Origin of the sequence: Corynebacterium sp. Marseille-Q2823 (genome assembly GCF_903645345.1) — a bacterium.
GTDB classification, from domain to species: Bacteria; Actinomycetota; Actinomycetes; order Mycobacteriales; family Mycobacteriaceae; genus Corynebacterium; species Corynebacterium hiratae.
The window spans coordinates 342680-393681 of record NZ_CAHJXS010000003.1 but is presented as its reverse complement, the minus strand read 5'-3'; the positions used below and the strand labels follow the sequence as shown (position 1 = coordinate 393681).

At 53.5% G+C, this 51002-nt stretch carries 35 protein-coding genes, 1 tRNA gene and 2 pseudogenes (1 of these 38 cut by a window edge); 18 read left to right on the top strand and 20 right to left on the bottom strand.

The window, feature by feature from the left end:
- Positions 1-379, top strand: a 379-nt coding sequence (locus tag HWX44_RS05675; protein WP_217703011.1) for a Wadjet anti-phage system protein JetD domain-containing protein, incomplete at its 5' end; no start/stop codon positions are given.
- 97 nt (positions 380-476) lie between these two features.
- On the opposite strand, the gene HWX44_RS05670 is transcribed toward HWX44_RS05675, so the two are convergent.
- Positions 477-1091: a hypothetical protein gene (locus HWX44_RS05670; RefSeq protein WP_175973576.1), complete on the bottom strand. Its 615-nt coding sequence runs from the start codon at positions 1089-1091 to the stop codon at positions 477-479.
- A 207-nt stretch (positions 1092-1298) separates the two neighbouring features.
- Between HWX44_RS05670 and HWX44_RS05665 the strand changes: the two genes are divergently transcribed.
- A complete protein-coding gene (locus tag HWX44_RS05665; RefSeq protein WP_175973574.1) occupies positions 1299-1751 on the top strand; it encodes a hypothetical protein in 453 nt (150 codons plus the stop codon).
- Between the two features lie 139 nt (positions 1752-1890).
- Positions 1891-3205, top strand: a pseudogene (locus tag HWX44_RS05660) (ISL3 family transposase).
- A 593-nt stretch (positions 3206-3798) separates the two neighbouring features.
- Here the strand turns inward: HWX44_RS05660 and HWX44_RS05650 are convergent.
- Positions 3799-4653 (bottom strand): DNA adenine methylase, encoded by an 855-nt coding sequence (locus HWX44_RS05650; RefSeq protein ID WP_303049248.1) that lies wholly within the window; start codon positions 4651-4653, stop codon positions 3799-3801.
- Positions 4654-4686: 33 nt separating this feature from the next.
- A complete protein-coding gene (locus HWX44_RS05645) occupies positions 4687-6372 on the bottom strand; it encodes an AAA family ATPase (RefSeq protein WP_175973570.1) in 1686 nt (561 codons plus the stop codon).
- Between the two features lie 519 nt (positions 6373-6891).
- Between HWX44_RS05645 and HWX44_RS05640 the strand changes: the two genes are divergently transcribed.
- Positions 6892-8084 (top strand): IS3 family transposase gene (locus tag HWX44_RS05640; protein WP_444843284.1). Its coding sequence is split into 2 segments (ribosomal slippage): positions 6892-7174 and positions 7174-8084, totalling 1194 coding nucleotides; the frame shifts between segments, so codons are not numbered across the junction.
- Positions 8085-8388: 304 nt separating this feature from the next.
- Here HWX44_RS05640 and HWX44_RS05635 read toward each other — a convergent pair.
- Positions 8389-9786: an APC family permease gene (locus HWX44_RS05635; RefSeq protein ID WP_254868117.1), complete on the bottom strand. Its 1398-nt coding sequence runs from the start codon at positions 9784-9786 to the stop codon at positions 8389-8391.
- A gap of 379 nt (positions 9787-10165) precedes the next feature.
- Between HWX44_RS05635 and HWX44_RS05630 the strand changes: the two genes are divergently transcribed.
- Positions 10166-11539 carry a hypothetical protein gene (locus HWX44_RS05630; protein ID WP_175973564.1) on the top strand — a complete coding sequence of 458 codons (1374 nt, stop codon included), beginning with the start codon at positions 10166-10168 and terminating at the stop codon, positions 11537-11539.
- On the opposite strand, the gene HWX44_RS05625 is transcribed toward HWX44_RS05630, so the two are convergent.
- The gene (locus HWX44_RS05625) at positions 11526-13322 is read right to left on the bottom strand and encodes a heparinase II/III domain-containing protein (protein ID WP_175973562.1); all 1797 of its coding nucleotides are present in this window, start codon (positions 13320-13322) and stop codon (positions 11526-11528) included. The genes HWX44_RS05630 and HWX44_RS05625 overlap by 14 nt on opposite strands.
- 449 nt (positions 13323-13771) lie before the next feature.
- On the opposite strand from HWX44_RS05625, the gene HWX44_RS05620 reads away from it, so the two are divergent.
- Both HWX44_RS05620 and HWX44_RS05615 read left to right on the top strand, forming a co-directional pair.
- Entirely contained in the window at positions 13772-15907 is a 2136-nt protein-coding gene (locus HWX44_RS05620) for a hypothetical protein (protein ID WP_046647064.1), read from the top strand.
- A gap of 11 nt (positions 15908-15918) precedes the next feature.
- Entirely contained in the window at positions 15919-16356 is a 438-nt protein-coding gene (locus HWX44_RS05615) for a hypothetical protein (RefSeq protein ID WP_128081822.1), read from the top strand.
- Here the strand turns inward: HWX44_RS05615 and HWX44_RS05610 are convergent.
- Positions 16330-17644, bottom strand: a pseudogene (locus HWX44_RS05610) (ISL3 family transposase). The gene HWX44_RS05615 and the pseudogene HWX44_RS05610 overlap by 27 nt on opposite strands.
- A gap of 219 nt (positions 17645-17863) precedes the next feature.
- Between HWX44_RS05610 and HWX44_RS05605 the strand changes: the two are divergent.
- The 3 genes from HWX44_RS05605 (at position 17864) to HWX44_RS05595 (ending at position 23283) form a co-directional block, all read left to right on the top strand.
- Entirely contained in the window at positions 17864-18445 is a 582-nt protein-coding gene (locus HWX44_RS05605; protein WP_175973560.1) for a hypothetical protein, read from the top strand.
- A 912-nt stretch (positions 18446-19357) separates the two neighbouring features.
- Complete coding sequence (locus HWX44_RS05600) at positions 19358-20887, top strand: IS1634 family transposase (protein WP_444843283.1); 1530 nt, start codon at positions 19358-19360, stop codon at positions 20885-20887.
- An 866-nt stretch (positions 20888-21753) separates the two neighbouring features.
- Complete coding sequence (locus HWX44_RS05595; RefSeq protein WP_444843282.1) at positions 21754-23283, top strand: IS1634 family transposase; 1530 nt, start codon at positions 21754-21756, stop codon at positions 23281-23283.
- Between the two features lie 473 nt (positions 23284-23756).
- Here the strand turns inward: HWX44_RS05595 and HWX44_RS05590 are convergent, their stop codons facing one another.
- From HWX44_RS05590 to wecC, 8 genes are all read right to left on the bottom strand, one after another.
- On the bottom strand, positions 23757-25973 hold the full coding sequence (locus HWX44_RS05590; protein WP_175973558.1) for a glycosyltransferase: 2217 nt from the start codon (positions 25971-25973) through the stop codon (positions 23757-23759).
- Positions 25970-26875 (bottom strand): hypothetical protein, encoded by a 906-nt coding sequence (locus tag HWX44_RS05585; protein WP_046647529.1) that lies wholly within the window; start codon positions 26873-26875, stop codon positions 25970-25972. The genes HWX44_RS05590 and HWX44_RS05585 overlap by 4 nt, the downstream gene beginning before the upstream one ends.
- 105 nt (positions 26876-26980) lie before the next feature.
- Positions 26981-27928, bottom strand: a complete 948-nt coding sequence (locus HWX44_RS05580) for an ABC transporter ATP-binding protein (protein ID WP_128081838.1) — start codon at positions 27926-27928, stop codon at positions 26981-26983.
- Positions 27912-28844: an ABC transporter permease gene (locus tag HWX44_RS05575; RefSeq protein ID WP_046647527.1), complete on the bottom strand. Its 933-nt coding sequence runs from the start codon at positions 28842-28844 to the stop codon at positions 27912-27914. The genes HWX44_RS05580 and HWX44_RS05575 overlap by 17 nt, the downstream gene beginning before the upstream one ends.
- Positions 28845-28922: 78 nt before the next feature.
- Positions 28923-31013, bottom strand: a complete 2091-nt coding sequence (locus HWX44_RS05570) for a glycosyltransferase (RefSeq protein ID WP_175973556.1) — start codon at positions 31011-31013, stop codon at positions 28923-28925.
- Positions 31010-31594: a hypothetical protein gene (locus tag HWX44_RS05565; RefSeq protein WP_046647526.1), complete on the bottom strand. Its 585-nt coding sequence runs from the start codon at positions 31592-31594 to the stop codon at positions 31010-31012. Before HWX44_RS05565 ends, HWX44_RS05570 begins: the two co-directional genes overlap by 4 nt.
- 21 nt (positions 31595-31615) lie before the next feature.
- On the bottom strand, positions 31616-32923 hold the full coding sequence (locus HWX44_RS05560) for a glycosyltransferase family 4 protein (RefSeq protein WP_046647525.1): 1308 nt from the start codon (positions 32921-32923) through the stop codon (positions 31616-31618).
- Positions 32924-32991: 68 nt separating this feature from the next.
- Entirely contained in the window at positions 32992-34257 is a 1266-nt protein-coding gene (gene wecC, locus HWX44_RS05555) for a UDP-N-acetyl-D-mannosamine dehydrogenase (protein WP_046647524.1), read from the bottom strand.
- 189 nt (positions 34258-34446) lie between these two features.
- On the opposite strand from wecC, the gene HWX44_RS05550 reads away from it, so the two are divergent.
- Positions 34447-35346: a hypothetical protein gene (locus HWX44_RS05550; protein ID WP_046647523.1), complete on the top strand. Its 900-nt coding sequence runs from the start codon at positions 34447-34449 to the stop codon at positions 35344-35346.
- Here HWX44_RS05550 and HWX44_RS05545 read toward each other — a convergent pair.
- Entirely contained in the window at positions 35343-36743 is a 1401-nt protein-coding gene (locus HWX44_RS05545; RefSeq protein WP_046647521.1) for a glycosyltransferase, read from the bottom strand. The genes HWX44_RS05550 and HWX44_RS05545 overlap by 4 nt on opposite strands.
- 197 nt (positions 36744-36940) lie before the next feature.
- Here HWX44_RS05545 and HWX44_RS05540 point away from each other — a divergent pair.
- The 4 genes from HWX44_RS05540 (at position 36941) to HWX44_RS05525 (ending at position 44430) form a co-directional block, all read left to right on the top strand.
- Positions 36941-37013 (top strand) — tRNA-Asn (locus HWX44_RS05540).
- 852 nt (positions 37014-37865) lie between these two features.
- Positions 37866-38303 (top strand): hypothetical protein, encoded by a 438-nt coding sequence (locus HWX44_RS05535; RefSeq protein ID WP_046647520.1) that lies wholly within the window; start codon positions 37866-37868, stop codon positions 38301-38303.
- A gap of 10 nt (positions 38304-38313) precedes the next feature.
- The gene (locus tag HWX44_RS05530; protein WP_175973554.1) at positions 38314-39927 is read left to right on the top strand and encodes a hypothetical protein; all 1614 of its coding nucleotides are present in this window, start codon (positions 38314-38316) and stop codon (positions 39925-39927) included.
- A gap of 501 nt (positions 39928-40428) precedes the next feature.
- Complete coding sequence (locus HWX44_RS05525; protein ID WP_175973552.1) at positions 40429-44430, top strand: glycosyltransferase family 4 protein; 4002 nt, start codon at positions 40429-40431, stop codon at positions 44428-44430.
- Positions 44431-44583: 153 nt separating this feature from the next.
- Here HWX44_RS05525 and HWX44_RS05520 read toward each other — a convergent pair whose 3' ends face one another.
- From HWX44_RS05520 to HWX44_RS05510, 3 genes are all read right to left on the bottom strand, one after another.
- Positions 44584-45252: a DUF1707 SHOCT-like domain-containing protein gene (locus tag HWX44_RS05520; protein WP_175973551.1), complete on the bottom strand. Its 669-nt coding sequence runs from the start codon at positions 45250-45252 to the stop codon at positions 44584-44586.
- Between the two features lie 89 nt (positions 45253-45341).
- Positions 45342-46499 carry a non-hydrolyzing UDP-N-acetylglucosamine 2-epimerase gene (wecB, locus tag HWX44_RS05515; protein WP_175973549.1) on the bottom strand — a complete coding sequence of 386 codons (1158 nt, stop codon included), beginning with the start codon at positions 46497-46499 and terminating at the stop codon, positions 45342-45344.
- Positions 46500-46611: 112 nt separating this feature from the next.
- A complete protein-coding gene (locus HWX44_RS05510; protein WP_168162656.1) occupies positions 46612-46749 on the bottom strand; it encodes a hypothetical protein in 138 nt (45 codons plus the stop codon).
- 194 nt (positions 46750-46943) lie between these two features.
- Between HWX44_RS05510 and HWX44_RS05505 the strand changes: the two genes are divergently transcribed.
- A complete protein-coding gene (locus tag HWX44_RS05505; RefSeq protein ID WP_070446667.1) occupies positions 46944-47219 on the top strand; it encodes a hypothetical protein in 276 nt (91 codons plus the stop codon).
- Positions 47220-47255: 36 nt separating this feature from the next.
- Here the strand turns inward: HWX44_RS05505 and dnaG are convergent, their stop codons facing one another.
- Positions 47256-49184 (bottom strand): DNA primase, encoded by a 1929-nt coding sequence (dnaG, locus tag HWX44_RS05500; RefSeq protein WP_175973547.1) that lies wholly within the window; start codon positions 49182-49184, stop codon positions 47256-47258.
- A gap of 157 nt (positions 49185-49341) precedes the next feature.
- On the opposite strand from dnaG, the gene HWX44_RS05495 reads away from it, so the two are divergent.
- Together HWX44_RS05495 and HWX44_RS05490 are read left to right on the top strand one after the other, a co-directional pair.
- Entirely contained in the window at positions 49342-49878 is a 537-nt protein-coding gene (locus HWX44_RS05495) for a ribonuclease domain-containing protein (protein WP_175973545.1), read from the top strand.
- 3 nt (positions 49879-49881) lie between these two features.
- A complete protein-coding gene (locus tag HWX44_RS05490) occupies positions 49882-50115 on the top strand; it encodes a barstar family protein (RefSeq protein ID WP_046649054.1) in 234 nt (77 codons plus the stop codon).
- Here the strand turns inward: HWX44_RS05490 and HWX44_RS05485 are convergent.
- Positions 50112-51002 carry the 3' portion of a deoxyguanosinetriphosphate triphosphohydrolase gene (locus HWX44_RS05485; RefSeq protein WP_175973543.1) on the bottom strand. It continues 384 nt past the right edge of the window, so only the last 891 of its 1275 coding nucleotides appear in the window; the start codon falls outside the window, past its right edge; the stop codon is at positions 50112-50114. The genes HWX44_RS05490 and HWX44_RS05485 overlap by 4 nt on opposite strands.

Below are 51002 nucleotides of genomic sequence, written 5' to 3'. Positions count from 1 at the left end.
GCCCACGCTTTCCGGCGCCTCCCCTCCCACCATCGCCCTCCTCGGTGCCGGCGCCGCCGCCCACCAATTCCAGGCACTGGACTGGCTCAACCACGCCGACATCACCTACTGGGGCGACCTCGATGCCGCCGGCTTTGCCATCCTCAACGCCGTCCGCGCCCACTTCCCCCACACGACGTCACTGCTCATGGACACCGCCAGCGTCACCGAATTCCAGCACCTCGCTGTCCCCGACCCCGGCGACGGCTCCGCCACGCTTACCCACCTCACCACCGAGGAGCAGCGCGCCTACCGCCTGCTGTTCACCGAGGGCCGGCTGCGCATTGAGCAGGAGCGGATTCCGTATGCGCACATAAGAGAGCTATTAACAAAACTCTAGAGCACGATCTAAAAGGAGATAAGAAACAACAGATGAATCCTCGTCCTAATCAATTACGTAGCACCAGCCCGACACCCGATTTACAGATTTACAAATCCTATCCACTGGTTTTCCAATCAATCGTCTTGGCCGCACGCCCATCAGGCCACCCTGGCAAACTTTTTGTAGACGTAGAGGGGTTCTTCACCGTCTTCCATTTTCCAAGCGGACGATGGAGCTTTCGACGCAAACTCTCAAACCGATACCACTTCCATTCTTGCAGCTCCTGGTTTGGGCTTAGCCGCAACGCTTGATAGCGAAGGCCTTTTCGATGCATTGAAGGATGCGGAGTGAGCCAGGAGATATGCAAACGCAGGCCAGGCAAGGTACTACGAAGAACGTCGAGATATACAGGGCCTAGACTTTCGCCAGGCTCTAGCGAAAGGTCATTAGATAAAAGCCAGAAATATCCTTCTTCAAAAACTAAACAGACTCTAATTCCCCGTTGTGGCTCAAATCCCCGATAGTGCAAATTAACGCCAATTTTTTCGAAACTACCAGGGTGCTGTGAAACCTGACTTGAACTACCTAGCGTCTGGAACGTCAGAACGTTCTGGTACGCATTGTCGTATTGACGCACGCGTCTATCCTCCCGCAAGCCAATTACAAATCCGGCCAAACCGAATAGCGGTGATAGTAATGTAGCGATTGCGAAGAAGATTCCATCATCCATGCCATCAACTCCAAATTGAAAGTAAGTTCAATCGGCCCCAGCACTATGTTCCTCGCACAAACATACCAAACGGCGCGCTATTGAGGGGGCCGTTTGTGGGCATACCACTCTGCAGTCATACCATGTCCAAAACTAATTAATCTTTCCTGGCTAGCTCCGGGCGAGTTCAGGTGGTGAATACATCTATACAGCTAGGAGGTTGTGTCGATGTCAAGTGATAAGAGGCTGCGTGAGCGGTATGTGGAGGCGTATCTGCATGATGCGCGTCCGATGTCGGTGATCCTGAAGGAGTTGGGGGTCTCGAAGGCTACGGCGAAGGTGTGGCGTCAGGCTGAGGGCCTGAGCCGTGGTCAGCGTCAGCGGGGTCTAACTGAGGATAAATTCACAGATCAGTACCAAAAGGTCGTTGCTCTTGTAGAAAGCGGCCAGTCTGCGTATAGCGCACTGAAAGAGACTGGTTTCCCACAGACTGCTTACCGATACCTTGCCCAAGACGGTATCGAACTCGCTAATATCAGTCGCGGTGGCGCCATGCAACGCGAGCGGGATCGCATCGCTAAAGATTTGAAACTTGTTGAAGCTGGAAAAAGCTATAAGCAGGCTGGCCAGGTGGTTAATCGCTGCGCTGAAAACGGTAAAAATGAAGCGCCCTGGGTTTAGTGGCTCTTCCGGTTTTGGAGTGCGTAGCGGGGTGAAGTAGAACACGATGGGTTCAGCGGGTCACCACAACATATAGGGGTCCCTGGTGTGAAGATGAAAGTTCCTACACAACCATCTAAACCCACCAGGGACCCGTACTGTGAAGCCTACTGGAAACCTCGTTGCCGACACCATTTGCCGTACCGCGGAAATCGGACTTGCCATCACCGGTGCCGCTGATGCCGGAGCGCTGACCATCATTGAGGCTAGGCCAGTAGCCGTTATCGGCGTGTGCCCGGACTGCGGACAGCCAGGCAAGCTGCGCGACCACACCACCCGTCGACTCGTTGATCTTCCTGTCGTCGGATTCCCCACCAGGCTGCACATAAAAGTCCCTAGATTCCAGTGCACAGCCACCTCATGTAAAAGGAAGATCTTCCAAGAATCTCTGGCTTGCGCGGATGACGGCGCCAAGCTCACCCACCGGGTCACCCGCTGGATCTTGCAGCGCCTTGCTATTGACCGGATGAGTGTGTCAGCTACCGCCAAAGCACTCGGCGTGGGCTGGGACCTGGTCAACCAGGTCGCACTGGATGCCTGCCGCCAGCTTGTCTACGGCGACCCTCACCACCTAGACGGAGTTCGCGTCCTTGGAGTCGATGAACATGTATGGAAACACACCAGAAAACCAGGCCAGGCATCAAACCTGATGACCATACTTGTTGACCTTACCCCGCTGGTGGACGAGCGTGGGCCTGCACGTTTGTTAGACATGCGACCGGGCAGATCCGCCGACGTGCTGAAGCGGGTGGCTTAAAGAGCGCGACCCCAGCTTCCGGGAGCAGATACAGGTGGTGACCATGGATGGGTTTGCCGGTTATGCCACCGCAGTCGAAGAGCAACTACCACAAGCAGACAAAGTCATGGCCCCTTTCCATGTGGTGCATCTAGCAGCCGACAAACTCACCAGTTGCCGACAGCGACTTCAACGTGAGACCACTGGGCGCCGCGGACGCAAAGATGACCCGCTGTACAAGCACCGGCGCACCCTGTTGACCAAGACGAACTATCTCACCGAGCGGCAAAAGCAACGCTTAGAAATGCTGTGGGCCACCGATGACGACTACGTGGCCCTAGAAGTAACGTGGCTGCTCTACCAAGACATGATCGCAGCGTATGCGCATCCGAAGAAATCGGAAGGCAAAAAGCTCATGGAACGCATCATCCACACCCTGCGTAAAGGGCTACCAAAAGGCTTAGAAGAGCTCGCCCAACTGGGACGCACCCTATAGCGTCGACGCAAAGACGTGCTCGCCTACTTTGATATCGGCACATCCAACGGCCCCGTTGAGGCAATCAACGGCAGACTCGAACACCTACGCGGAATCGCCCTAGGATTTAAAAACCTCAACCACTACATCTTGCGGTGCCTAATCCACTCCGGACAACTACAAGACAAAATCAACGCACTCTAAAACCGGAAGGGCCGGTTTAGTGCCTTATCGATAATGACTTTCTTTGCCCGGGATACTTCTCGTCGTGAACATCCCAATGCGTGTGAGATCTGCGCGTAGCTAGCACCATCAAGGCACATCGCGATGATCTGTTTGAAGTTAGCTACAAGGACCGGCTCCTTCCAAGTAGAAGTTGACGCAACACCAGCGGATTGTGGTGTCTCCAACATCACTTATGAAAGAAAACCCCTTACGGTACCGGGTACGCGGAACACCGGTACCAACTACGCAGACTCGCGAAACCAACTATCCCAAATCGACAACCCAGACCGTGCCCGGGCTTTTGCAATTCCCCTCCATCCACGATCATTACCCTGTGCGCCTGCACCACATCCCAACGCTCCGAGTCCCAGCGACGGCTCCGCAGTTTGCAATTATTCCAGGCCCCAGGACGACCGCGCCCACTGTCTCCTGCTCACCACGATGGGTTGGGCAATGAATAGGGGCAGATTCCGCCAAAACATGCGAGGACGGTTTTGGAGAAAGAGTCGAACTAGCTGTAGGGAATTCTTAAAAATAGCCCCCAACCAAACCAGCCCTAGCAACCTATTTGATCAAATTTCTAGAGAACTGTAAAAGGGAGAGAAAACCGCGATCTCTCCAGCGAGCTTCTTTCTATTGGCCGAGTACCTAATGTCAATTTCACGCAAATCGCAAGTTGCATACAACTCGCGGACTAGCCCGACATCGTCATAAGTAAGAAGCCATTTATCAAACACGCCACCTAACAAGATGTCTGCTAAATGGGCATGCGACTCCTCATTCATAGAATTTAAATATAAGTTTTCTCCTTGCACTACATAAGGAGGATCTAAATAAACGAGCGCCTGGGTCGGCTGCCACCCCATTCCGTCAAGCTTTTCAGGCAAGTAGCTATCAAGAAACAACGCCCCGTCTAGGTTCGAGACTGTCACCCTCGACCCCAAGGATCCAATCTTCTGAATCTTCTTTGTCAAAGTCCGCTTATTGAATCGACAGTCTATTTTATACTTTGAGGATTGACTTTTACCACCAATACACCCTCCGTCGACAATTCCCGATCTGTTGGTTCTGTTCAGAAAGAAAGTCGCAAATCCCAACTCAAAGGAGTAATCGCCGCCTCTGTTTGCCTCATAAAGCTCCGAACGCATAGCCCTAAAGGAAAGCCACGTGTCGTAATTAACATTAACTGCTTGTAGCTCATCTATAAAACGATCGGTCTCCTCGACCACAGCACGCCAAAAAGAAAAAATACCAACGTCCGCGTCGTTCAAGAAAACATGAGAAACGTCCTCTTTGATTAAGAGATCAATCGCAATCCCTGCCCCTCCGCAATAGGGCTCACAATATGCCTTCGGGGCCAATGCCCCCACGTTCAACATTTTCCGGACCAGCGGACGCAATTGACTCTTTCCACCTGGATAGCGCAATGGCGTACTTGTCAGAGGCAAAACTCACTCCACTCACATTTCAATCCTTGAGAGGATATCGTTGTACTCCTCCTTGAGGAGTACAACAAACCTTGCAACCTCATGCTCATTTTTAGAATACCATTCCCCAAGGATCTGTTGTCGAATTGTAGAAGGAAGATCATGATACCAACGTTTACAAAAGTCCAACTTTTGTTTGTCTTCCCGGCACTCGGCCCACTCCATACAGAACTGCCCAGCCAAGGTCTCATACGTAACGTTTAGGCTTCTACATTCTGAAGTGTGAAAGAATCCATCTCCTTCTTCAAGCTGCTTAACCAACTCCCAGTACTGCCATTCTAAGGGCGCCGTACCTGGCAACACTAGAATTCGCCGCTTACCATGGACAGGCTTCTCTTGATCCATAAGCCAGAAGGGAGTCTTGATTAACTTCGCAGCCGTTTTCTGACTCTCAGCCCGGTTAACGTCGGGATCCAGTACCGCTATCGAATTAACAAAGTACTCGACGTAGGAATTCAGAAGGAGAGCTATCTGCTGAAAAGAAATGCTCCCCTGGTTCATTTTGAGGCGCAACGACGGTTCATACTGCTCGACAATAAATTGGACTAAATCCTTGGCTACCTCGTCCTCAAGAATCATCGGCACGCTTGGGCGAGACGAGTGATTGAGCATTCTCGCATTCAAGTCCGCCCGCAAACCTTCCAAGGTTGGCTGTTCATTAACCTCCAGCCGCCCACGCCCCCGAGTTAAGTACAGCAAGCGATAGTTTTCCTTATCATTAAGATGCCCCACCCTTATCAAGTACTCAATTAAGCTTAGCGAATGGCAAGTAAATACCACTTGAAGATCTAATTCTTTTGCTTTTTTCTGAAGAAAATTATATAGTTTTATTTGAGCTGCCGGGTGAAGCGTAGCATCCAGCTCATCTATCGCCAAGAGACCGCCATTGTAATCCTTCCCCAACTCTTCTTTCAATTGTCGGAAAGAAAGCACTGTAAGTAATATTTGGCCAACGTTATCTTGTCCAGCAGAATTAGCTAACACGCCGTAGTCTTGCGCTGATACACCGGCCCCCTTTTTCTTTGGCACATCCGACAGGGTCAAAACCTCGGGTTTAAACTGCTGTTTGTTGAGACCCAATATGTCGGAATACCAAAGCGCAAAATCCTCAGTCATTTTTTGGCTAAGCCGTGGTTTCCTACTTTTCACCTCGGCTGCCTCGCCAGCAGGGTATAAGCGCGAAAGCCCGAGATAATAAGTTGGCCATCTAAGTTTGCTTACAGATTCGCGGGTATCACTCTTCTTAGGAATTAGTCGATAGCGTTTCGACTTCTGGTTAGCTTTTCCACCTCCATTATCAGCTGCTGCTTTTCTGGATTTATTCCGTTCCTGTGCTGTAGCGCGAAACCAAAGCTCTTCAGCCTCGAGCTTTTCTCCAGGGAAGCTCGACCGAATCGCGATATGAACTTTCTCGCCTGTCGTGTCGTGTTCGACATCGTGCTTTATAATGTCGCTGTATTCACCTCGGAAAATTCCACCATTTAAATGCCGGCCCTCTTTTGACTTAAGCTCACCACAGTTACTAAGAATTGCCAGAAGAGTAGATTTACCTACGCCATTGTGCCCAGAAATACATGTAACACGGCGTCCTAAAGGAAATTCAAAGCTTGTTCCTCGAAAACTCCTGAAATCTTTAATTAAAACGGACGAAATATACATCAGGGCACATCCTGGTTCTATCTGGCAGCTTGTTTAGTAGTCAATTTTATCACCACGCTATGGTTCCGATTGTCTCTTTCCCCAAGCTTCTTATTACTAAGGCCGATGAGTGTGCGCAATTACTGAAGATACGGGGTGGGCTGTTTTGCGGTAAACAAACCCTGCTTTGTTTTGCTACGGTTCGCATGTTGCTCCCTTTGAGGTCGATGCCGTTGGCGACGGCGAGTTCGTAGCGACAACGCGACCTTTCCCGACTTAGCCGACTGTCCCATGCGCTCCGCAACGCGATTTAAAGCAAAGTCCAACAAACTGAGTAACAGCAGTCTTTTCTCGGCATGTTGAATTGCTCCAGCCGTAGGCTCAGTTCTCGATCAGCGTGGATCGCTAGACAGCCAGGTAAGTTGCTGCAGTTTTCGTCATTTGACGCCGACTAGGCAACTGTCACACGGACCTGACCCCTGTTAGGTAGACACCTGATATCCAGCCCGGTTGGGTTGGGAAGAAAGGTAACCTACCACCATGCCTAGGTACTCCGAACAGTTCAAACGTGATGCTGTGGCCCTCTACGAAAACAATGAGGACCTTTCACTCCACGCGGCTTCAGCAGAGCTTGGAGTCAATCGCTCCTCACTTTATTCCTGGCTTAAGCAGTACGGCACCGGCAAACGTGCCCGCACGAAGACCATGCGCGACAAGGCCCAGGAGACGACTGATTCTGAACGAATCCGCCAGCTAGAAAAAGAAGTCTCTAAGCTTCGTGAAGAACGTGACATCCTGCGTAAGGCCGCGAAGTATTTTGCCGAAGAGACACGCTGGTAATCCGCTTCCAGTTTGTCTATGACTACCGAACCGAGTACTCGGTCAAGCGGATGTGCCACGTGTTAAAGCTCAATCGCTCCTCGTTCTACAAATGGGTCAACACTCGCGAAGAACGCAGGTTAAAGACGTGTTCCGATGCTCTTATTGGTGCACGAATCAAAACCATCTTCGATGATGAGCACGGGCTTTATGGTGCTAAACGCATCGCTGCAAGCCTCAACGACGATACGGACTTTCCTCCGATCAATCACAAGAAGGTCGCACGCATCATGAAATCCATGGGACTGAAAGGCTTCAGCAAACGGCGTCGATACATCACCACCCGGCGCAAGCCTGGACATCGAGTCATGCCAGATCTAGTAGGCCGCAAATTCACAGCTGACAGGCCGAACCACGTCTACGTAGGCGACATTACGTACCTGCCGTGTAAGGGCGGCAAGAACATGTACCTGGCCACGGTCATCGACGTCTACTCGCGCAAACTCGTCGGCCATGCACTAGCCGATCACATGCGGGTATCGCTGGTTATCGAAGCTTTATCTCATGCCAGAAAAGTCCGCGGAAGCCTTAAAGGGGCAATTTTCCATTCCGATCATGGCAGTGTGTACACCTCACAAGCATTTAGAGAGCACTGCGCTGTACTTGGTGTTCGCCAATCCATGGGAGCAGTGGGCACAAGTGCCGATAATGCCCTGGCAGAATCATTTAACGCCACCTTAAAGCGTGAAGTCCTGCGTGATCGGAAAGTCTTTGACAATCCCATTACCTGCCGCCAAGAAGTCTTTCGATGGTGCATGCGCTACAACACACGCAGACGACACTCCTGGTGCAACCTTCTAGCCCCCAATGACTTCGAAGCACTCACATCAGCTACACTGACCCAAGCAGCATAGCTAACCCCCGACGTGTCTACTTTCCCGGGGCCAGGCCCCACCGATAAATCGTATATCGAAACTACGTCTCCCAACAATGACTGGGTTTTCATCCCTGCTTAGCGCTCGGCACCGCTTACACCAGTCTCAAGAAGCCTTGCCCAAGAGGTACTGAGGACTCAACTTCCTAGTTGTTAGTACCAGCTTTATTTTCAGCTCACGGGGACCCAAGAAGGAACAGAGTCACGGGTGATTTCTCAACCGCCGCGTACGATTTCCTGAAATACCTTGTCTTGCGGACTAACCTACCGGCCGTTTAAACCAACTACTCTAAAACCAACGCCGCCGTCTTCTCCGGCGGCACATCCTTCAGCTGTCGGCTCTTGACGGCCCACGACGCCAGCCCCAGCACAATCCAAACCACAAGCGCGATAAGCGGGGCCGTTCCCAGCATGCCCGGCGAGCCCGGAACAAAGAGCAGCGCCAAGAACCCGATGGAGAGGATGCACCCGGCCAGCGCGAAGTACTCATAGAACTTGTTGGGTGCAATGGGCCTAGGCATCCCGGGAACCCGCCCGGTGCGCGCAATCTTCCAGGCACAGAAGCAGGTGTAAAAATACGCCACGGTGATGCCGGCACTGGACATGTCGACGACCCACGTCAACGCCGCGCGCCCAAACCACGGGGTCACCAGGCACACCGCACACACCAAAAGAATCGCATTGCGCGGGGCGTGCTCCTTGCCCTTCAACTCACCTAGGCGGCGCGGGACCAAGTTCGCTCGCCCCAGCGTAAACAGCACGCGGCTTGCCGCGGTGTAGAAACCATTAAGACCTGTCAGCACACCCGCGCTCACCGCGACGACCATGAGCACCAGACCGGCCGGCCCCATCACCTCGCTGATGGCGGCTGCCGGCGGCCAAGCCTCGCCCTCGAAAGCATCGTGGTGGGTGCCCACGGCAATCGACGTCGCCAACATCATCGCCATATAAATGACCGTCGCGACAGTAATACCCCACAGCAAAAGGCCCAGCGCCTTCCGCGGCGAGAAATTGAACTCGCCCGCCAGCTGCGGGATGGAATCAAAGCCCACGTAGGCCCACGGGGCAAAAGCGATGATGGTCGCCACCGCCGCAGCCGGCGGCACATCCACGGGGAAAGCTGGGGCAAGCTCCGGGCGCTTGACGACGTAATAGATCACCATCGACGCCACGATAACCACCACCGCCAGAATCATGAGCACCACGGCAAAGAACTGGAACTGGCCTGAGAGCGCAGCACCCTTAGAGTTCAACCACGCGAACCCAATGATGAACAGTGAGCAGATCGCTACTTCGGGGAGATAGATGGTCCACCCGGCGACGTCGTAAAGCGCGCCCCGCATAACCAATTCCGGGAACGTGACGCGGAAGACGAGCGTGACCGCCGACGCATTCAACGCGACAACACACGAGTACCCCAGCGTCAGCGCCCAGCCCGCAATAAACGCATGAGTCCGGCCGAGTGCCGCCATGGCGAACGCCACCCCACCACCGGTCAGCGGCAGCGCGCGAATGGTAAAGCCGTAGCTCAAACCAATAATGGCAATCATCAGACCACCAATGACAAAGCCGATGACCGTTCCCGCTAGCCCCGCCTTCTGCATCCAGTCAAACGGCAAGATATAGGCGCCCCAACCAATCGCCGCACCCAACGCCATGGCAAAGACCCACGAGGGCTTCATAGTTTTCCGCAGTGTCGCTTTCTCCGACATCTAGTTTCACCCCAGACAATTCACCTTGAGCGCCAGGACCTTGCGGACAATCCAAGCGCGCGTTTCTGGCAAGTCTAGAGATTCTTGATTAAGCGTGCTGTAGATCTAATAGATTTGATGCAGGGTTCCCCTCTCATTCGGCTCACGCAACTGATGCTGACCATCGCAGTGTTCTGTCACCAATCACTCGGATGCTCTAAACGTGCACAGGCCCCGTTTGGCTAAGCTTCGTGCTCTAATTCCAGCACAGGTTGCTTACCGACGCCCCTTCCCCATTGATGTTCTTCCTCGACCGGCCCTCACGAACTAAGCTTCTTAGAGTCTCACTCGTATGCACAAAGGATTTCTCATGCGCCGACCAACCCGCACCGGTAAAGCACTCATTGCTCTCGTCTTAACCGCCTCACTGACTACTGGCCAGGTCACTGCGCCTGCGCCCGCTCAGGCACAGCAGTTCCCGTCCTTCCCTGTATCTTCGTTTCCCCAATTCAATGAAGAACAGGTACGCCAAGCTATTACAGCACTGGTGGCGCTTGCCGCTGGCATCGGTGGATTGGCGCTCCTCGCAGGAGTCCTTCCGGGAATCGGTTCTTCCCAGGGGCCTACCCCTACTCCCACGCCGACGGCAAAGCCAACTCCTTCCACGCAGCCGAGCACAACTGCCGCGCCGACGACTAGCGCTCAGCCCAGCACCACCTCAGCTAAGCCGACCACGAGTACTCCCGCGCCCCCGACGACGTCCGTGGAACCTTCCTCTGGCTATGCGCAACACGTTGCCGGCATCAAGGACCGACTCGCTAATAGCGAAGATAAGGCACCACTTTGGGCTTGGGCTGCACCACGCGGACCGCAGCTCATCCTCCCTACTCATGATCACAGTGGACAGGCCACACATCCTTCCGTACTTTACTTTGAGAATGGTTGGAACGGCTGGAAGTACTGGATGGCCATGACGCCTTATCCAGACAGCAACGAATCCCACGAGGACCCCAACATCATCGTGTCCAACGATGGCTGGACCTGGCAGTCCCCCGAGGGCTTGGCCAATCCCATTGACGACCAGTTGGGCAAGCCCAACCCGCACAATTCTGATACCCAGATCGTCATGGCTCCCAGCGGCGAGATGTACCTGACATGGCGCATGGTGGACCGCCCTAACGGCAAGACCAATCGCATTTACCTGTCCAAGTCCAACGACGGCGTGCACTGGTCTAAAAAGGAAGAAATCTGGTCGGGCGAGCCACAGTTTATGTCCCAAGCCCTCATCTGGACCGGTGAAAGCTGGCGTCTCTATGGCATTTCAAACCGCGCCGGTGTGCCCAACCGAATCATCTACTTTGAAAGCGACGATTTGAAGACGTGGTCTGCTCCTCGGTACCCCAAGATCGTTCCCTACGTACCGAATGGTGAGCGCTGGTGGCACATTGATGTTCAGCGCTACAACGGTGAGTACATTGGCCTCGTGCACATTATCCCGAGCGAAACTGTCCAGAAGGGCAACCTGTACCTGCTTCGTTCCAAAGACGGCATCAATTGGAAGCGCTCAGACACCCCGATCATCTCCCATGAGGAATCCGGTTACCCCAACCTTTACAAATCCGCCCTCGTCCCGCACGGTAGCGGCGATGACCTCACCTTCGAGCTGTACTACTCCGGTTTCAGCGAAGGTCGCGCTGATTGGCGAATCAACCGCACGCTCGCGGAACGCGTCAGGTCCGAGTAAGCCCTCCGTCGGCGTATCCCCGCTCGACCGGCACGGAGAGCGCCCGCACTCTCTGTGCCTGGATGTCGTACTCGAATAGATAGTTCTTCACCCCACGAACGATACGTAGCACCCTCTTACCTTGCCCGCTGTCCTTGAAGGTGTATTCCACCTTCTCCTCTGGCCCAGCCACCACAACAGCGGTGAGCAACCCAAAGTCTCGGCTAGCGCGTCCAAAGCCCACAGTCCACGTGTCCGTGGGTTGCTCATTGCGGAAGACAATGCCGCGAAGCCCTTCGCGGTCTCCACGTGCCATATTCACGTCAGTGTGCTCGAAATAGCGCGACCCCTCAATGCCGTAACGGATAAAGACCAACTGTGTTCCGTCAACCACAGAGCGAAATCGAACGGCTTCATACTGCGATCCCACGTACTCAAACTCGGGTGCCACATTCCAGCGTTGCTCTGCATACTCCACCTTCGGCGTGGGTTCCAAACTGTCCGCTACCACAAAAGGGCCGCAGTCAGCAAAACAGGCACTACGATTCCACTTCAGGCCCTCCCACGCAGTGTCTTCCAGATCGAATGCAGACCACGCCTCTTCAACCTGGTGACTCACCAACCGTGAGGCTGCCTCGGGGGTGTGTTCCTTCCCGCGCACCATAAGCACATTGTGTGCTTGCCGGCTCTGCGCGTAATCACGCATCTTCCCCCGTGCATAACCCGGGTGGCCAGCATCCACAATGACATTCCTGCCGCGGTCCCAAAACGTCAGCGACAAATGGTCAAAATGACCATGTATCTCACGAGCAGGCCCAAAGCGCAGGGAATAGAAGCTCTCCATGTTTTGTGCCCGGAGTTGTCCAAACCCGGAGCGCCCAAATACATACCCTGCGTCGTAAACCTTGACTCGTGGAATCTCCACGCCAGTCGCGCCATTCGATAGTGAAAATTCCAATGCCCCTCCGCGAACAAACTCAGGGCGTCGGGGCATTGAGTCACCAATTTCAACGAATGTCCCACCTGGGGTCAGTGAATGCGCAATGAATTCTTCGAGCGGTTCCTTCTTCGCGCGCAGCGCATCTGCGCCCAGTGCCCCAAACAGCTCAAAGGCATCAACAGCGGTCTGACGCAGCCTCTCAATATAATTCGCGTACTCCGGTGCCTGCTCATTGATTGCCCCCTCATCATTAATCATGACCTCGAGGCAAGCCTTGGCACGTTCAGCACCGGTAGCGAGCATCGACTCATCGCTCAGCCTATCCCCCACCACCATCAATGCCAGTGCCTGGGAAAGCCCATGGTTCCAGTAGCCATCAAAGTGCTCCATGAGCCACTTGCCGTGATACTCAATCGCTTCGTGCAGCCATTCATCTTCAGGGAAGATTTCACTAAGCGCGCTGAGCGACGCCGCCCTAATCGCCACCGCATGCCCGCCCCAAACGTACTCATCGTCTTTCCATTCAGGCGTTACGTGGTTCATCTCCCACCAATTCCACGCCACCGCCCAGACAAACTCTGCGCCGGCTGAGACGTCCTCTGTCCACTCCGACTCAGAAAGCTCCGCCGCACGATCCACTATGAAGTCGATCCAGTTCAGCGAGTGCAAATAAAAACGCACTGTCGGGTGCAATCGCTGCGCCTCGATCTGGGGCCAGAACGCTTCTTCAGGCTGAAAGAAAACCGCCGGATAAGAGTGGATCACAATCATCCCGCTTAACACACGCGAAACCTTGTTGATACGTCCTAAACCGCCAGAAATCACTATGGGGCGGCCGCGGTTGGGAGCGGAATAGAGGGACACAAGGATTCCTTTCGTACTTGCTCACAAAGTTCCTGAAGCTTATCGGACCAGCTCTATTTGAATCACGCCAACTTTATCAGTTACCACCACCCACAAGGCTAAATAGGAAAGCTGGAAATGCTCACTTTCTACGAGGGCTCTAGCAGGACCGCATAGCTGCGATCACCCGTCTCCCATCAAAAACGAATCAACTACGAGTGGCTGTCTTGACCGTGTTCCTTCAGCGACATTTCAACTCAAACGCGCATTAAGAAAGTCAGTTAGATCTTGTATAGTTATGGAGACTATCGAAAGGGTCTCCACCCGGGCCGCGAAACAGTAGTACGGGCGACAAACGCAAGCCACACTAGTTATCATTCAAGGCCGGCTCTTGGTTCACAAAGGTTGCAACAAAGTCAAAATGAAGCAACACAAGCACCCCTAAACCTACGAAGCGCATAGGAGTAAACGTGAAATACCACTCAGATCCCCACCACGTATGCTACATTTTCGAAGGTTTAGCGCAGGAAGGGTCCGGCCCACTGTTCGAAAACCAAGCTTCTTTTAACTTACGCTACCTCAACGGCATCTACTACTCACCCGAGCGGTGGATCATTTCTGAGGGGACCACCGAGCAACCGACAGGCGTGCCATACAGCGAGGCTGAACGCTCCGCGGGAGAATGGCTTGGCGTATACACCGATAGCCTTGGACACGGCGTCATACAGTCCGATCCTTTCGGCTACCAGCCTGTCTACTACCGCTTCCTCCCACAACAACAATGCCTACTCGTTAGCACCTCTCTCGGCGCAATTACACGCTCTGCCCAGAAACGCGGGGCCGCCCCCGAACCTGATTGGATCCAAGCATTAGCGGCTATAGGTACCACACATGCTTGGGCTATTACTATGCAGTCTGATCAAACTTTTGAAGCAAACACTAAGGTCTTATTACCTGGTCAAAGCATCCAATACGCAGGAACGCAATGGTATGTATCTCAACCTGCTCTGTTCGAGCCGAAAGAATCCTACGACGAACTACTCCAACGTGGAATCCAAAAGGCCATCGGCCAACTTCGAATAGCCTCCACAATACCTACGACCCAGAAGCAAATTAACCTGTCAGGCGGCAAAGACTCCCGAATGGTGCTTGCACTCCTAGCAGAAACAGGAGTCATTGAGGAGTTTTCTGTTACAACGATGAATCCGAAGACTTGGTTACCTAAATCATCTCGACCACTGCTTTACAAAGACCTATACTTGGCAAACTATTTAAGGAAAAATTTTTCCCTAGAATGGACAGTGCCCTTGGGGCAAAAATACGTCCCTATGGATTTTGAATCCGCAATGTCCGAATGGCAAAGTTACCGATCTAATAGGAACTTTAAACTCCGAATCAACCGTAACCTGTACGTACAGCAAGGAACTAATATCGAATTACGTGGTGCTGCAGGAGAAACATTTCGAGGGTTCAATGCTGTCCAAAACCTATTAAGCACCAATGGATTTGAGAACTCTGAGTCTTCCCTAATCGCAGACACTAGAAAGCTAGTGGACAAACTTTACGGCAGCGGATTTGTAGAACCAGACCATCTAGATGTCCTGAGCCAAAACCTAAACGCGCTCTTTAACCGACTAAGTGCAAAAGGGATCCAAGATGCCCTGCACAAGCGCTACACCGTGTTTAGAAATGGGTCACACTTTGGACATGCACGACACTCCCTCTCCCACGGCCAAATCCCGATCCTCCCGCTCAGCCAGCCGGAGTTTGTTCAAGCCGCCCAAATGCTTCCCTATGACCAAATGCACAACGGAAAAGTTGCTTTTGACATTATAGAAAGCCTCCGGCCCGAACTGAACGAGATAAACTTTGATGGTGGCTTCTGGGATGAGGCACTCCTACCCGCTGTTAGACGCAAGAATCAAGTTTCCTTTGCCGAAGACAGCCAGAACCTTGAGCAATTCTTTAAGCTTGACCAGGAGGCCATCGAGTCACGACTCGCGGCCAAGGCAGCCTTTGAAGAAGATAGCCACGGTTCGCCAGTCTACGAACCACGTGTAGAGATCCTCAATAGAATTAAGCAAACCTTATTCCAACTGGGCGACTTCGGTGCGTCAGCAAGTAGGCATTTCAATCGATACCGCCTGAACATCCTACAAGGGCTTGAGTCAAGGAAACTAACTCCAGGCCCCACGCTTGGAAAACTCGACAGTATGTTAGAAGCCCTCACTGGCAAGGAAGCAGCCGCGGAAATTGTATTGAACAGCACTAGTAGTGCATCGATTGAGCACTTCCGTGGAAGGATTGATTTATCGGATTTCCAGTTGACAACGACTACGCTCCACCCTAAATTCCAGGTGCCTGTACAAACGAGCGATAACCAGGTTAAGGCAGATGTGCGAGTTTCCGGCACTCTTCACCGCCCCCTTGAGTTCAAATTCACTCTTTTAGAGAACGATCGCCCCATAGCAGAAACCGAATACTCGGCATCGCAGTCCGCCACTTTCAGTCGCCCCACCGCCGACTCCCGGGTAAGGGTTCGCGTGTTTGCCAGATACGCTTCCGCCCCTCAAGTTATTTTCAAATTTTACAGCCGATATTTGTAGGACCACCATAAATGAACAGCAACTACTACAAAGACCTTACACAGTTTCTTCTAAACAATAAATGGCTAATACAAGGTGGAATTAACGAACAAGAGTTTACAACCTCAACCCGATCCGAAATAAGAAACCACTTTGCTAAGGCAGGGTGGAAAGAAGATACACCTCAATACCGGCCTTTCCGAACAACATTCACACCGCCAGAAACAGGAATACCGGTAAAAATGGTTGACGGGAAGCTGTTCCGCCACTCCTCCGTGGTTGATCAGATTACAAAGAATAAGGAGGTGACTCGAAGATTTCTAGATTCGCGCAACGTTCCACTTCCAGTGGGTGCGGATTTTAGCAGAGATGAAAAGGAAATTGCACGTCTCTATTTTCAGACTTTTAGTGGACCGATAGTAGTTAAACCGGCCCTTCCGGTTTTAGAGTGCGTTGATTTTGTCTTGTAGTTGTCCGGAGTGGATTAGGCACCGCAAGATGTAGTGGTTGAGGTTTTTAAATCCTAGGGCGATTCCGCGTAGGTGTTCGAGTCTGCCGTTGATTGCCTCAACGGGGCCGTTGGATGTGCCGATATCAAAGTAGGCGAGCACGTCTTTGCGTCGACGCTATAGGGTGCGTCCCAGTTGGGCGAGCTCTTCTAAGCCTTTTGGTAGCCCTTTACGCAGGGTGTGGATGATGCGTTCCATGAGCTTTTTGCCTTCCGATTTCTTCGGATGCGCATACGCTGCGATCATGTCTTGGTAGAGCAGCCACGTTACTTCTAGGGCCACGTAGTCGTCATCGGTGGCCCACAGCATTTCTAAGCGTTGCTTTTGCCGCTCGGTGAGATAGTTCGTCTTGGTCAACAGGGTGCGCCGGTGCTTGTACAGCGGGTCATCTTTGCGTCCGCGGCGCCCAGTGGTCTCACGTTGAAGTCGCTGTCGGCAACTGGTGAGTTTGTCGGCTGCTAGATGCACCACATGGAAAGGGGCCATGACTTTGTCTGCTTGTGGTAGTTGCTCTTCGACTGCGGTGGCATAACCGGCAAACCCATCCATGGTCACCACCTGTATCTGCTCCCGGAAGCTGGGGTCGCGCTCTTTAAGCCACCCGCTTCAGCACGTCGGCGGATCTGCCCGGTCGCATGTCTAACAAACGTGCAGGCCCACGCTCGTCCACCAGCGGGGTAAGGTCAACAAGTATGGTCATCAGGTTTGATGCCTGGCCTGGTTTTCTGGTGTGTTTCCATACATGTTCATCGACTCCAAGGACGCGAACCCCGTCCAGGTGACAAGGGTCGCCGTAGACAAGCTGGCGGCAGGCATCCAGCGCGACCTGATTGACCAGGTCCCAGCCCACACCGAGTGCTTTGGCGGTAGCTGACACACTCATCCGGTCAATAGCAAGGCGCTGCAAGATCCAGCGAGTAACCCGGTCAGTGAGCTTGGCGCCGTCATCCGCGCAAGCCAGAGATTCTTGGAAGATCTTCCTCTTACATGAGACGGCTGTGCATAAGAACCTGGGGACTTTTACGTGCAGCCTAGTGGGGAATCCAACGACAGGAAGATCAACGAGTCGACGAGTGATGTGGTCACGTAACTTTCCTGACTGTCCGCAGTCCGGGCACACGCCGACAACGGCTACTGGCCTAGCCTCAATGATGGTCAGCGCTCCGGCATCAGCGGCACCGGTGATGGCAAGCCCGATTTCCGCGGTACGGCAGATAGTGTCGGCGACGAGGTTTCCAGTAGGCTTCACAGTACGGGTCCCTGGTGGGTTTAGATGGTCGTGTAGCAACTTTCATCTTCACACCAGGGACCCCTACATGTTGTGGTGACCCGCTGAACCCGTCGAGTTCTACCTCACCCCGCTACGCACCCCAAAACCGGAAGAGCCGTTAAACCCACCAATTCTGGGGGTTCCAAAGGGGTCACAGTAGGGGTTAGGACCAAAGAAGACTTTGAGAAAGGTTGGGATTTGGCTACAGCAAATCCCAACACCAAGCGTGTCCTGCTCGAAGAGCAGGTCGGAGGCGTTGAACTTCGTTTGTTCGTAATTGACGACAGGGTCGCGGCTACAGTTGCGCGTGTTCAGCCCTTCGTAATTGGAGACGGAAAGACTCCGCTAGAGGTACTCATCAGCGAAGCAAACGAGTCTCGCAGCAGAAATTTCCGCCACCGCCGCAACCCAATCGTCCCAGCCCCCGAGTTTCTAGGCCAACAATCTATAAGTCTTGATTTGACCCCGAGTAAAGATCAAGTAGTTTTCCTTAGCCCTTTCACGACGCTTAGAGCCGGTGGCGTTAACATCGATGTAACGAGCTATGTCAGCCCAGATATTTTGTCCATCGGTGTGAGAGCCGCAAAAGCAATACCCGGTCTCCGAATTGCCGGCGTCGACGTCTTGGTAAGCGATTTAACAAATGCACAGGGCGCAAAAGTCCTTGAGGTCAACACGGCACCAGCGATCGATATTCATCGGTTTCCAAGTATCGGTACACCAATTGATCTTCCCGAACTAATTGTTGGTTACTTCATAGAAAACCCAAACGGCACCTAGCTCATTTTATTGGGTGATCGGATTAAGCAGAGCCTCGAAATCTCTCATGCCATCCCCACCTCAGTTAAGGATAAATAGGAGAAAGTATGTTCCCCCCACCGCAGACTCCCTAGTCGAGAAGATTGACACTCGTCTTCCTTCTCTCCCGATTCACTATCTAAGGACATCAAGAACGCGTCCGAAAAGTATCGTCGTACTATTTCCCTCTGCGCTAAACCCGAACCGAGGTAATCGTAACCGCAGAATCTTTGTTAGATCCACATGGGCTAAAGAATGGCCCCATGCCGAAGTTATTTGCTTTTCAGACCCAGCTTTAGACTTAGATTCTCGACTCAACGGGGCTTGGTTCATTCATCCCTCAGTCGACATCATTAGGGTCCTCGCCGATATCATTCGAGATATTGCCAGCGAGCACTCTATCGCCGAGGAGAACATGGTTTTTACGGATCCTCACTGGGAGGGTTCGGGGCTTTGATGGCTGCCGCTTGTTTTTCAGAGGTTCACGCTGTCGCCGAGGTCCCACAATTAGATTTCAGGCTATGGCAAAGGCGGGCTGTTTTAGACGTTGAAAAGTATCTGCTCAATGGAGCCGACATTTCAGCTTTTACTAAAAAACATCCAGAGCGGGTCTCCGTACTCCATAGATTCATCAAGGAGAACCGAATACCGCAGTTTACGATCATTACAAACGGCACAGACTTCCGGATACGCGAGCAGCGGCTTTTCATGAAGTGGGTTAGTAGATCAAATCTGCCAAAGGGCGGACTCAATCTCCTTATTGAAACCTGACTTAGGTCATGGGTGGGTGAGTAACGTCACTCTTGACACTGTTACCTGTTGGTTTTCGTCGGTGGGGAGGAATTTTTCCGCACTAAGTGGGTAGTGCCGGGGGTGTTCAGTAGTCTGATTTTTGTGAGTCCTTATATTCGCACTGTCAAGACCGCTTCTGGGGCGATGGCGGTGCAGGTGGTGTTCTCTGAACGCAAAGGTGCGAAAAGGATGAAGCATATCGGTTCAGCGCATTCAGAGTCTGAGCTTGCGCTTTTGCGGGCTGAAGCTCAACGCATCGTCGATGGTGACCAACTCGCATTGGACTTCGGCGAGGTTAGACACATCCCTCCGGCAACAGGTAGCGTTTCCAACCCGCTGCCTGTAGTCGGTCAGCGGGCCGGATACTTGCTGGACTGTATTGATGCGTGTTTCAACGAGTTAGGTCTTGCTGCAGCAAGCGGTGATGATCCGGTGTTTCGCGATCTGGTGCGCGCTCGGTTGATTAATCCTGGCTCAAAGTTTGATTCGATCGAAACCCTTGCTGAAGTTGGGGTGACAAGCGCAAGCTATCGCACCATCCAGAGGCGTCTTTCCTCCTTCGCTACCGAATCGTTCGGGGAGATACTAACTCAAGCGTTGGCCCATCATGCAGGTATTGGGCCAGGCGCATTCATCTTGTACGACGTGACTACCTTGTATTTTGAAACCGATACTGCTGATGAGCTTCGTAAACCCGGGTTTTCCAAAGAGCGCCGTGTAGAGCCGCAAATCCTTGTCGGGCTGCTTACTGATGCCACTGGGTTTCCACTGCATGTGGGCGCGTTTGCTGGCAACTCGGCAGAAACCCACACGATGCTGCCGATGATCACACGGTTCCAAGAGGCTTACCAACTCGATGAAGTTACCGTCGTTGCTGATGCGGGCATGTTTTCAGCGGCGAACAAACAAGCATTGATAGATGCAGGGCTGCACTACATTTTGTCGGTGAAAACCCCCACCGTGCCTGAGGTGATCGAAACCTGGCGGCGGGACAACCCCGGTGAAGACTACACCCACGGCCAGATCTGGACGCAAGCCTCGGCAAGTGATGGGCGCAAGCACGCTACCCCAAATTCGGTGACGCATTACCAGTACTCTCACGACCGGGCTAGGCGCAGCCTGCGCGGAATCAAAGAGCAAGTCGCGAAAGCCAAACGCGCTGTTGACGGCGATATCGCAATCAAGCGCAACCGCTATATTGATCTTTCCGCCCCGAATAAGAAGGTCAACTACGCTCTTGCTGCCAAGCACCGAGCCCTAGCCGGAATTAAAGGCTATGAAACCGACCTGACTACTCTTCCCGCTAGTGAGGTTATAGGGCATTACCGCAGGTTATTCAACATTGAGAAATCATTTCGGATGTCGAAATCAGACCTGAAAGCACGCCCAATCTACGCCAGGAAACAAGACTCGATCACAGCACATCTCCATATTGTGATGGCCGCACTAGCCGTGGCTCACCTGATGGAGACCCGCAGTGGTCAATCCATCAAACGCCTGGTGAGAACACTCAAGAAATACCGCAGCTTTCAACTCGTCGTGGGCGGCGAAACCATTCACGCCGCCGTACCACTCCCGCCCGACCTCACCGCCACCATCCAAGCAATCACCGGCCGCGAACTTCCGCACTAAATTGGCCTAAGTCAGGAGTTAAGGATAAATAGGAGAAAGTATGTTCCCCCCACCGCAGACTCCCTAGTCGAGAAGATTGACACTCGTCTTCCTTCTCTCCCGATTCACTATCTAAGGACATCAAGAACGCGTCCGAAAAGTATCGTCGTACTATTTCCCTCTGCGCTAAACCCGAACCGAGGTAATCGTAACCGCAGAATCTTTGTTAGATCCACATGGGCTAAAGAATGGCCCCATGCCGAAGTTATTTGCTTTTCAGACCCAGCTTTAGACTTAGATTCTCGACTCAACGGGGCTTGGTTCATTCATCCCTCAGTCGACATCATTAGGGTCCTCGCCGATATCATTCGAGATATTGCCAGCGAGCACTCTATCGCCGAGGAGAACATGGTTTTTACGGATCCTCACTGGGAGGGTTCGGGGCTTTGATGGCTGCCGCTTGTTTTTCAGAGGTTCACGCTGTCGCCGAGGTCCCACAATTAGATTTCAGGCTATGGCAAAGGCGGGCTGTTTTAGACGTTGAAAAGTATCTGCTCAATGGAGCCGACATTTCAGCTTTTACTAAAAAACATCCAGAGCGGGTCTCCGTACTCCATAGATTCATCAAGGAGAACCGAATACCGCAGTTTACGATCATTACAAACGGCACAGACTTCCGGATACGCGAGCAGCGGCTTTTCATGAAGTGGGTTAGTAGATCAAATCTGCCAAAGGGCGGACTCAATCTCCTTATTGAAACCTGACTTAGGTCATGGGTGGGTGAGTAACGTCACTCTTGACACTGTTACCTGTTGGTTTTCGTCGGTGGGGAGGAATTTTTCCGCACTAAGTGGGTAGTGCCGGGGGTGTTCAGTAGTCTGATTTTTGTGAGTCCTTATATTCGCACTGTCAAGACCGCTTCTGGGGCGATGGCGGTGCAGGTGGTGTTCTCTGAACGCAAAGGTGCGAAAAGGATGAAGCATATCGGTTCAGCGCATTCAGAGTCTGAGCTTGCGCTTTTGCGGGCTGAAGCTCAACGCATCGTCGATGGTGACCAACTCGCATTGGACTTCGGCGAGGTTAGACACATCCCTCCGGCAACAGGTAGCGTTTCCAACCCGCTGCCTGTAGTCGGTCAGCGGGCCGGATACTTGCTGGACTGTATTGATGCGTGTTTCAACGAGTTAGGTCTTGCTGCAGCAAGCGGTGATGATCCGGTGTTTCGCGATCTGGTGCGCGCTCGGTTGATTAATCCTGGCTCAAAGTTTGATTCGATCGAAACCCTTGCTGAAGTTGGGGTGACAAGCGCAAGCTATCGCACCATCCAGAGGCGTCTTTCCTCCTTCGCTACCGAATCGTTCGGGGAGATACTAACTCAAGCGTTGGCCCATCATGCAGGTATTGGGCCAGGCGCATTCATCTTGTACGACGTGACTACCTTGTATTTTGAAACCGATACTGCTGATGAGCTTCGTAAACCCGGGTTTTCCAAAGAGCGCCGTGTAGATCCGCAAATCCTTGTCGGGCTGCTTACTGATGCCACTGGGTTTCCACTGCATGTGGGCGCGTTTGCTGGCAACTCGGCAGAAACCCACCCGTTGCTGCGGATGATCACACGGTTCCAAGCAGCTTACCAACTCGATGAACGTACCGTCCTTGCTGATGCGGGCATGTTTTCAGCGGCGAACAAACAAGCATTGATAGATGCAGGGCTGCACTACATTTTGTCGGTGAAAACCCCCACCGTGCCTGAGGTGATCGAAACCTGGCGGCGGGACAACCCCGGTGAAGACTACACCCACGGCCAGATCTGGACGCAAGCCTCGGCAAGTGATGGGCGCAAGCACGCTACCCCAAATTCGGTGACGCATTACCAGTACTCTCACGACCGGGCTAGGCGCAGCCTGCGCGGAATCAAAGAGCAAGTCGCGAAAGCCAAACGCGCTGTTGACGGCGATATCGCAATCAAGCGCAACCGCTATATTGATCTTTCCGCCCCGAATAAGAAGGTCAACTACGCTCTTGCTGCCAAGCACCGAGCCCTAGCCGGAATTAAAGGCTATGAAACCGACCTGACTACTCTTCCCGCTAGTGAGGTTATAGGGCATTACCGCAGGTTATTCAACATTGAGAAATCATTTCGGATGTCGAAATCAGACCTGAAAGCACGCCCAATCTACGCCAGGAAACAAGACTCGATCACAGCACATCTCCATATTGTGATGGCCGCACTAGCCGTGGCTCACCTGATGGAGACCCGCAGTGGTCAATCCATCAAACGCCTGGTGAGAACACTCAAGAAATACCGCAGCTTTCAACTCGTCGTGGGCGGCGAAACCATTCACGCCGCCGTACCACTCCCGCCCGACCTCACCGCCACCATCCAAGCAATCACCGGCCGCGAACTTCCGCACTAAATTGGCCTAAGTCAGGACGGCACAGACTTCCGGATACGCGAGCAGCGGCTTTTCATGAAGTGGGTTAGTAGATCAAATCTGCCAAAGGGCGGACTCAATCTCCTTATTGAAACAGACGGAACCACAGGTCACAACGTGCTAGAAAAAGGCGACATTCTTCCATTCATCGTTCCTAAAAATAGATAGCGTCCCCCATGTCAGATGCGAGTTTTTGGTACCGGTGTTCTGGGGACTCGGTACCGTCGTGTTCCGAGTAGTTGGTACCGGGCCGAGGGGCGCGTCGGCTCGGACCGTTTGAAGCGTCAACCCGAGCTCAGGGCTGATGTTGTCCCGGCTGCTCCGAATGAGAAAATGCCGACGTGGATTTAATTCCTAGCGCCCTGAGCTGCTACCAGGCACTCACTAAAGCGGCTACTAAAAAGTCCCGACGCTACTACTAAACAACCAGTCCCAACATTCTGGCTCCTATTTCCTTAACAGCTATTTAAATTCACTAGTTCCCCGGATGTCCCCAGAGTAGTGTCTCCAAGGAGAATTCTTTCCCAGCTCGGAAGGACTGTCAGGATATCCCATCGTTTCGAGAATTCTCGGGCCTCTTGCCCAACGGATTCAAACGCACTTTTATTCCCCAGCAGGAGTATCTGTTCAATACGAGCCTCCGTAGACATATTTTTTGCAAAAGGACCAAAAATATCCTCTACGCCTTCTCGTTCCCAAAAAATGGGCACTCCCCTGGCTGCCATACCTTCTGCCGGAGCCAAGTGGAAGCTTTCCAATTGGCTGGGAGAAAGAACAAACCCTACACCCCGATGCCAAGATGCAATATCCGCACCGAAGCCGTCAAAAACAATATGACTCCTCAGCTTCGAAGACTTCGAGATTCGATTAAAAAACTCCAAATATAGCTGTTTTTCAACCGGTGAGTTCCACACATGTGGATAGTCCCAAGGTAGTCGGCCCTTGACACGAAGTATATATCGGTCGTCCTCTTCCACGAGGCTCTCGAATAGCTCTAGGGCTCGATCGGGCCGCTTCAGAAACGGTACGAATCCCACCATTCCTAAAGTAAATCTAGCCGAGTCTAGTTTCGGTCGGTCAAAATCAGATAGATCAATAGTGTTTGGCAAAACAATCGTATTGACTGAGTCTAGTTTAAACTTCGCGTGTGCCGTTCTTCGGACCCAGTCAGAGACGAAAACAAGGGTGTCAACATTAGTCCAAAGAACCTTAGACATCCACGGCCCATTCAGTTCGAACCGGTGCAGACGTGAAACCAAACGCGTAGATTCAGGCTTATGGGTGGAGTACCAAGCCAGCGATGGGCCAGCCCACTCGCAAAACACCACATCCGCCCACTCTGCGAGCAAACGACTCTGTTCAGGATCATGATCGTGCAGTGTCGTCCATCTGTCCTGCTTTACTTCAAACTTTGACGAGCGCTGCAAATAGTCCATGAGCTCACCCATGAACTTGAGGTCATGAGACGCTACCACTACGCGACAAGGACGCACATTGTTCTCGTTTGTCGGAGCGTTCATTTCGATGGCACGAGAGAAGGCATTGCCCAAACGAGTTTCAGCCGCAGACATCGAATATTCAGCACTGGCGGCGAAAGCTACACGCCGGGCGACCTGTATCTGCCCCAAATTACTTGCAATCGTCTGTGCAATCTCATCAATCGAATCGCCGGCTTTGACATAGAAAGGGTACTCTTCGCCCCATACCGCACAATGGTCGGTCGTCCGGTTGATTAGAGGTGCCGTACCGACAGCACCATACTCGAGTGCCTTCGTAGAAATCTCAAGACTGGAGTCGAGCTCTTCGCTTCGCCAGCCGAAGCCAATGTCAGCCTCGCTAATTCTTGCCATAGAGTCTTCACGCGACAAAGCTCCAACCCATGTTACGCCACTAGCTGAATCAGAATTCGCACGCTCAAGTGCTTCACGCATACACTCAGCCCAGCTAGGTTCCGAAGACGACGCATTAATCTTAGATCCGATAACCTCGAGCGTCGCTGAAATGCCGAGTTTATTCAATGCTTGCGGTAACTCAAGCATCTCCAGAGTCCGCCACTCTTTCGCTAGCTTCCCCGCATACACAAGTCGAAGCGGCGAGCTTTCAGGAGCGGGCGATTCCGTAGGCTCCTTGAACAATTCATTCGGAATCATAGGGGGCATCAACACTGTCTTCCCCGCTGATTCTTGAACAATCCCCTCCCAATACGACCGTGCTGCCTCTGTCTGTGCCAGAATTCGGCGCGAAGCGATGGCGATCTTTCTCAACCGAGTTACATTTCGTTCTGAGAGCTTCTTCGGAGGAAAGGGAATATCAGTCACGTATGCCCATAAAAGCTCAGCTATTCTCGGTTTCAACCCTAGTTGATAGGAAACCTCGAACCCGCGCGCCAAGACAGCGCACGCATTCGAATCAGCGACGACTGAGTCTACAAAATCTGCAGCCGCCTCAGGCGTTAGCCCCTCACCTTTTTCGACACCACGAGGTGCGTGAATTACCACGTTTGAAATGCCTTCGATCGAGCTCAAAAGCATATCATTGACGGCTTCGTATTTCAGGATGAGATGCACCTCATCAAACAAACGCGATAGGACTCTCGTAACAGAGACTAGCCACACCGACGAACCATCGATTGCATTTGCGTTTACATCACCGTAAACGACGATAGATTTCATCCTTCTTCGCCTCGCAATACAGAAGTCAAGACTTTCAAAACTGGGAAATAAACATCATCTTCCCACTCCCAGTTTGGCTCTGTTCCTTCAAACAGAACCGTTGCCATTTGCCTTAGTTCATTCGAGAAATGGTCTTGTTGTGGCGCCTTTACTACTACGACAACCACACCCCGTGCCTTCGCCTTTCGAATGTGTTCCGACAAGCTTAAGAACCGTGTGGTGGACTGCGATGTTAGAGTGCCCGCCCAGGCCCCAGATTCCAATTCTCTTTCATCCACAATGAGATAAGACGTTCCGCTATTGCACGCCCCGAGTTGATGTGGAACTTCAATTCTTTGCACGATGCCTAGGTCGCCTAGAGACTTTACAAGTAAATCCGACCCAATGACTTCGATTCGACGCTGCCGAGTTTCATCGGTGGCACCTTCGAGAGCCCTCAAGACTTTAAACGCATCGCTGTCCATTGTCTGCATGGCTGCAAGCCGACCTGCTTGTTGCGCCGACGGACGATCCAAGATTGCAGATGCGGTAATTGTCTGTGGCGCAAATAGTAGCCCTTGCTTGGCGTCGGCGACGTGGTCTTTCGACACAGAGTCAGGAGCGACTAATTCACTAAGATTCCGTTGCTGGGCTTCTCGTTCATTTCGCTTTTGGCCAGCACGTAATTCCTCATTAGCTCGCTCCAAACTGCTCACTCGTCGCAGAATTTCGCGCGCATACCCTTCTGACTTTTTTTGAGAAGACACCCACATTGAAAGGAAGAAGAACATGACGCCTAAGGCGACAATGAACAAGAGGTTCTTCATGACTGTCGGCTCCACAACTATGGCTGTTGAAGCTAACAACGCTGCTAGCGCGCCAAGAAGTGTTAGTCCCCTGCCTCGTCGAAAAAAGTCAAGCATTTTCGCTCTCCTTAGAGAACCGTCGACGAATCATCGGTCTACCTTCCTTCTTTGTTTTCGCGCACATTGAATCTAGGAACTCTATGTCTTCCGCGCTGACAATCATCATCGCACTGACTTTTCGAGTAAGACGAGTGGCTTTTTGAAGTCTTGTTTAATATCGCTGAGGAAATCGTGCGCAGGTTCCTTATTCTCCCTGCCCATGAGCTTTGCCCACTCTCGGTACTGAGTAGCTACAGTATCCGTTGGACCATCGGCAATGATATGCCCCTTTGAAATCCAAATAGCCCGCCTGCAGTTTCGCTCAATTTCACCAAGCGCGTGCGAAACCAGAAATAGATTTCCTGCTCTCTCCAAAAGCTCCTCCATTCGCGCCGTCGCCTTAGCTCCAAAGGCAGCATCACCTGTCGAAAGCGCTTCATCAATCATTAGGATTTCAGGACGCACCGCAGTAGAAATCGCAAATGACAAGCGAGCAGACATTCCTGATGAATAGGTCTTCATCGGTCTTTTGATCGCGTCACCCAATTCAGTCCACTCCGCAATCTCTCCAATTTGGTCTTTCGCATCATTAGGACTCATCCCCAGCGCGAGGCAACCTAAATAGATGTTGTGTTCTCCCGAAAGGTCGGGTTGAAGTGCAGGTGAGACTCCCATGAGTGTAGGTTGCGAGCGTGTGAGAATTCGACCAGAGGTAGGAGCGAGTCCTCCGGAAATCATACTAAGCAAAGTTGATTTTCCGGAACCGTTGAGTCCGATAATTCCGATCGACTCCCCCGGCAAGGCGATCAGGGAAGCGTCGACTATAGCGTCCACAACGGTTTTCCCACGGCCTGCCCGCGTCATGCTGGCATCTGAAGAACGCCCCTGACTTATCACGTATCTCTTGGACACATTGTCCACTACAACGTTGGCCCGTTCTACATAATTGATGTCAGGTTCCGATTCCTCCACAGCAGGAGCCGTTGACTCTTCACGCATTTGTGCTTCTTTTTTCCGCTTCGCATAAAGATACTCGCCGGGCTCCGCCGGCAACTTAGACGAGTCGAACATACTTGTCCTCCGCTCTCCAGAAGAAAATGAAGCCAATTGCAAATGCACCCACGCTCCATGCCAAGAGTTGTCCCCAAGTTTCTATGCTTGGCGCAGTTCGATAAATTGTACTGTCTCGGATCGCAGTGAGGAATATATAGCATGGATTAGCTGTCATTACCTGGTGAACAACCGAGTGCTCAGCAAACCTATCAACAGAAAACATCACGCCCGACAAGAAAAACAAGCCACGAGTCAGAAGTCCCAAAATGGTCTTAGCCTCTGGGACCTGTGCAGTGAGACGAGCAGTGATCATCATTAATCCGCAGCCAAAAACATGGATTAAGAGGAATAGCGGTATCACAAAAACAATAGTCCACGATGGCCACGTTCCCCACTGAAAAAGAAAAGCCGCTATGAGCGCCACACACGCTGGCAATACGTTATCTATTAGTGAACGCAATGCGGTCGAGAAAGGAATTGATGCCCTTGGAAACTGAAATGCCCGAATCATCGAGCGCGAGGACTGCATGAGACTGATGCCAGAGTTCATGAGCCCCGTCATCATAGACATGAAGATAATCCCGATAAAAAGAAAACCGATAAAGTTCTCGATACCACGAGAGGTCTTGAGGAGAAGTCCGAAGAGAAAACCATAGAGTGCGACATCGAATAGTGGGTTGAGCACCAGCCACAATTGCCAAAGACGATAATCCCGTGTTGTGCGCAGCGCCTTGGCGCGTGCATCTGCAGCGATAAAATGCCGACGGGCTGCCAACTGCGAAATGTACTCTCCAAGGGTCGGGCGAGTAGCCAGCGGATGGAGACCTTCAGGGTTGACTATCTGTACGCGACCTTCATGTCGCGCTACCTGGGCATTGAGTTCTTCGACTCCCCGCTGTGAAGTCTTGGAACCGCGCCATTTGTGGCGTGCCAATATGAATCAGCCCTTCCAGATCTATTGTGTTCGAACGTCCATATAAGTCACGAGCTTCGCTGAGGACGCTGAGAATTGCTACAGGGAATTGTACTCAGTCTGTCTAAGAAGTTCGTCGAGAACACCGCGGGCTTGTTCAACGTCACCCGCCTGCGAAGTGAAGTCAAGTGGAAGCATTGACAGAGGTGAGCCCTCTACAATGACTCCCCACACGGCTGCCCCACTACCGACGTAGTCAGCGTACTTCGAGGGAAGGAATGGGTTAAGACTCAACGCTGTCCCCTCCGTGTTGGTGTCATTAACAACGAGAGCGTCGAAACGAGTGGAAACGTTAAGGAATTCGAGGTACGGCATATACCCGTTTATGCAAAGGCATTCCGCTGCGGGATGATTCCACAGTTGACGACGCAGCTTTTCGGGCGCCGCGGTAAAGATGTGAAGCCGGAACTGATTCCGCACCGGATGGTCTTGGAGCGCGGTTAGAACGTCACCGATTCCGCGGTTGGCGTAGAAGTTGCCAAAATAACCGATATTGATGCGATTCGCATCGAGGGCATAGTCCGCCTCCACGAGCTGATACATCTCTTTTGTCGGCTCTGCGTGGTGCCGAATCGTCGACTTAGCGCGCACGAACTCTTCGAGGCTGGTGGGATAATGCTCTAGCATGACCTGTTGCTGATTGGAATTAGTGAAGACGACTTCGTCGGCGTACAGCAGTGTTACTAATTCAGTCAGCTCAAAGTGAGTGGTATACGAGATATTCGGCCAATCGGACCGCGTGACCATCGTCTTAAGCTTGTGAGTAGTCAATCCTCTAGTGAGCTTTCCTAGCCGAGGCTTTCCGTCTACGCCAAGGCAGAGTGGATCAGAGAACTCCGCCTCCCATCGTGTCTCAGGGTGGTTGTCTTTAAAAAGAGCCGCAGCCACATGAGAACCAGACCAAAGAGCGCGCGAATACATCGAGTTATAGGGACCGTAGGCCTTCGCACGTTTGGCGGCTTTCTTCGCAGCTTGTCGCGCATAAGAACAGATAGCACCCCAGTGTGCAAAAGAAGCGACGACATCGAGCTCTTCAGCATGAACAAGGTAAGGATCGACGATGAGCTTTGTCGAATCATCGCGACCGCGCACGCGCCCCATACTTGCATAAAAGACGTCAACAAGCTTCGCATCATTCCGAATCACTTTTGCTGTCACGTTGGCCGACGTGTCTGCAAAGGGTGGGAAACAGTAGGAGAACACTAGTCGATTCGCTTTTTCGGAACGCAAACCGCCCCAAGGCAAACCAGAAACACCAATATCTACGGCAGTGTCGATGGCCCGCTGAACATCTGTGGGATGGGCGCGTAGGTAAGTCTCGAGGAATCCGAATTGGGCGTCCTCAAGCTTCTGAAGGGCCTGCTGCTTAGAGTCAACCTCACGGATTTCTCGGAGCTGTGCAATGCATTCGAGGCGCTGCGTTACGTTGAAATCAAAGCTCTCGGCTTGGCGCGACACAGAATCATGTCGGATGGTTCTCAAATACGATGAGCTACTTGGTTCTGCTGGAACGTTGAACACGAGTCCTGATTCTTCGAGCAAGTGCGCAAAGTAGGCGACGTCCTCACCCGATCGCAGCGATTCCTCATAGCGATAGCGTTGGGCCAGATCCGTGGGGAATACCTTGCAGGCGTTAAAGCCCAGCGCCCACGGCGCTCTCGCCACTGGAACGGTGGTTCCGCGAAGTGTTGATATACGCGCGTTGAGCGAATTCTCTTGAAGGGAACCATCATGTCCCTTATCGAGGATCGGCAGAAGCACACAAGCGCCATTGCGGGCATGCTCTAACCCCGTCTCAAGGAATCGAGGTTGAAGGGCGTCATCGTCATCGAGAAAGGTAACGAAACGGCGACCAGCACTTGCAATACCAAGGTTGCGGGCGCGGCCAGCGCCGGGGGCTTTGGTCCGTAGTACCCGTAGGTTGAGCTGCGGGAACTGATCTGCCAGATCCAGTTCTATATCTAGTGCTGCTGGCCCGTTGAAGACGACTAAGACCTCGAAGAGATCGGTGCTTAAGGTTTGATTCGAAAGCGAAGTGAGCGCCGCAGTCAGGCCCGAGCCTGCAGTGTTGGTTGAATCATTCGCATAGGAAGGAATGATGACGCTGATTCCTGGGAGATTGGTACTCATCGGATCTTCTCCAAAATTTTGTACAGCGACACCACCACAGAACTTGGTAGGAATTGCTTGACTGGCTTAGCCAAGGTTGCCACGCGTGAAATCACTAGTGCTCGGAGCGTCGGGGCATCGGGGGCTGGTCCCTGGTCGCGCGGGGCGAGATTGGACAGCGAAAGAGGCGCGGAAAGTCCCCGAAGAAAATCATCGGAGGGCCGGGACGTACCAACTGATTCCTCCACTCTGAGATGAATCCACCTTTCGGAAATATGCAATCCCGAGACGCCTAGCTCTTCGCTCACTACGTCATCGCTATCAACTAGGCCACGGAGGTTGTAAGCCGCTGAGCGTGGCGCCCAGTATTCGACTACTCCCCTATCCCCGATGAGCCGAGCAAGAATAGGAGTTGCTTGGGCAGCGGGAACGTCGGCAAGCACCACCGGCATATTAACCGCGTTATCCAGTTCCTCCTCGCTGAAGCAAAACACCACCGTCCCATGGCTAGCGGGTAAGGGATGGAGCTGCTCTGAGGAGCACAGGAGCACTGCATAATCGGTATCAGCGGGCTTGTAATCATCAAGCGATCCAATTCTCATCGGCACGTTGTCCTTGCCCAGCTAGTTCTTTTCCGAAACAACGCTCGTTACGATCTCCCGAATGACGTGCGGAACGGCTTCATCGCGTTGTTTGGCAACCCATTCACGTCCACGCGCGGATACGTGAAGCTTCGAGCGGTCCTCCATGAGGCTTATCCACATGTTTGCCAGAGCTTCTGGATCATCAGGTTCCACAACATGCCCGGCCTCAAGTTTCTCAACCAATGCGGCTGCTTCTCCTTGCACTACACCACTAATGTGGAGGCCAACCGACATCAACTCATAGGTCTTTGAAGGCACCGTGCGTGTTAGAGGCTCCCATGAAGTGAGATGGACCAGGGCTGTATCTGCCCAGTCATAAAACTCTTCTAGTCCCTCTGCAGGATAGCGATGCTCGATGGTGGCGTCAGCCCCAGTTTTTTGAATCAAGTCCCTAACAGCAAGCCACGCAGCGCCGTCACCAACGATGCGTAATCGCACCGTATAACCGCGATCCTGAGCAATTTTTACTGCTCTGACTGCATTATCGATGCGTTGTGCGCGCCCCACCGTGCCGGCGTAGAGGACATGCAGCTCATCCCGCTGTATTCTGCTCATATCCGCAGCGACATACTTGGTTTTTGGCGGAAACACATTACGGACGGTGCGGATAACGCGCCCACGACCGTCCCGCTTCGAAGGCAATGTGGCACCCAAATGCGTTGCTAGGTCCTTGGAGGTCGTGATGATTCCATTGGCATGGGTTAACGCGCGCATCATGGCCTTCTCAGTAAGAGCCGTCAAAACCTGGAAAGGGCCTTTGCTCAAGATCACCTCGCGAATCGAGCGTCTGCCCGTTCCGGAGTTCCAGTCGTCTTTCTCACGCAGAAGCTCCGGCCATGCGTCGCGAAGATCCACGATGTAGGGAGCTCCAAGATGCCGTGCGACCAGCATGGTGACCACCGATGTTGGAAGAGCAGGAACGGTGCCGATAACCAGATCAGGAGAAATCTCCTGAATTGGCTTCCGATGTGTCACTTGCATTGCCAGCATCGAAGTTGCGACTGAGGCTTGGTTTAGTATTCGGCGAGTTAACGTAGAACCAGCAGGGAAAAACCCTGAGCGGAAGATCCTCTCACCCGAGTTTCCTAGCTCAGCTCGGCGGCAGCCAAGGATGGCGTCTTTAGACAGCCACTGCTTCAAACGGATTTGACGTTGGTAGTGAGGTGGTGGCGCAATCACAGCCACCTCATGCCCAGCCTCGACGAGGATCTTTGTCAGCCACGACCATCGGCGTTGCGGCACGCCGTTCTCTGGGGCCCAATACTGGGAGAGGACTAGAATCCGCATCCTACGCCGTTCTTCCTAAGTGTCGACATCCTGCGCGGACCTACAGTTGGACCGCACAAGATGTTTCTTTAACGCCAAATACCCTTGGTATCAATAACAGTCTTGCCCTCCAGCACAGACTGATCGAGGTTAACGAACTCCTTGTGGTTAACGAGGAGGAGAACTACGTCAGCAGCCTCAATAGCTTCCTTCGTGTCCTGCTTTGTCAGGTTAGAAATGTTCGAAAGAACAGCGGGAAGCTCATCGACATTCGGCTCAACGACCCGGATATCGAGCTCTGGGTTATCCACACCGAGGCGCTTCACGATTTCCAAGGAAGGCGATTCACGCAGATCATCTATGTCGTTCTTAAAAGCAATACCAAGAGCCGCCACAACTGGCTTCTCTTTACCTTCTAGAGCCGTGACTACTTGCTCAATAACCCATTCCGGCTTGCCATCGTTGACATCACGTGCCAGCTTAATGAGCTTTGCTTCCTCTGGTGCCGCCGACACAATGAACCACGGGTCAACCGCGATGCAGTGTCCGCCAACGCCTGGCCCCGGCTGCAGGATGTTCACACGCGGGTGGTGGTTCGCTAGCTCAATGAGCTCCCAGACATCAATCCCCAGACGGTCGCAGATCAGGGATAGCTCATTAGCGAACGCAATGTTGACGTCACGGAAGGAGTTCTCCGTAAGCTTTGCCATCTCTGCGGTCGTGGCGTTGGTCATAAGAAGTTCTGCTGTACAGAAAGTTGCGTACAGATCACGAGCAAGCTCGGTGCCCTTGGGCGTCAAACCACCGATAACACGGTCATTGTTTTCCATTTCTTCCATGATCTGGCCCGGAAGAACTCGCTCTGGGCAGTGAGCTACGAAGATGGCGTTGTCATCTTCATCGTTAAGCGACAGATCCGGTCGCAGCTCAATGAGGTGCTTCGCCATATCCTCAGTAGTGCCCGGAGGGGAGGTCGACTCCAGAACGACAAGCGCGCCAGGACGAAGGTGCGGCGCAAGCGCCTCAGAAGCAGCACGAATGTACTTGGTATCTACCTTGTGATTGTCCTGGAAAGGTGTTGGCACGCAAACAATGTAAGCGTCAGCTTCAACCTGCTCAGCTTGTGCGACGAGGTTTCCTTCCTCCACCACCTTGGCCAGAAGTTCTTCGAACCCCGGCTCAAAGAACGGCACTTTGCCTTCATTAATAAGCTTGACGAAACGCTCATTGACGTCAATACCGACGACTTTGACACCCTTTGAGGCGATAAAAGCTGCCGTAGGCAGACCGATGTATCCGAGGCCTACAACGCAAACTTTGTCAAAGCTATTGGCAGCATTTTCCTGAGGCGTCATTCTTTACCTTTCTCGCTATTGTGCTCAGTCAACGGTAGCACGGGGAGACGTTAGACAAACGCGGGAGCCTCGCTAATAGAAAAATCGATGACAGGTTTTGTCTTCCCTCCGCTTAGTTTCCATGGATGGGGCTATGCCCGCTGCCTGCAAAATGCCTCATGGTGCCTCGGCACGATAAGCTGACGGACTATGGCTCTGACGAGAAACTACGCGCGTTACGGCGCTTCAACGACTTTTTTCGACTCTGTCGAGGAGTTTCTCAGCTCCACCGTGCCCGCCAGCTCTTCCGAGGAAGCCGAGGCGATTTCGATTCGCTACGGCGCTGCATTAATGGATGTGCTCGTTGAGGATCGCGGCGCCGATGTTACTATCGTGCTTTTTCACGCGGCCATCGACCCAGCGAAGACCTCTCTCCCAGTCTTCATTGGGAAGCAGATGGTCGAAGGCATTGATGCCAACTTGGTGTATATCTCCGATCCCTCGCTTGATCGGGGCGCAAGTATTGGGTGGTTCACAGGCGATGAGTCACGCCCATTTCAGGAGGACCTTACTTCGTGCCTATCGCATATCTTCGCCAGCTTCCATCCTGATGCACCTGTCGGGGAGCTGGGCAAGAAGGCAATCTTCTTCGGCGCATCAGCCGGCGGCTTTGCCGCGCTGTATTTCTCGCGCCGCTTCCCCGGTTCATTAGCCGTAGTGTCAAACCCTCAAACCCATATCGGGCGCTACCTTGAACCACAGGTAAAGGCGTATCGCAAGAAGTGCTGGAGCAGCCAAAAACTTTCCGAAACCACCATGACCTTTGACTTGGTTACTGAATACGGCAAGGGTTTCAACAATTACGTGGCTTACCTTCAAAACGAGGATGATGAGCTGCACTACACCCAGCATTACCTTCCATGGTCCCAGGCAGTAGCCGAGCGCCCGCAGCAGTGGAGGCTCCTCCTCGGTGATTGGGGCGAAGGCCATGCCCCTGCCCCACAAATGCTTCTCACCGGAATTCTCGGCTACGCAGCTTCACTAGCTGGCGATTGGGAGCGACTCTTCGAGGACGAAATGTTTGCCAGCTCAGACTTGGGCCGCCCTTAGTTGCGTAGCTTCTTGTTCAGCTGGTCCAAGCGCGCGATGATTTTATTAGCACGGTCTTCCCCAAGAACGCTGCGGACGTTCGCCACGATGCTCGTCCGATTCTGATAAACGCTGTCGATGGCCTGATCAACCAAGCCAAGCACGCCTTGGCTACGAGCTGATTCCCAATCCTCAGTGCTTACGAAGCGTGCTTTCCCGCCTCGCTGCTGCATGACGATCTTTGCGACCCAAACCTCCTTGGCGCGCTCACTCTGCGCCAGAATACGATAGCCGCGAAGGACGTAGCCGTGCTCCAAATGAAGGCTCACCAGGGTCCGAAAGGTTCCGCTCTCCGTGGGAACGTACGCGAAATGTCCGATGCTGGGGTTATTGGAGGCAGCAAACCCCTCGACTGTCTTATAGGAGGGGACGCGTCGCCCACGGGAATCCTCGATCCACAGGCTCACAAGGAGCTCATTATCAAGTTCCCACTCTGATTCTCCGTGGATGACAAAGCTGACATCCCCGCTGGCGGGCTGAAGCAGATAGTGCTGACCACTGCCAACGGTGTCATCAATGCTCAGCGGCGTGCTTGTACTCTGCATCTGCTTGGCCACCGTGGGAAAGGCTGCCTCAAGAGCAGCGACATCCGTAAATGGTGGGAACGCCGCCATGTTCTCCATGAGGCGTGCCATGACCACGCCTGGTTCATGGCGCATCGCGTTGTCCTGCCCCGCATGGATCGCGCGTAAGTAGCCCACCTGGGAAGCGTCCAGAATCACGGGCGCATAGCGATCTGACTTGTCGTGCGGCCCACTCTGAGGCTCCACAACGGTTCCGTCGTCCTTCACGGAGCAGATGGACATCAGTCCCATAGAGTTCATAGGTGTGTGGGCTTCACGCAGGTGGAAAAACTGACCACCCGCGTAAACCGCCTCAATGCCGAGCGGCATGCTGGCGAGCATGCCTTCAAACTCCGGCTTTATATAGGACGCAGTGGTTTGGAAGTAGTGGGCGGACAAGACGTCATCGTCGTCTAGGCGGTAGCGACCGAAAGTGCCCTTAAACCCAATTTTTTGGACGTAGCGGCGCACTGCAGTCCATCCACTATCACCATCAGGAAGCTCATCGAGGTGCAAGACATCAAACTTGTCCGCTGCCTCCTGCAGCTGCTCCTTGAACTTCTGCGGCAAGGACTGAGAGAAGGAAACAACGTGCTTCACATCGAAGCCTTCGGCGGCCTTCGCAAGTGTTGGCACGGTGTGATTGAGGAAAATGTCCGTGCGCAACGACAGGCGTGCATCGTCGTAGAGGTAGTCGCGGTACTCGTCTTCCGAGAACCCGGTCTGCTCGTTGCTCGCACGCCACGACGCCGAATCCGGAACGAAGAGACTAAAGCGAGTGTGTCCAACGAACATGAAGAAACCTCTACCTCTTCCCTACCGGTGTTACTTAATGACAGTCTAGCTTTGCTTGAAGACAGGACTGAAAGGTGCCACACTAAGCGCATATAAAAAGGGCGATGTGCAGGCGATTTGTGATATCTGGAGAAGACCTTATATAGTTACATCTCGTTGCACAGGGCAAGGCCACTTGCCCGGCAGCATACGCATAATCCTCCATAGCTCAGTTGGCAGAGCATTCGACTGTTAATCGAAGGGTCACTGGTTCGAGCCCAGTTGGAGGAGCAAATAAGCCGCCTGTCACCAGGCGGCTTTTTGCTTTAAAAGGGTTAAGGGTCAAAATGTGTGTCTGGCTCGGCGTGTCGCTGGGGCTAGATTTGGGTTAAGGTTATAAGGGACATTTCGTGTGTGCCTAGGATCGTTTTTTCGCCGGTCTCCCTGCCGTTTGGGCTCTCTTTTCTATTTAGTGCCCCCTTTCAATCCCTATGGAAAATAGGCATTGGCCTGCCGCCACTCGAAAACGGACACGTCAAAGATCAGGCCTGTCAAGTCCATTCGGTTGGGATAGCACTGTCACAAAAGACTAGCCTGCATGGCTCTTAGACAACTCGGTCCTGACCTCTTTAAATGAATTCGGCTTTGGCTAGTTACCTTTGCCCGAAACATACTGACCGCGTTCCATAGCGAGACACTAGGGGGTACATCTGTGCCCACACAACTACTCCGGCATTTTCTAGGACCCGCTCCGCGTGGCGTCGGGGGGGGCGCCTTCGACGCGATTGGCATCAGAATTGATCCCCATTTCTACCGGTCGGCTGTTGATGCCCAGTACTCCGAACCTAAGGCGATATAGGATTGCTGAAGCTACGGCACAATACTATCCTTCCCTTCCCTGCAAAGAACATGCAGCCTACGGGCTTTGGACACCCATTTTGAAGCCAGACCCCGGCTGCTCTTCTATATGTGACGTGATAACATGCGGCATAACATTATTACGCGTTTTTCACTGGGAACTCGACTGATTTCGAAGCCAATCAGCTCTGCGCCTCTGCCGAAGGCAAGCTGATATTTGACAACAGTAGCGCGGATTATTTGATCCCTGTTTCCATTGAATCCAGTTAGGAAAGCTGAGACATTATGCAATCAAACGGCAAGCTGACATATCTCACGGCTCTTATAGCGCACTTCATCTGTGCACTTGCGGGAGCCATCCTCGCTTTTGCTCAGCATCTGGAAACTGGTATTGGCTTCATCGCTATCGCCCTGGCGTTAGTGCCCGTCATCGGACATCTGCGTATGCGTCGACAGCTTTCAGCCACGCGCACACTCATTTCCCATGAGCTTCCGGTTAGCGCCACTACCCAGGCACAGCACTTGCAACAAATTGAATGTGCACTGGAATCAACTCAATCATTAATCAACACTCTCGAATCTGCGCAAACGCGACAAGACCAAGTCACAACTGAAACGAAGGCTGAGCTTCAGGAGCTCGCCCAACACGCAATAGCAGTTCACCGCGAAGCACGGCTGGCCCGCCTTCTGAATGAAACAACCCGTAAAGAGCTCTCCCACTAAAGCACTCCCTATGCAAGAATCCTTGAACTACAGTGACGCCCTCCTACCCCAACCGACTTCGGTTTTTATCCAATCCCAGCTGAATAACACCGCGCAAAGCACTGAGGGGGCATTCTCAGCTCCAATTTACAAAGGCGGGATTACCTACGGGAATGTCGGTGAAATTGTCGATCGCCTCAATCAGTCGTTTGCTTCTGCAACAAGCCTAAAAAACAAGCGCCTCGTCCAACAGGCCAAGAAAAATATTATTAAACGTGCAATCGCCGATGTTTCCCATTCCCCCGAAAAGCGCAAAACTCTTTCCGATATCCTTCAAGCAAAACCTAACCGGGGCATCCCTTGGCGTGAAGTCATCCCTGAGGCTAAAGGAATAGCCTTTCTCTATAATTTTTCACCATTTCAAGATACCGGAGCAACAGTCGCTTCAAAGCGCATACGCAACTTTGAGATAACCTTTGATGTTGTTTCCTGCTCCTTTCTGCATCGAAAAAAACAGGATCTCTCCGTTGAGTGCATTGCTGAACCGTACATAGCATCAAAGCATTTTCTCCCTATCGCTCCCTCATGGGCATCATGGGAACCGTTTAAAACTTTCGCGATTAAGGCATGCGACTACGCAGAGAAAAAAGTTTCCGCTGGCGCGTCGTACGATGTACTGTACTCGCGGGCAATGTGGGCCCCCAGCATGTTTGCAGCCAAGCTATTCAAAGAGAATCACCCAGAGCTTCATTGGATCGCAGAGTTCTCAGATCCCATGTCCCTTGACGTCGAGGGATTGCCACGCGGTGGAAAGGTTCCGAAGGACGACTTGTCAGACAAGTTCATCCAAGAGCTAGAACAGGAGTACCCCGAACTTAGTTGCTTGGAGTTCTCTATCTTCTCCCTCGCGGAACACTTGGTGTACGCCTTCGCGGACGAAATTATGTTCACAAATTCGAACCAGATGAAGGAGATGGTCAGCCGGATTTCATGTGAAACCCTGCGAGATAGAGTCGTAGAAAGAGCAGTCGTTTCGAATCATCCAACGCTACCGCGCACATATTACCTTCGTGAGGACTCGGGTTACGAAGTCGACGAAGCTAAGCTGAACCTTGGCTACTTTGGTGAGTTCTATTCCAGTCGAAGCATCACCGAAGTGACTTCGGCAATACGAACGCTTCCCGCGAAGCTTCGGGAGCGCGTACACCTTCATGTGTTTACGAACTTCATTCCGACGGGCCCTGGCAACCAACGTCCAAGAAATATGTCGAGAAAACAACACGAAAGCTATGTCCGCCGCGCGTACGAAGGTGTTGGTGCGGAGGGAATTGAAGACCAAGTCTCATTCAACGCGTCGCTGCCCTACCTAAAGTTTTTGGCAACAACTGAAAAACTCGACTACTTAATCGTCAACGACGCGAAAACCGGAGCTCATCATAGTGTTAACCCTTTTCTTCCCTCTAAATGGAGCGACTACGCTGGATCCTCTGCCAAGAGCTGGGGGTTCGTTGAACCAAATTCAATTTTGGCGTCTAAGCCGGTGACGGTTAAGTCACCGGTAGGAGATGCGCTCAATGCCCGAGTAGTGCTATGGGATTTAGTCGAGCAAAAGTTTCCCGACCTTGCGAGCGATTTAAATGGCTAATCAACCGAACAAGAATTTAGCAGCCCTTCTAGAGTCCTTAGGCAGAGCATCCACCCCCCAAGTAAAGCCAAACCAATTTGGTCTTTCCGCTGCGAGTTTTCTTGGGGCCGCGATGTTCCCGAGCGAGCCTGACTCTACTTTGTTACTCGGAACACAAGAAACGCTCAGCACCTGGCCACGAAACAATAACGTCGTTCTAGCTGTACCTGGGCTAATCAAGGAGCAAATCGTCGACCAAAAATTTAGTCGACTCGTGATCGATGAATCTGCGTTCCATCGTGGCCCTTGGATTGGGACTGACTCTGGTGGGCAAAGCCATCTCGCGTCTGAGCTCTTCGAAGCTGGCCGAATAGCTCGTGGTACTGGCCGAGCTGTCTATTTTGTACCGACCCCATCTAGTGGACCTAAATTTGATAGCGCTTATATACGGTCAACTTGCACGGTAGATTTCTCGAATATTCCGGCAGAAGATCTGGAAGAAGGCGCCCCACAATCTGAAGTATGGGATTTTCTTTTGAAGTTGGTAGCCGATCGATACGGGATGAAATAATGACTACACAAAACCTGCGCGCTTTGGTCGCATTAGATCTAGATACTTCTAATGTTCTCAATCGGGCTTGGGCGAAGGGCCTTCTTTCTTTCTTTCACTCCGGCGGAGTAAGCATCGACTTTCTTTCTAGGAACCCTGAACTTGGGGATTTTGAAGAGAGCATCGCCCCGCTCTGCGAGAGCGTTATTCCCGCACATCTCCATGTAGACGCCGATTCCATGGATAGGCACGGTGTTGCCCCACGCTATCGAGCTCGACAGGTCGTTGCTCTGGCAAATACCGACGACTATGATTTTGTTCTTGTTCAGGGCCTGTGGCTCGGCAGATACGTTGCAGGGGGAAAATCTCTGCAGACAAAGCTTTGGACAATTTGCGACGATTTCCCTTACTTAGACTCAACCCTGTCCCCCAAAGAACTCCAACATATTGAGGTAATAGCTACAGGCTCCAAGCTCCTCCTCACTGGAAGCTCAAACCGACGGAGCAAAATTGAGTCGATGACTCCGAAGGCCACATCTAAGACCCGTCTTATCCCAGCGTTTCATCTCGGCCTCGAACTCCATGATCCACTAGATAACCCACCTACCGCCCCTGCTGGCATCATTTTTGACACTGTTGTTGGTTTAGACGCTCTATCCTCGATTGACTTCCGCTCAATCGCTTACGAAGCGATGCCTCTAAAGCAACCGCCCCGCGTCACACTGGCAAGTGTTAATGATCCTAGGTCTCCTGAATTACAGGAGACCCTAAGGACCACGGGTCTGATAGACTACCCCGGTCTCCAGCTATGTGCCGAACCTGCAGTTTCCTGCGATTTTGTCGGGGACTCCACTTTGTTGCTGACGCCATCAGGATTGAATAATCCTGCATCTAGTTATTTCGCGCAGCTTTCAAAGACGATGGGATTGACGCAATGGTGGCCTAAATCTCCTGAGCCGAAGCTTTCCGATTTGTACGCTCCGTCATCCCCTACAAAATCAAATAAGCCCGATTTTGACTCCGCACCTTGGCGCGAAGTCTTCAAAAATGACATTGCGGACTACACTCGTGTTCCCCGCAAAGAACAACCAACGAAGGTTTTGTTGGCAGGAGCTGACTTCAAGTTTGCAGGCGATTTAGTCGATTCACTTATCCAGCGCGCCGATATCGACCTTCGTGTCGATTTGTTTGAAGCTAACGCCAAACCCCAGCCAGAAAAGAGCCGCGAACTACTTCCTTGGGCGGACGTCGTAATTGCAGAATTCGCGTCATACAATGCGATTTGGTACTCACAAAATTTGCTTCCGCATCAAAAGCTGATCGTACATCTCCACGGCTATGAACTCTTACAGCCTTGGATCGACGAGTTAGTATTGGAGAACTGCGACAAGATCGTCTTCGCTTCAAATTTCTACATGCAAAAGGCCATCGACATGAAAGGATGGCCGAAAGAAAAACTCCATGTGATTTCTAATTCAGTAAACTTCGCCGATTTGGACAGGACCAAGTTCAGCGAAGCTCGGTTCCACATTGGTTTAATCGGTATCGTTCCAATTCTTAAGCGTCCAGATCGCGCAATTTCGCTGTTAACTAAACTCCTTTCAAGCGATAGCCGATACGTCTTACACATTAAAGGACACATCCCTTGGGATTATGCGTGGGAGTGGAAAAAGGCAGCTCACCAAGACTCCTACCGGGCGTTCTATGCCTCTATCGCTAACAATCCTGACATTTTCTCTCGAATCATTTTCGAGCCGTTTTCGCCGGATATCGGTAACTGGATGCAAAAGATTGGGTGGATGCTGTCGCCTTCCTACCGCGAGACCTTTCACCTCTCCGCAATTGAGGGTGCTGCATCAGGAGCTATTCCGCTTGCATGGAATAGAGAAGGCTCGGAAGAAATCATCGGTGCGGATTACAATTTTGCTGACACAGATTCAGTTGCAGAGTTCATCATCTCTACCAACCGTTCCCCAGAAGCCTACGCTCTTGCATCCGCGGAGGCTAAGGAATCAGTTAAACGCTATGACATCCCAGAGGTCAGAGCTAAATGGTTGAATCTGATCTTTAGTCTCGCCTCGGAGAAAACCTCTTTCTCTGAGAGAGAAATAGCGGTGCCACCGCATGAACAGCGAGTAATTGACGAAGTTTTCAACGCCGCACACCACCGAGACTTCGACGGGGCACTCGCAATTCTTGACGACAATATCCCAATCACACGCGACTCTACTTCCCCGTTAAAACATGTTGAAATGTACTTTCGCGGTCTTTTAGCGCTCGATGAGTCACGTTTTAATCGTTTCCTCCCTACAACAGCGAACGGTACCGAGTTCCCGCAAGCACCACAGCTCCTTTTGGTTCGTGAACCGGGACCGGCACCTGAACCCGCAATACGATCTGGGTTGGTTCGGTATGAGACACTCATCGATGTTTCAACTTTTCCAGCCGCTGAGCAAGCACGAGAAGCAGCATTACAACTAGCTGACGCCGATGCCATCTCTCTGTCGTCCCGACTGCATATTCCCCGCCAGATTCGCTTTGATCGTGGGATCCATTTTGCTAAATCACAGATCGTTCTCGATGCAGTTCAACAAAAGTTGACTGCAATCGTGGCGATGGGGCCTTGGTGGATCGCCCTCCCCGCACTTCTTGCAGCAGATCAACTCGGTCTGAAATGCGCATGGATTATTAATGATGCTGGAGTTTGGGATGATATCGAACTAGCAAAGGACCAAGACCAAACAAACAACTACATCGCACACACGGTTAAAAGTCTTTTTTACCGTGCAGATGTACGCCTCGCGACAGAGTCGTCTCTAACCGCCGATGCTCCAATCGAGGACATCAGCGCATGCATCACGACGGGCAAACCACATTCATCCGGTATTCGTTCTCTTTCCTGGAATCAATTGCCTGAGTTTCTAACCGATTCCTCAAGCTCGAGTTCATCGATTCCTGAACTAGGGGAGCTCGAGACGACGAGTACTGACGTTTCTATTTTTGTGATTTCCAGTTCCTCATTCTTTTCCCACGTTCAAGAGCTATATCCCAACGCTAAACGCCTTGAACCTGAAGATCTTCTAAAACCGGTGTCCCCCCTCAGTGATGCTGTCTTCGTTCACGATTCTGTTTTTGAAGAAGACGATTGGAAAGAATCTCTTACCCCAGTAGAGCCCGGACAATCCATCGCGATCAACAGCTTTTTTGATAAGTGCCGTGTGTCAGGTGTACCGTCCATTTTCATTCATAGCGATGATAGCGCCATTAATTATGAGGAGATCAATGTCGCCCGAAAAGCAGACAACGTCTGTTCCCCTCGCCCAGACAATATTACTGAGCTGTTGAAACTTCACCCTATCTCCGTAAAGAGCGTTCATCCCTGGATGGAAGCCGCCAGCCTAGATCTCGCACTTAGTTCTGTGCTTCGGGGCGCTGGGGTTCCGGTAAAGGGTGTGTACGACCTATTAATAAACAATGAAAGCGTTTTAGATGGTTTATCTGAACCGCAAACTTCACAAGAACTCGACACGCAAAGTCAATTCGTTCCGCTTTTTGATAGCGAAAATGACTCCATTACGGTGTATTTTCCGAGCAGTCAGGAACCGTATGCCCATGATTTTCTTAAGACGCAAGGACTGCCGGTTAACTGGGTAATTCTCAAGCCAGTTTCTGATTCGGATGTCGCCACTTCAGCAGAGCTCAATTCTATGGTTCTGCAGGCCGCATTGGCTTCTGACTCAAAAGGGTACGTATGCGCCCTTAGCTCCTTGCAGGATGCTCCGGTTCATACTCTGCGCAGGCTCTGGGCTAATGCATCCCCCGAGGTTATCGTTAGACTTCTCTGCATTGGACACGATCCACTGGATTCGGCGGAAAATGTTCCATCCATAATGCTAGGTGATTTGTTTGTACCCGGAAATGTTAGGGTAAGCGCTGAGAATAAAGCAACGTTGCGATTAGTAGATGAATACTGAAGTTGAGGTTTTCCTGTCGCCAAAAATCTTAGCCAACGATTCGCGGTTGTCTGATCATTCTGCCTGGGATGACTAGGCAACCATTCCATGCAAGCCCCTAATTACTTTTACTCCTTGACCGTTGAGACTGGGGTAAGGATGGTGTCATCTTTCTTATGACAACCGCTTCACCACGTGTACATCTACCCCACCGAAAAGGCTGAAGCAGTTCACCACTACTTCAGGAGCGCTGGCAGGCAAGTCTGCAGGGTCGATGGCACCACGTTCGACCTTGATGTCGTGGCCGCCAAAGAGGCCGACGCCGTTGACACGAACGCGGAATCCTTCCGGGACCCAGACATCGACGCCGCCGAATACCCCGACTGCTTGAATTGTCGTGACGTGTTCTTTGAGGGAGGCGCCACGAAGGTCTACATCGGTGCCGCCGAAGATTCCCATCGTGGTGTGATGAGCGGCGATGGGAATGCCGCGCACAGTGCTGCCGCCAAAGATGCCGAGGGAAAGCCCCTGGGCGCCGTGTACCGATGGTTCTACTTGGGCTAAAGCCTGGTCAACAGCGGTGGCGGTTCCTTGATTAGCGGTCTTGACTTCCTTCGACCGTTGACGTGCCACCTGGTGGCTGCCGAACAGGACTTGTTCTGGGGCCTCGATCAGGTCGGAAACAAGGTCGACCAACTCGCCGCGTGTCGTGGCATCGGCGCAGCGGCTGGAGCGCTCCTCGAATTCAGTGACGCTGAGCTGGCCTACCGACATCGCATCCGCCAACACCTGTGAAGCGGTGGTGCGCTCAGAGTTCGTGCATTTGATGTCTCGTGATTCCATGTCTTGATTTTACGTGGAAGCACGCATTTAAGCGCGGCGAAGAGTGCTGAACACTTCGCCGCGCTTATTCGTTCGTTCCTGGATTCTTGTTAGGACTCGATCTCGGGGGCAAAATCGGGCAGGCGCTCCCCTACTCCAAGGAGCTCAGCGATAGCTGCCACAGCGCGCTCAGCGGCCTTGCCATCGCCGTAGGGGTTGACGGCGTTGGCCATGGCCTCGTAGGCAGCATCATCATCAAGGAGCAGCTTAGCCTCCGCCACGATAAGGCTACGGTTGGTGCCCACGAGCTTCACGGTGCCGGCCACAACAGCTTCGGGGCGCTCGGTATTCTGACGCATGACCAAGACCGGCTTGCCCAGAGCCGGGGCTTCTTCCTGAACTCCACCGGAGTCGGTGAGGATAATGGTTGCACGGTCCAGAAGCTTGGTGAACTGGTCATAGGGCAGCGGATCCGTGATGATGACGTTAGGCAGGGACTCAACCTCCGGAAGCACGGCTTCACGGACCTTGGGGTTGAGGTGCAGGGGTAGAACAAAGTTAATGTCCGGGTAAGCCTCTGCCAAATCCTTGACGGCCCCACCAATTTCCTTCATGGCTTCAAGGTTTTCGCGGCGGTGGGTGGTGACCACGACAAGACGCTTGGCCGACTGCGCGGCTTCCTGGACGGCCGAGTCTTCGAATTCGGTGTCCCAGCTTGCAGCCTCAAGTAGGGCATCGATAACAGTGTTGCCGGTGACCGCGATGTCCTTGGAGCGCACGTTCTCGCGGCGCAGGTTCTCCATTGAGCCTGCCGTGGGAGCGAGGTGCAGCTCCGCAACCTGGCCGATCAGCTTACGGTTCGCCTCTTCCGGGAACGGCGAGTGAATGTCACCGGTGCGCAGGCCTGCTTCCAGGTGCACGATTTTCACACCGCGGTGGAAACCAGCAAGCGCTGCAGTCATGGCCGTGGAGGTATCGCCCTGGGAAATGATGACGTCGGGCTGTTCGGCATCGATAATCTCATCCAGCCCCATGAGCGCGCGGGAAACAATCTCATTGAGACCTTGGCCCGGCTTCATCAGGTGCAGATCCAGCTTCGGTTCAATGCCAAACATGGTGTTGACCTGCTCCAGCATTTCTTTATGCTGGCCGGTGGAGACAGCAACCGATTCGAAGCGATCGTCCTTCTCCAATGTCTTAATGACTGGGGCTACCTTGATCGCCTCGGGGCGGGTGCCGTACACGGTCATAATCTTCGGCTTAGACATAAATTTCCTTCATTTATTACCGGGAGAGAATCTCCGTAAGAGTCTACAGTGCTTGTGCCGCGTGCACATCGCCCAGTGAATAGCGGAGAGAAGAACGTCAGTCCTGTGAACACTAGTCCTCGCTCACGGTGACTTCCCGTGGCTCTTCGAAAGCAGCCACGCGCGGCTCAGCTGCCGTCACGCTGGCTGTTAATAGCGCTGACATCGCCACGGCTGCCGAGACCGCGTGCGTACGCTTCGAACTCTCCACAGAACTTAAGTTAACCGAAGCGAATGGTCTTTGGGAAGAGTTCGCACAATATCTATTCGCCCCACGGCTGCACTGCCACCCACGTCGGTGGGCTTGGGCAGGTAGGCTGATCGTGAGAATTGCACGTTGCCCGTACGTTGTACGCAAACGCCGGCTGTCGCGCCGGCTTGAAGTAAGGGGATGACTAGTTTCCAATGATCCAATTTGTTGTGGGTGCTGCCGCCGGATACGTCTTTGGAACCAAGGCTGGGCGCAAGCGCTACCACCAAATTAAGGGCGCTTATGAAAAGGCCGTGAACTCCCCCGCCACCAAGGCCGCGGTGCGCTCAGCGCGCAAGGCCGTGGCCAACCGCTTGGATCCGGAGCCGCGTATGCGCGAGCTCAAGGATTACAACAAGGGGCGCCGCGGCAAGCGTGGCGCCGCGGATGGAGTGCAGCCGGATCGGATCTACGAACCAGACGAGGATTAGCGCGTGCGCGTGGCTGCGGATTGGCGTGGGCGTCGGTTAGCGCACGCCGCGGAAGGCACGGTCGTTGAGCTCGCGGCGGGCTTGCTCGAGTGCGACGAGGTCGGCGAAGAGTGAGTTATAGGACTCTTCGTCGTCGGAGGGGCGCATGCGGCCAAGCTGTGCTTTGAGTTGGGCTACTTGGTCGCCCACGCGGGCCTCCTGGAGGCGGGAGAGCACGGAATCGGCGTAGGCCTCAAGGTCGGTATCGGGGTTGCCGGTCTCCCCCAGCTTGATGGGTTCCACGGCCAGCTCAGAAACGAAGTTGCGGGCCATGAGATCCGGCATCTCACCGGCCACGGCGGCTAGCCATTCCACGCCGGGTTGTTCAGCACCGGCAGTGACGCCACCGAGGGTGGAGATGGCGCGGCGGATCGTGCGGTAGGCCTCGTTGGAATAGGCGTCCTCCGTGATGCCGTCAAAGTAGCTGCCGGCGACCTGCGGGTATTGCAGGGCGAGCTTGAGGGCTTCGCGCTGTGGCCACAGGTGTGGCTCCCGGGGGCCGGGGATGTGCATGACTGGGGCATTGGTCTGCGCGGGCACCGAGGAGGTCTGCTCCAGGGAGGCAAAGCGCGGGCGCTGTTCCTTCTTCGGCTTGCGGGCTTCTTGGCGTACTTGGTGGAGTACTTCCTCCGGGTCGGGCCAGCCCACCCAGCCGGCCAAGCGGCGGGCGTACTCGCGTTGCAGGGGTTGATCCCGGATTTGGGCCACGACGGGCACGGCGCGGCGCAGGGCCTGGAGGCGGCCTTCGGCAGAGTCGATGCTGAACTCCGAGATGACGGAGCGGATGACGAACTCAAACATGGGGATGCGGTCCGCCACCAAGTCGCGCACGGCGGCATCGCCGCGCGCAAGGCGCAGATCGCAGGGATCCATGCCGTCGGGGGCCACGGAAACGAAGGACTGGCCGGTGAATTTCTGCTCGCCCTCGAAGGCGCGCATGGCGGCCTTCTGGCCGGCCTCATCGCCATCGAAGGTGTAGATGAGCTCGCCGTGGAAGTAGGAATCATCCAGCATGAGGCGGCGCAGCACCTGCAGGTGGTCTGAGCCGAAGGCGGTGCCACAGGAGGCCACGGCGGTCTTGACACCGGCGGCGTACATGGCCATGACATCCGTATAGCCCTCCACCACCACGGCCTGGTGTTGCTCCGCGATGTTGCGCTTGGCCAAATCCAGGCCGAAGAGCACCTTGGACTTGTGATAGAGCATGGTCTCGGGCGTGTTCATGTACTTGCCCAGCTTGTCATCGTCGTAAAGCTTGCGTGCGCCAAAGCCGATGACGTTGCCGGATAGGTCCTTGATGGGCCACAGCAGGCGCCGGTGGAAGCGGTCGATGGGGCCGCGCTTGCCCATCTTGGAAATGCCGGCGGCTTCCAGCTCCTCAAAGGAAAAGCCCATGCGCAGCAGGTGCTTGGTGGCGGTATCCCAGCCCTCCGGGGCATAACCGCACTCAAATTCGTAGATGATTTCCTTGGAGAAGCCCCGGTCCAGGAGGAACTCGCGCCCGGCGGCGGCCTGCGGGGTTTCCAGCTGCTGGCGGTAGAACTCGTGCGCGGCCTTGTTGGCGGCGATGAGCCGGCGGCGCGTGCCGGGCTTCTCATCGCGCGCACCGGTGGAGCCACCCTGGTAGTTGATGTGGTAGCCAATCTTTTGGGCCACAGCTTCGACCGCCTCCGGGAAGGAGACCTGCTCCATCTCCATGAGGAAGCTGAAGACATCCCCGCCCTTGCCGGTGGAGAAACAGTGGTAGTAGCCGCGCTGCGGGCGCACGTGGAAGGATGGGGTCTTCTCATCCTTGAAGGGGCTCAGGCCCTTCAAAGAGTCATAGCCAGCGGGCTTGAGCTGGACGTATTCGCCCACGATCTCATCAATAGGCGCGCGTTCGCGGATAGCTTGGATATCGCTGTCCGGAATTCTGCCTCGTGCCATGCGTACAGACTACCCCGCCCACGCAAGGTACAGGTACCCACGGCTGGGTGGGCAAGAGCCGCGAGTCCCACATCCTGGAAGAACCCATATGTGGGAATCGGAAAAGTGCGCGTTCTTGATTTCTTTTTCGACCCCCGCACCTGCAATGATGGGGGCCATGGCCCAATCCTCCCCCTCCAAAAAATCGCTGCCGGCTCTCATCGGTGGCGCGGTTCTCGTCCTCGTCGCGGGCTACTTCGGCATCGCCCTCGGTGACTCCAGCGATGGCGCGGACCAGAAGGCAGCGTCCTCATCTGATACGCCTGATGCGTCCGCTGCATCGGGCGCATCCTCTGCCGCTGGTGCGTCTGGTGGGGATGAGGGGGACGTCGCCAAGCAGGGCGGCTCCAACCTGCCCACTTGTGCCATGGATTCCTTGCCCCAGGAGGCGCACGAGACAGCCAGCGATATCCTGGCGGGCGGCCCCTATGACTACCCGGATAATGACAACGTGCGCTTTGGAAACTATGAGGGCGTGCTGCCGCAGCAGGACAGGAATTACTACCGCGAATACACGGTGGAAACGCCGGGGATTGGGCACCGCGGGGCCAAGCGGATTGTCACCGGTGGCGGGAGCGAGACCGACCCGGATGTCTGGTACTACACCGATGACCACTACGACAGCTTCTGCAGCATCCCGGACGCGGAGGACTAAGACATGCAGCGCATCCTGATTACTGAACCTATCCGCACGCGCGAGGACTTCTATGGCGCGCTTGGGCGCCTGCGCGGCTGCCAGTCCGGTGCGCCACGCAACCTCGATGCTTTGGCAGACTTCCTGCGTGAGCAGCACATCGTGGCGATTATCGCCGCGGATTTCGACATGGTCGAAGAAGACCTGGCCCCGATCAGCATGGTGCTGAAGGACCAGGGTGTAGCACTCGTGCGCTAGCTCAAGAAGCCGAAGAGATCGGCGCTGCGCTGGGCCAGGCGCTCCAGGCGTGACTCTGTCATGGAGGCGATCTGGTCGATGATGGCGCGGTCGCGCTCCAGGTCGGTATCGGCCTGGTTCCACCACAGGGCGAAGGTGGCGTCCAGCGAGCCCGGCGCGCCGGCCACGAGGTAGTCGTAGACGCGGTAGATGCGCTCGCGCTGGCGGTCCTGGCGGGCCAGGTGGGCGGGCTCATCCATGACGTAGAGCACGGCGATGGTCTTGAGCAGGGTCACCTCCGCCACCGCGCCCGGCGGGACGGCGAGGTCGCCGTGCATGCGGCCAAGTGGGCCGTCGTTAGCCGCCAGCGTGGCGGAGACGGTAGCACCCACATAGCGGCCGACAAGCTCCGAGGTCATCTTTTTTAAGTTGGCATAAGAGCGCAGGGAGTAATCGAAGTTGCCGATGGCGTTGATGACGTCCAGCTGGCGCAGGCGGTCGGCGGCTTCGAGGAGCTCGTCGGCGGTACCGCCGAAGGCCTTCGCGCCCTTGTCCGCAAGGTTGGCCAGCTCCACTAGGTCCCACAGCACGTTGAGTGAAATGCGGCGGGAGATGATGCCGTCTTCTACGTCGTGGACGGAATAGGCGATGTCATCCGACCAGTCCATGACCTGGGCCTCCATGGACTTGCGCTTATCGCTATGCCCCTGGCGCAACCACCCCAGGATGTCCACGTCCTCGTCATAGGCGCCGTACTTGCGGTTGGTCGTGCCGTCCGGGTTGGTCTTGGTCCAGGGATACTTGCAGGCGGCATCGAGTGAGGCGCGGGTGAGGTTGAGGCCATAGCTGCGCGGGCCCGCCGGGGTATCCAGCACTACCTTGGGCTCCAGCTTGGTCAGGATGCGCAG

Coding starts and splice junctions, on each gene's coding strand:
- HWX44_RS05585 (WP_046647529.1), bottom strand. CDS start 26,875: ATGCTTGACTTTTTTCGACGAGGCAGGGGACTAACACTTCTTGGCGCG.
- HWX44_RS05560 (WP_046647525.1), bottom strand. CDS start 32,923: ATGCGGATTCTAGTCCTCTCCCAGTATTGGGCCCCAGAGAACGGCGTG.
- wecB (WP_175973549.1), bottom strand. CDS start 46,499: ATGTCTAAGCCGAAGATTATGACCGTGTACGGCACCCGCCCCGAGGCG.
- HWX44_RS05525 (WP_175973552.1), top strand. CDS start 40,429: ATGGGATTTTCTTTTGAAGTTGGTAGCCGATCGATACGGGATGAAATA.
- wecC (WP_046647524.1), bottom strand. CDS start 34,257: ATGACGCCTCAGGAAAATGCTGCCAATAGCTTTGACAAAGTTTGCGTT.
- HWX44_RS05645 (WP_175973570.1), bottom strand. CDS start 6,372: ATGTATATTTCGTCCGTTTTAATTAAAGATTTCAGGAGTTTTCGAGGA.
- HWX44_RS05495 (WP_175973545.1), top strand. CDS start 49,342: ATGGCCCAATCCTCCCCCTCCAAAAAATCGCTGCCGGCTCTCATCGGT.
- HWX44_RS05635 (WP_254868117.1), bottom strand. CDS start 9,786: ATGAAGCCCTCGTGGGTCTTTGCCATGGCGTTGGGTGCGGCGATTGGT.
- HWX44_RS05520 (WP_175973551.1), bottom strand. CDS start 45,252: ATGGAATCACGAGACATCAAATGCACGAACTCTGAGCGCACCACCGCT.
- HWX44_RS05615 (WP_128081822.1), top strand. CDS start 15,919: ATGAACAGCAACTACTACAAAGACCTTACACAGTTTCTTCTAAACAAT.
- HWX44_RS05505 (WP_070446667.1), top strand. CDS start 46,944: ATGATCCAATTTGTTGTGGGTGCTGCCGCCGGATACGTCTTTGGAACC.
- HWX44_RS05665 (WP_175973574.1), top strand. CDS start 1,299: ATGTCAAGTGATAAGAGGCTGCGTGAGCGGTATGTGGAGGCGTATCTG.
- dnaG (WP_175973547.1), bottom strand. CDS start 49,184: ATGGCACGAGGCAGAATTCCGGACAGCGATATCCAAGCTATCCGCGAA.
- HWX44_RS05570 (WP_175973556.1), bottom strand. CDS start 31,013: ATGAGTACCAATCTCCCAGGAATCAGCGTCATCATTCCTTCCTATGCG.
- HWX44_RS05590 (WP_175973558.1), bottom strand. CDS start 25,973: ATGAAATCTATCGTCGTTTACGGTGATGTAAACGCAAATGCAATCGAT.
- HWX44_RS05535 (WP_046647520.1), top strand. CDS start 37,866: ATGCAATCAAACGGCAAGCTGACATATCTCACGGCTCTTATAGCGCAC.
- HWX44_RS05580 (WP_128081838.1), bottom strand. CDS start 27,928: ATGTTCGACTCGTCTAAGTTGCCGGCGGAGCCCGGCGAGTATCTTTAT.
- HWX44_RS05550 (WP_046647523.1), top strand. CDS start 34,447: ATGGCTCTGACGAGAAACTACGCGCGTTACGGCGCTTCAACGACTTTT.
- HWX44_RS05565 (WP_046647526.1), bottom strand. CDS start 31,594: ATGAGAATTGGATCGCTTGATGATTACAAGCCCGCTGATACCGATTAT.
- HWX44_RS05490 (WP_046649054.1), top strand. CDS start 49,882: ATGCAGCGCATCCTGATTACTGAACCTATCCGCACGCGCGAGGACTTC.
- HWX44_RS05670 (WP_175973576.1), bottom strand. CDS start 1,091: ATGGATGATGGAATCTTCTTCGCAATCGCTACATTACTATCACCGCTA.
- HWX44_RS05530 (WP_175973554.1), top strand. CDS start 38,314: ATGCAAGAATCCTTGAACTACAGTGACGCCCTCCTACCCCAACCGACT.
- HWX44_RS05545 (WP_046647521.1), bottom strand. CDS start 36,743: ATGTTCGTTGGACACACTCGCTTTAGTCTCTTCGTTCCGGATTCGGCG.
- HWX44_RS05630 (WP_175973564.1), top strand. CDS start 10,166: ATGCGCCGACCAACCCGCACCGGTAAAGCACTCATTGCTCTCGTCTTA.